56 protein-coding genes (2 of these 56 running past the window's edge) are annotated in these 57,671 nt (G+C 43.5%); 33 read left to right on the top strand and 23 right to left on the bottom strand.

The features are described from left to right. The 4 genes from DBZ36_RS12930 to DBZ36_RS12915 all read right to left on the bottom strand — a co-directional run. On the bottom strand, positions 1-154 hold the 5' portion of the coding sequence (locus DBZ36_RS12930; RefSeq protein WP_147395027.1) for a hypothetical protein. It extends 44 nt beyond the left edge of the window; the window shows 154 of its 198 coding nt (coding positions 1-154); its start codon is at positions 152-154; its stop codon lies beyond the left edge, outside the window. 379 nt (positions 155-533) lie between these two features. Continuing rightward, positions 534-905: a carboxymuconolactone decarboxylase family protein gene (locus DBZ36_RS12925; protein WP_120355357.1), complete on the bottom strand. Its 372-nt coding sequence runs from the start codon at positions 903-905 to the stop codon at positions 534-536. Between the two features lie 58 nt (positions 906-963). Next, a complete protein-coding gene (locus tag DBZ36_RS12920; protein WP_120355356.1) occupies positions 964-1,320 on the bottom strand; it encodes a MerR family transcriptional regulator in 357 nt (118 codons plus the stop codon). A gap of 94 nt (positions 1,321-1,414) precedes the next feature. After that, the gene (locus DBZ36_RS12915; RefSeq protein ID WP_120355355.1) at positions 1,415-2,431 is read right to left on the bottom strand and encodes a GlxA family transcriptional regulator; all 1,017 of its coding nucleotides are present in this window, start codon (positions 2,429-2,431) and stop codon (positions 1,415-1,417) included. Positions 2,432-2,529: 98 nt separating this feature from the next. Here DBZ36_RS12915 and DBZ36_RS12910 point away from each other — a divergent pair, with 98 nt between their 5' ends. After that, positions 2,530-3,321, top strand: coding sequence for an MBL fold metallo-hydrolase (locus DBZ36_RS12910; RefSeq protein ID WP_120355354.1), 792 nt, complete (start codon positions 2,530-2,532; stop codon positions 3,319-3,321). 88 nt (positions 3,322-3,409) lie between these two features. Here DBZ36_RS12910 and DBZ36_RS12905 read toward each other — a convergent pair whose 3' ends face one another. Both DBZ36_RS12905 and DBZ36_RS12900 read right to left on the bottom strand, forming a co-directional pair. Further along, positions 3,410-4,783 carry an MATE family efflux transporter gene (locus tag DBZ36_RS12905; RefSeq protein WP_147395026.1) on the bottom strand — a complete coding sequence of 458 codons (1,374 nt, stop codon included), beginning with the start codon at positions 4,781-4,783 and terminating at the stop codon, positions 3,410-3,412. Positions 4,784-4,979: 196 nt separating this feature from the next. Next, positions 4,980-5,864, bottom strand: a complete 885-nt coding sequence (locus tag DBZ36_RS12900) for a transglutaminase domain-containing protein (RefSeq protein WP_120355352.1) — start codon at positions 5,862-5,864, stop codon at positions 4,980-4,982. 525 nt (positions 5,865-6,389) lie between these two features. Between DBZ36_RS12900 and ubiG the strand changes: the two genes are divergently transcribed. From ubiG to DBZ36_RS12870, 6 genes are all read left to right on the top strand, one after another. Next, positions 6,390-7,106 (top strand): bifunctional 2-polyprenyl-6-hydroxyphenol methylase/3-demethylubiquinol 3-O-methyltransferase UbiG, encoded by a 717-nt coding sequence (ubiG, locus tag DBZ36_RS12895; RefSeq protein ID WP_120355351.1) that lies wholly within the window; start codon positions 6,390-6,392, stop codon positions 7,104-7,106. A 5-nt stretch (positions 7,107-7,111) separates the two neighbouring features. Continuing rightward, positions 7,112-7,789 (top strand): HAD family hydrolase, encoded by a 678-nt coding sequence (locus DBZ36_RS12890; RefSeq protein ID WP_120355350.1) that lies wholly within the window; start codon positions 7,112-7,114, stop codon positions 7,787-7,789. A 358-nt stretch (positions 7,790-8,147) separates the two neighbouring features. Then, positions 8,148-10,445: a class 1a ribonucleoside-diphosphate reductase subunit alpha gene (gene nrdA / locus DBZ36_RS12885; RefSeq protein ID WP_120355349.1), complete on the top strand. Its 2,298-nt coding sequence runs from the start codon at positions 8,148-8,150 to the stop codon at positions 10,443-10,445. Positions 10,446-10,470: 25 nt separating this feature from the next. Continuing rightward, on the top strand, positions 10,471-11,601 hold the full coding sequence (gene nrdB, locus DBZ36_RS12880; RefSeq protein ID WP_120355348.1) for a class Ia ribonucleoside-diphosphate reductase subunit beta: 1,131 nt from the start codon (positions 10,471-10,473) through the stop codon (positions 11,599-11,601). Positions 11,602-11,603: 2 nt separating this feature from the next. Beyond that, the gene (yfaE, locus tag DBZ36_RS12875; RefSeq protein WP_120355347.1) at positions 11,604-11,909 is read left to right on the top strand and encodes a class I ribonucleotide reductase maintenance protein YfaE; all 306 of its coding nucleotides are present in this window, start codon (positions 11,604-11,606) and stop codon (positions 11,907-11,909) included. A 33-nt stretch (positions 11,910-11,942) separates the two neighbouring features. Next, a complete protein-coding gene (locus tag DBZ36_RS12870) occupies positions 11,943-12,827 on the top strand; it encodes a hypothetical protein (protein ID WP_147395025.1) in 885 nt (294 codons plus the stop codon). Positions 12,828-12,837: 10 nt separating this feature from the next. Here the strand turns inward: DBZ36_RS12870 and DBZ36_RS12865 are convergent, their stop codons facing one another. Further along, positions 12,838-13,764 (bottom strand): LysR family transcriptional regulator, encoded by a 927-nt coding sequence (locus DBZ36_RS12865; protein ID WP_120355345.1) that lies wholly within the window; start codon positions 13,762-13,764, stop codon positions 12,838-12,840. Positions 13,765-13,925: 161 nt separating this feature from the next. Between DBZ36_RS12865 and DBZ36_RS12860 the strand changes: the two genes are divergently transcribed. Together DBZ36_RS12860 and DBZ36_RS12855 are read left to right on the top strand one after the other, a co-directional pair. Continuing rightward, on the top strand, positions 13,926-15,143 hold the full coding sequence (locus tag DBZ36_RS12860; RefSeq protein ID WP_120355396.1) for a pyridoxal phosphate-dependent aminotransferase: 1,218 nt from the start codon (positions 13,926-13,928) through the stop codon (positions 15,141-15,143). A gap of 148 nt (positions 15,144-15,291) precedes the next feature. After that, a complete protein-coding gene (locus DBZ36_RS12855; RefSeq protein WP_120355344.1) occupies positions 15,292-18,087 on the top strand; it encodes a diguanylate cyclase in 2,796 nt (931 codons plus the stop codon). On the opposite strand, the gene DBZ36_RS12850 is transcribed toward DBZ36_RS12855, so the two are convergent. Then, positions 18,067-18,519 (bottom strand): YaiI/YqxD family protein, encoded by a 453-nt coding sequence (locus tag DBZ36_RS12850; protein ID WP_120355343.1) that lies wholly within the window; start codon positions 18,517-18,519, stop codon positions 18,067-18,069. The genes DBZ36_RS12855 and DBZ36_RS12850 overlap by 21 nt on opposite strands. A gap of 216 nt (positions 18,520-18,735) precedes the next feature. Here DBZ36_RS12850 and DBZ36_RS12845 point away from each other — a divergent pair, with 216 nt between their 5' ends. Further along, on the top strand, positions 18,736-19,746 hold the full coding sequence (locus DBZ36_RS12845; RefSeq protein WP_120355342.1) for a DUF3549 family protein: 1,011 nt from the start codon (positions 18,736-18,738) through the stop codon (positions 19,744-19,746). Further along, positions 19,736-20,038 carry a DUF3301 domain-containing protein gene (locus DBZ36_RS12840; protein ID WP_120355341.1) on the top strand — a complete coding sequence of 101 codons (303 nt, stop codon included), beginning with the start codon at positions 19,736-19,738 and terminating at the stop codon, positions 20,036-20,038. Before DBZ36_RS12845 ends, DBZ36_RS12840 begins: the two co-directional genes overlap by 11 nt. Here DBZ36_RS12840 and DBZ36_RS12835 read toward each other — a convergent pair. The 4 genes from DBZ36_RS12835 to DBZ36_RS12820 form a co-directional block, all read right to left on the bottom strand. Further along, positions 20,035-20,478 carry a DoxX family protein gene (locus tag DBZ36_RS12835; protein ID WP_120355340.1) on the bottom strand — a complete coding sequence of 148 codons (444 nt, stop codon included), beginning with the start codon at positions 20,476-20,478 and terminating at the stop codon, positions 20,035-20,037. The genes DBZ36_RS12840 and DBZ36_RS12835 overlap by 4 nt on opposite strands. A gap of 3 nt (positions 20,479-20,481) precedes the next feature. Further along, positions 20,482-21,225, bottom strand: coding sequence for an HvfC/BufC N-terminal domain-containing protein (locus DBZ36_RS12830; protein WP_120355339.1), 744 nt, complete (start codon positions 21,223-21,225; stop codon positions 20,482-20,484). Then, positions 21,222-22,094: an MNIO family bufferin maturase gene (bufB, locus tag DBZ36_RS12825; protein ID WP_120355338.1), complete on the bottom strand. Its 873-nt coding sequence runs from the start codon at positions 22,092-22,094 to the stop codon at positions 21,222-21,224. Before bufB ends, DBZ36_RS12830 begins: the two co-directional genes overlap by 4 nt. A gap of 76 nt (positions 22,095-22,170) precedes the next feature. Further along, positions 22,171-22,425: a BufA1 family periplasmic bufferin-type metallophore gene (locus DBZ36_RS12820; protein ID WP_120355337.1), complete on the bottom strand. Its 255-nt coding sequence runs from the start codon at positions 22,423-22,425 to the stop codon at positions 22,171-22,173. Between the two features lie 235 nt (positions 22,426-22,660). Here DBZ36_RS12820 and DBZ36_RS12815 point away from each other — a divergent pair, with 235 nt between their 5' ends. After that, complete coding sequence (locus DBZ36_RS12815) at positions 22,661-22,987, top strand: hypothetical protein (protein ID WP_120355336.1); 327 nt, start codon at positions 22,661-22,663, stop codon at positions 22,985-22,987. 68 nt (positions 22,988-23,055) lie between these two features. Here the strand turns inward: DBZ36_RS12815 and DBZ36_RS12810 are convergent, their stop codons facing one another. Next, entirely contained in the window at positions 23,056-23,880 is an 825-nt protein-coding gene (locus DBZ36_RS12810) for a regulatory protein RecX (RefSeq protein ID WP_120355335.1), read from the bottom strand. A 66-nt stretch (positions 23,881-23,946) separates the two neighbouring features. Next, on the bottom strand, positions 23,947-24,480 hold the full coding sequence (locus DBZ36_RS12805; RefSeq protein ID WP_120355334.1) for a SecY-interacting protein Syd: 534 nt from the start codon (positions 24,478-24,480) through the stop codon (positions 23,947-23,949). A gap of 66 nt (positions 24,481-24,546) precedes the next feature. On the opposite strand from DBZ36_RS12805, the gene queF reads away from it, so the two are divergent. The 13 genes from queF (at position 24,547) to DBZ36_RS12740 (ending at position 39,082) form a co-directional block, all read left to right on the top strand. Beyond that, positions 24,547-25,419 (top strand): NADPH-dependent 7-cyano-7-deazaguanine reductase QueF, encoded by an 873-nt coding sequence (queF, locus tag DBZ36_RS12800; RefSeq protein ID WP_120355333.1) that lies wholly within the window; start codon positions 24,547-24,549, stop codon positions 25,417-25,419. A gap of 25 nt (positions 25,420-25,444) precedes the next feature. Next, a complete protein-coding gene (locus tag DBZ36_RS12795) occupies positions 25,445-27,622 on the top strand; it encodes a tetratricopeptide repeat protein (RefSeq protein ID WP_120355332.1) in 2,178 nt (725 codons plus the stop codon). A gap of 117 nt (positions 27,623-27,739) precedes the next feature. Next, positions 27,740-29,323, top strand: coding sequence for a sensor domain-containing diguanylate cyclase (locus tag DBZ36_RS12790; RefSeq protein ID WP_120355331.1), 1,584 nt, complete (start codon positions 27,740-27,742; stop codon positions 29,321-29,323). A 50-nt stretch (positions 29,324-29,373) separates the two neighbouring features. Further along, positions 29,374-30,744: a nucleotide 5'-monophosphate nucleosidase PpnN gene (gene ppnN / locus DBZ36_RS12785; RefSeq protein WP_120355330.1), complete on the top strand. Its 1,371-nt coding sequence runs from the start codon at positions 29,374-29,376 to the stop codon at positions 30,742-30,744. 10 nt (positions 30,745-30,754) lie between these two features. Further along, on the top strand, positions 30,755-31,540 hold the full coding sequence (gene xni / locus DBZ36_RS12780) for a flap endonuclease Xni (protein WP_120355329.1): 786 nt from the start codon (positions 30,755-30,757) through the stop codon (positions 31,538-31,540). 254 nt (positions 31,541-31,794) lie between these two features. Further along, positions 31,795-32,802 (top strand): isocitrate dehydrogenase, encoded by a 1,008-nt coding sequence (locus DBZ36_RS12775; protein WP_120355328.1) that lies wholly within the window; start codon positions 31,795-31,797, stop codon positions 32,800-32,802. 270 nt (positions 32,803-33,072) lie between these two features. After that, positions 33,073-33,519 carry a CBS domain-containing protein gene (locus DBZ36_RS12770; protein WP_158589096.1) on the top strand — a complete coding sequence of 149 codons (447 nt, stop codon included), beginning with the start codon at positions 33,073-33,075 and terminating at the stop codon, positions 33,517-33,519. Positions 33,520-33,592: 73 nt separating this feature from the next. Beyond that, the gene (locus DBZ36_RS12765; RefSeq protein WP_120355326.1) at positions 33,593-34,714 is read left to right on the top strand and encodes an MlaE family ABC transporter permease; all 1,122 of its coding nucleotides are present in this window, start codon (positions 33,593-33,595) and stop codon (positions 34,712-34,714) included. Between the two features lie 2 nt (positions 34,715-34,716). Next, positions 34,717-35,520 carry an ABC transporter ATP-binding protein gene (locus DBZ36_RS12760; RefSeq protein ID WP_120355325.1) on the top strand — a complete coding sequence of 268 codons (804 nt, stop codon included), beginning with the start codon at positions 34,717-34,719 and terminating at the stop codon, positions 35,518-35,520. Further along, positions 35,517-36,515: an MlaD family protein gene (locus tag DBZ36_RS12755; protein ID WP_120355324.1), complete on the top strand. Its 999-nt coding sequence runs from the start codon at positions 35,517-35,519 to the stop codon at positions 36,513-36,515. The genes DBZ36_RS12760 and DBZ36_RS12755 overlap by 4 nt, the downstream gene beginning before the upstream one ends. Positions 36,516-36,527: 12 nt before the next feature. Then, a complete protein-coding gene (locus DBZ36_RS12750; protein ID WP_120355323.1) occupies positions 36,528-37,121 on the top strand; it encodes a PqiC family protein in 594 nt (197 codons plus the stop codon). Between the two features lie 235 nt (positions 37,122-37,356). Further along, positions 37,357-38,043: an oligogalacturonate-specific porin KdgM family protein gene (locus DBZ36_RS12745; RefSeq protein WP_120355395.1), complete on the top strand. Its 687-nt coding sequence runs from the start codon at positions 37,357-37,359 to the stop codon at positions 38,041-38,043. A 316-nt stretch (positions 38,044-38,359) separates the two neighbouring features. Continuing rightward, entirely contained in the window at positions 38,360-39,082 is a 723-nt protein-coding gene (locus tag DBZ36_RS12740; RefSeq protein ID WP_120355322.1) for a FadR/GntR family transcriptional regulator, read from the top strand. 185 nt (positions 39,083-39,267) lie between these two features. On the opposite strand, the gene pbpG is transcribed toward DBZ36_RS12740, so the two are convergent. Then, entirely contained in the window at positions 39,268-40,203 is a 936-nt protein-coding gene (gene pbpG / locus DBZ36_RS12735) for a D-alanyl-D-alanine endopeptidase (RefSeq protein ID WP_120355321.1), read from the bottom strand. Positions 40,204-40,396: 193 nt separating this feature from the next. Between pbpG and DBZ36_RS12730 the strand changes: the two genes are divergently transcribed. Genes DBZ36_RS12730 through DBZ36_RS12720 form a run of 3 tightly spaced genes read left to right on the top strand, consistent with a single transcriptional unit; the run spans position 40,397 to position 42,663 of the window. Then, complete coding sequence (locus DBZ36_RS12730) at positions 40,397-41,053, top strand: hypothetical protein (protein ID WP_120355320.1); 657 nt, start codon at positions 40,397-40,399, stop codon at positions 41,051-41,053. Between the two features lie 56 nt (positions 41,054-41,109). Further along, complete coding sequence (locus tag DBZ36_RS12725) at positions 41,110-41,496, top strand: hypothetical protein (RefSeq protein ID WP_120355319.1); 387 nt, start codon at positions 41,110-41,112, stop codon at positions 41,494-41,496. A gap of 48 nt (positions 41,497-41,544) precedes the next feature. Beyond that, complete coding sequence (locus tag DBZ36_RS12720; protein WP_199711861.1) at positions 41,545-42,663, top strand: BamA/TamA family outer membrane protein; 1,119 nt, start codon at positions 41,545-41,547, stop codon at positions 42,661-42,663. An 84-nt stretch (positions 42,664-42,747) separates the two neighbouring features. Here the strand turns inward: DBZ36_RS12720 and DBZ36_RS12715 are convergent, their stop codons facing one another. The 3 genes from DBZ36_RS12715 to DBZ36_RS12705 form a co-directional block, all read right to left on the bottom strand. Continuing rightward, the gene (locus DBZ36_RS12715; protein ID WP_120355318.1) at positions 42,748-44,496 is read right to left on the bottom strand and encodes a sodium:solute symporter family transporter; all 1,749 of its coding nucleotides are present in this window, start codon (positions 44,494-44,496) and stop codon (positions 42,748-42,750) included. A gap of 76 nt (positions 44,497-44,572) precedes the next feature. Continuing rightward, positions 44,573-46,723 (bottom strand): heparinase II/III domain-containing protein, encoded by a 2,151-nt coding sequence (locus DBZ36_RS12710; RefSeq protein WP_120355317.1) that lies wholly within the window; start codon positions 46,721-46,723, stop codon positions 44,573-44,575. A gap of 3 nt (positions 46,724-46,726) precedes the next feature. After that, a complete protein-coding gene (locus DBZ36_RS12705) occupies positions 46,727-48,871 on the bottom strand; it encodes a heparinase II/III domain-containing protein (RefSeq protein WP_120355316.1) in 2,145 nt (714 codons plus the stop codon). 328 nt (positions 48,872-49,199) lie between these two features. On the opposite strand from DBZ36_RS12705, the gene DBZ36_RS12700 reads away from it, so the two are divergent. Continuing rightward, positions 49,200-50,963, top strand: a complete 1,764-nt coding sequence (locus tag DBZ36_RS12700) for a sodium:solute symporter family protein (RefSeq protein WP_120355315.1) — start codon at positions 49,200-49,202, stop codon at positions 50,961-50,963. A 53-nt stretch (positions 50,964-51,016) separates the two neighbouring features. Beyond that, positions 51,017-51,352 carry a cupin domain-containing protein gene (locus DBZ36_RS12695; RefSeq protein ID WP_120355393.1) on the top strand — a complete coding sequence of 112 codons (336 nt, stop codon included), beginning with the start codon at positions 51,017-51,019 and terminating at the stop codon, positions 51,350-51,352. A gap of 97 nt (positions 51,353-51,449) precedes the next feature. Here DBZ36_RS12695 and DBZ36_RS12690 read toward each other — a convergent pair whose 3' ends face one another. From DBZ36_RS12690 to DBZ36_RS12675, 4 genes are read right to left on the bottom strand one after another with little or no spacing between them, the layout of a single operon-like run. Next, a complete protein-coding gene (locus DBZ36_RS12690) occupies positions 51,450-51,971 on the bottom strand; it encodes a winged helix DNA-binding protein (RefSeq protein ID WP_120355314.1) in 522 nt (173 codons plus the stop codon). A gap of 2 nt (positions 51,972-51,973) precedes the next feature. Beyond that, a complete protein-coding gene (locus DBZ36_RS12685; protein ID WP_120355313.1) occupies positions 51,974-53,278 on the bottom strand; it encodes a TRAP transporter large permease in 1,305 nt (434 codons plus the stop codon). After that, positions 53,275-53,838 carry a TRAP transporter small permease gene (locus tag DBZ36_RS12680; RefSeq protein ID WP_120355312.1) on the bottom strand — a complete coding sequence of 188 codons (564 nt, stop codon included), beginning with the start codon at positions 53,836-53,838 and terminating at the stop codon, positions 53,275-53,277. The genes DBZ36_RS12685 and DBZ36_RS12680 overlap by 4 nt, the downstream gene beginning before the upstream one ends. Positions 53,839-53,890: 52 nt before the next feature. Continuing rightward, positions 53,891-54,862: a TRAP transporter substrate-binding protein gene (locus DBZ36_RS12675; protein WP_120355311.1), complete on the bottom strand. Its 972-nt coding sequence runs from the start codon at positions 54,860-54,862 to the stop codon at positions 53,891-53,893. A gap of 201 nt (positions 54,863-55,063) precedes the next feature. Here DBZ36_RS12675 and DBZ36_RS12670 point away from each other — a divergent pair, with 201 nt between their 5' ends. The 3 genes from DBZ36_RS12670 to DBZ36_RS12660 are packed head-to-tail and all read left to right on the top strand — an operon-like array spanning position 55,064 to position 57,425. Continuing rightward, the gene (locus tag DBZ36_RS12670) at positions 55,064-55,792 is read left to right on the top strand and encodes a 5-oxoprolinase subunit PxpA (protein WP_120355310.1); all 729 of its coding nucleotides are present in this window, start codon (positions 55,064-55,066) and stop codon (positions 55,790-55,792) included. Beyond that, positions 55,792-56,496, top strand: a complete 705-nt coding sequence (pxpB, locus tag DBZ36_RS12665; RefSeq protein ID WP_199711860.1) for a 5-oxoprolinase subunit PxpB — start codon at positions 55,792-55,794, stop codon at positions 56,494-56,496. Before DBZ36_RS12670 ends, pxpB begins: the two co-directional genes overlap by 1 nt. Continuing rightward, positions 56,475-57,425 carry a 5-oxoprolinase subunit C family protein gene (locus tag DBZ36_RS12660; RefSeq protein ID WP_120355309.1) on the top strand — a complete coding sequence of 317 codons (951 nt, stop codon included), beginning with the start codon at positions 56,475-56,477 and terminating at the stop codon, positions 57,423-57,425. Before pxpB ends, DBZ36_RS12660 begins: the two co-directional genes overlap by 22 nt. Here the strand turns inward: DBZ36_RS12660 and DBZ36_RS12655 are convergent. After that, on the bottom strand, positions 57,422-57,671 hold the 3' portion of the coding sequence (locus DBZ36_RS12655) for a phosphate-starvation-inducible protein PsiE (RefSeq protein WP_120355308.1). The gene runs 164 nt beyond the window's last position; the window shows 250 of its 414 coding nt (coding positions 165-414); the start codon falls outside the window, past its right edge; it ends in the stop codon at positions 57,422-57,424. The genes DBZ36_RS12660 and DBZ36_RS12655 overlap by 4 nt on opposite strands.

Raw genomic sequence — 57,671 nt, 5'->3', positions numbered from 1 at the left:
TATTGATCGCTAATAATCCGGTTTGGGCGCAAACTAGATGTGAAACACAGTTTCTATCGCGTTCCCATATCGCAGACGAACCGTAACTTTCAAACTTGTCACTATCTCCATAGTAATTTGCCATCATGGACCACATATCTAGATCGTTCGACATCTGAGCATAGTGTGCATAGCTACCCCACTAAACATTTAATCAACCTAGCCGACTACAGTCACTGATATCAGCATCAACAGTGGTGTCATTAGGTCAACTAGTAACTGCGATTCTTTCCTTTATCTAAGCAATTCCATATACGACAAATAAAGACCAACAAATTAATAACAATGGTATAAGCTCGATATCAACTCGCTTGGCATGCAAATGAGCTGCGCCTATTATCATTCCAAACTCCCCACACTATTGGTGCTACTGACGACATCCATATTTGTGCCAAGTTTTGAGCCGCAATCGAAAGCCACGTTTAGTTGAGCAGCACGCAAGGCTCTCGCTTATCAATGTTGTCGACGTTGTGAATCAAATTATGTGATTAACACTATCGTTCATCGAGCACTTCTTTAAATGCAAACATTGCATTTAGCGCCGCAGGAAAGCCCGCATAAACGGACATCTGGAGGATGACTTCTTTAAGTTCGTTTTCGCTGCAACCGACATTCAACGCTGCATTCAAATGTACTTTAAGCTGTGGTTTGCAATTGCCGAGCGCAGACAAGGCAGCTACGGTTGCTATCTCTCGCGACTTTAAATCTAAACCAGGCCTGGAATAAATATCGCCAAACGGATATTCAATGGTAAAGCGAGCGAGATCAGGGCAAATATCTTGTAAACTTTCGATGACCTTATGCCCTGCCTCACCGTCAATATTGGACAAGTTTTGCATACCGCGCTCAAATCTTGAGTGTTCCATGTGTAGTCTTCCTTTGGTTACTAGAAGACTCACTGTACAACTTAGAGTTCACTCTAAGTCAACTCACTTTTCCCTGCTTATACAAATTGATTTTGGTTTCGAGTTGCAACAGATACAGTTGTTGTAATTTAATATGCGCTTCCAACTGACGTTGATGTAACTCGAGCAGTTCTTGACGCTGCTGCAGTGTGCTTGGTCCTAGCTCACGTAAATCAGCATAGCTTTTAATTTCAGATAGCGGCATACCAGTATCTTTTAAGCGCTTCACAAAGCTTATCCAGTTAAGATCTTTGTTTGAGTACTCTCGGTGGCGGCTTGAATTTCTTTGAACGTTCTTCAGCAAACCAATTTTTTCGTAGTAACGAAGCGTATGGCTAGATATTTTAACCAAGCTCGAAAACTCACTCATGTTCATGGTCTAGGTTCCTCAGAATTAAAGCTAAATACATCTAGCACTAGCGAAAATACACGCAATGCGCGTTTCATTACCCACCGAATACCTCGTTTAATTAGGATAACAACTCTGATTGCCTTTGTTCACCCGCAACACGCTTGGGGTTCTTCGAGCCACTGAACTGGCTTCGCCACTGGGAGGGCGAAATCCTAAAGGCTATTTTAAATTGTTTCCTATATGCACTCTCTGAACCAAAACCGGACAATTCAGCTACTTTCGAGATCGGTTCGTCATGACTTTCCAATAGCTGCTGACTTAACTTAAGTCTCTGATTCAATATCCAAAGACTAAAAGTACATCCGTAAACTGATTTAAACTGGCGGGTAAAGGTCCGTCGGCTCATTGCACACTTTTTCGCTAAACTATCTAAGCTGTGTGTTTGATTTATGGATTGCTCCACTTGATCAATTACTTGAGTCAAGCTGGTCGCTTGCTCTGGACGCTTGGGAACCGGACTGGGGATATATTGTTTTTGGCCGCCGGTTCGAAATGGCGCAGTAACCATTACCCGCGCCAACTGATTAGCAATGTCACTGCCACAAAGCCGGCGAATGAGATGTAGACAACAATCCAATGAAGCGGCGATCCCTGCAGAAGTCAGCAATTGACCCTGGTCGATATACAGAGGCTCGCTATCAAAGCCTACATTTGGGAAACGCTGGGTGAATTGCTCGGTAAATGCCCAATGCGTGGTCGCAGTTTTACCATCTAACAGCCCTGTCTCAGCTATCACAAAGGCCCCCAAACACAGCCCAACTAAAATCGCACCGCGTTGATGCGCCAACACTAACTTGTCAATCAACTCTGTACTAGGTTTTGGCAGTGCATTGGGCCAACTCGGTACAATGATAATGTCAGCACCATCCAAAATACTGATGTCATGATTAACAACAACATTAAAGCCAGAGCCAGAAGCAATTTCATTGGTCGACAAGCTGCAGATCTTAAGTTCAAAGCGTTGCTGAAGCTGATTCAAGGCGTCTTGAAAGACCAAGCAAGGGACAGACAGGTGAAACGCACTTATGCCTTCAAAGGCCACAAGCGCTACTTTTTTGATGTTCGTTTTATTCATTTTGACCCAATTGAAGCGATAAGTGTCCTTGTGGCCAGTGTTGCATATTTTCTAATCATTGCAAAATGCTAAGCATCATATTAATGAATGGAAAAAACATGAAAATCCACCACTTACGCAGCGCCAGTTTTGTGATTGAATCGAACGGCAAATTTATTTTAGTGGACCCGATGTTGGGTGCAAAAGGCTCATTGCCACCTTTCTCAGTGCTGCGCTTCAAGCGCCGCCGAAACCCCACGGTTGATCTTCCAGAAAACGCTAAGGCTATCTTAAGTAAGGTAAACCATGCACTCATCACGCACAGTCAAACATTTGGATTCAAACCATTACAACACAGCGACCACTTGGATGCAGCAGGAGAGATATTTCTTAGCGACCACGATATTCCTGTTGTCACACCGAAAAAGGACCAAGCCTATTTGGAGAAATATCGAATTAATGTTGCGCATGGCGTTCGCAATTGGCAAACGATTGACTATCTTGGCGGAAAGCTCACCGCGATTCCTGCACAGCATGGCCACGGTTGGATCCATAAATTTATGGCCAATGGTTGCGGATTTTACCTAGAACTTCCAAACGAGCCTTCACTGTATATTAGTGGCGATACCGTGCTTAACGAGCATGTAAGGCGCGCTTTGGCTGAGTTAAAGCCTGACATTACAGTGGTGGCTGCAGGGGAAGCTCAGATGGATGTCGGTAAAGCCTTACTGATGAGTAAAGACGAGTTACTAACTTTTATTAAACTGTCCCCTGGTTTGGTTGTAGCAAACCATATGGAGGCACTAAACCACTGCCCCGTTGATAGAACAACATTACTAGAATTGTTAAAAGCGCACGGACTAGACAACAAGGTTTTGATCCCCCTCGATGGCGATGTGTTGGACTTCTAGAACAAAATTATTGCCTAGGTCGTTCTATTTGAACGACCTGAACTAACTTACGCTTAAAAAATGGCGACGGACATGTTTCGCGGGGCATTTACGAATTTTTGGCCATATCATCGTCGATAGCCCGCTGCGGCTGATGACGAATAAAATAAGCAAAGGCTATTAAAAAGGTAATACACTCACCAATGGGCAATGCAATCACGAATAGGTTGTTGTCAAATAAGATAAAAAACAACACTAAAAGCGACGCTGGGAAAATTAGGCTACGACACAAGGAGATGACACCGGATTGGAAGGGTAAATGAATAGCCGTGAGGTACCCTGAAATGATCATGTTTGCACCCGCAAATATAAACATCGGCCAAACGTAGTCAACAAAGGTGGTCGCTATCGCTACCGTTGCCTGGGTACCTTCGTCGCTAAGGAAAGTATAGATTAGCGCTTCTTTGAACACTAGCAACACCCCAATAGTGAGCAAACTAACGATAGTCGTCATCGCAAAGCAGATCTTTAGCAATTGCTTTAGACGCTGCACGTTTTGCGCCCCAAAATTTTGACTAATCATCACTTGAGCGGTGTCAGCAATTGCAAAGTAAATCATAAATCCAATCATCAACAAGTAATTCAAGACTGTGATTGCCGCAACCCCTTCAACGCCGGCACGAGAAATAATTAACAAGTTAAAAATAAAAGCGATAATCCCACCCGAGGTTTCGTTAATAAACTCAGATAAACCGTTATAAGCCGCTTGAAATACTTCCGACCAATTTTTCTGACGCAGCGAAAAACGCAGCTTTCGTTTGCGACTAAAAAAGTAGGTCATTAAGGTGAGTACTGGAAAAACTTGGGATAAACCAGTGGCCCATGCGGCGCCGCTCAGTCCCCAGTCGAATACAACAATAAATAGATAATCGAGACCAATATTAAATATGGCTCCGGCCACTAAAGCGGTGGCCGCAAGTGAGGGGAAGCCATCAAGTTTAATAAAAAAGTACAGAACAATGGTGATTATCTGTGCTAACAAGAATGGCAAAATGACACGATAATATTGACTCATCAACTGGGCGAGAGATTCATCAGCACCTAATAAACGAAACAAAGCCGTTTCAAAGAGTAGACCAAGCACAATGAGAACAATTGCGTAGACAACTGTAATAACGAGAGTTTTGCTGAATATAGCCGAAGCTGCTACTTGATTTCTTTGACCTAGATATTTACCCGCTCTAACTGAACCACCAATTGACAGCATCAGGGCCACGCCAAAAAGTACCGTCAAAATTGGAATGATCAAATTAACGGCTGCTAAGGCTGGGACACCAACAAAATTTCCAATAAAGATACCGTCGACGATCGAAGCCGAACCCATCGCTAACATGCCAACTAAGGCAGGAAACAAGTATTTCAAAAATGTGACTAAAATAGGCCCATCTAGAGCGCTATTGTCTTGACTAGCAGTGGTTTCCATTAAGATCTCAAGTGGGTGTTTTGCGGTAAAAAGCTTGTTTGGTTTAGAAACATCACCAAACAAATATCTTGTTTTAATTTAAAGGTCTTGGCCACAACTATGCATTACCTTGATTAGCACGTTGTTTTATTGGTTAAGCATCTATCTTACGCCGATGGGCTTTTCCTTTCATTGGAATAAACAACTAGCTAAGGCCTTAGCTGTATTGCGCATATAGGTCAGTTATCGAAGGCGCCATTGTCAAACTCCAATCAACAGGGAATCCTATTCCTGATTGAGAGGCAAGCGCTTGTTTAGCTTTCAATACATCTGACTCTTTACTAACCATCGCCAATTGGTCTAGTAAATCCATTTCGTCGGTATTTAAAATAGGGCTCATATAATGCGGAAGTATGCCCCATCCAGTATCCCAAGCCAGCAACTCAATCTTATTTAGCGAAAATAGGTCACGGATGAGATTACCTTTAATAAACGGTAATCCATTCAAGGATAAGATCCCAAACTTTGCTGGCGAAGCTTTTTCATTTCTGCAAAGCTGCCATGCATCTCCCGCGTATAAGAAACGAGATTCGGGAACATCACAAGGGTTAAAGTCTATGTTTAGTTCTTGTAAATGGGTGCTATCGAGTTGCGCATCTACCCTAATCCAACGCGATTGACCTTGATCCCAATATTCACATATCCAATGGTCCTCAAAGAGCTCAGGAGTAAGGTAAGTTGCAAAACCACAGCGAGTACGAGCAGCAACTCCTTTGGTTCTCAACACAGCACATAAAATCAGCGAAAAATCTCTACAAATACTGACGACTCGTTCGCTTGGTATTCTTTTTTTATTTATAGGCAGGGCTGACTTCGATGCGGCCAAGTTAAGAATATCCTTCGCATAGCGCGTTTGCATCTCTGAATGCTTTACCGAATCTTCGACTTCTACATCATATTTACCTAACCAATAGGCATGGACCAGCAAGTTTTGTACGAAGCCACACAGCTGCTCAATGTCATTGGGTAAGGTCTGAATTAAAGACCGATGGTGTATAGGGTCAGTATATTCACTTATCTGCTGGTAATATTGTGTTTCCATTTCCATCCTTGGCATTTTTTGTCGGCTGTTAATAAGGCTTCGCCCAAATAGCCAGTGACTAGAACAGGCTAAATGTCCTTTCTATAACAGTATGCTTCAGCTTGATACATTAAGTCAGTGTATTACTTGGACGCCGCTCGGCGCCAAAATTCTAAACAATTATACTTTTCCCATTCATTAGTTGGTCGCCATTAATTGTATATAGAATTGCTAAAACCTATAAAAATATCATAGTAAATCGTTGACCTAATGGCACCGTTTTTTAGCGCCGAGACAAGTGATTGTAGTCTACTAAGTAGATTATATAGTTTGTAGAATTGGTATTATTGCCTGCGAAGCAAGCAAGTTCGAATCTCGCCCCCATTACTCAAGTAAAGCATCTTTGCCAACGCAATCCCAAGCTAGAGCTTGCTCGGTATTGTTCGCTTGAGCATAAACGCAGAATTTTGTGTTTAAAGATCTCGCAGCACCAAAGCCGAAGCTCTATACTGCCGGTCTAACCAAAGAAAGTGTAAGGATTTTCCATTGAATAGTGCCGAACAAAACGTTGATTTAAAAGAAATTGAGCACTTTGCTAGCCTTGCCCAAACCTGGTGGGATCCTGAAGGCGAGTTTAAAACCTTGCACCAAATTAACCCGCTACGTTTGAACTACATTGAAGACCAAGTGGGCGGATTATTTGGCTTAGACGTCTTAGATCTTGGCTGCGGCGGGGGTGTATTAAGCGAATCCATGGCCAAACGCCAAGCCCAAGTCACTGGAATTGACATGGGAGCGGAGCAAATTCAAGTGGCGAAATTGCACGCCCTTGAGACTCAAACCACACTGGACTATCAACAAACCAGTGCTGAACAAATGGCGCTAGAGAACCCAGCTCGGTTTGACCTAATTACCTGCATGGAAATGCTAGAGCATGTCCCTGATCCAAGCTCCGTTATTGCTGCCTGTAAGCACATGCTTAAACCCGGCGGTAGATTAGTGGTCTCAACCATTAACCGTACTTTCGCCTCGCGAATACTAATGATAGAAGCTGCTGAAAAAATACTAAAGATAGTACCAAAGGGCACCCATCAGCACGCTAAGTTTATTCGCCCCTCTGAGTTACTCACTTGGTGTGATGCACAGGGCTTGCTGTGCGATGACATTAAAGGTGTTAGCTTTATACCGTGGATTGAACGCCTAAGTTTAAGTCGCAATGTTGATGTGAATTATATGCTTAGCCTGCATTTACCCAAGGATTAGAAACCATGATGCGCTGTGTACTTTTTGATTTGGATGGCACGCTACTTGATACCGCGCCAGATCTTATGGCAGCAGCTAATCATGTGTTGCAAGACCATAGCTTCGATCCCATAAGCTTAGCAAAAGCCCAGCAGTTAGCCTCACATGGTGCGGTTGGCTTGTTGAACGAAGGTTTTGGGAGCGATATAACGCGCTTTAACTTACCCCAGTTGCGCCAGCAGCTTTTAGATTACTACGCACAAAACCTCGCAATACACACCCAGTTTTATCCCGGTATCGAGGCGGCGCTGCAATGGCTCAATGAATCCGGTATTGCCTGGGGCGTTGTCACCAACAAGCCTTTTTATTTGGCTGATCCCTTATTAGACCACTACCCTAGCTTTGCTAGCTGCCAAATCTTACTTGGTGGCGACAGCCTAGAGCAAAAAAAACCGCATCCAATGCCTTTGTATGTCGCGTGTGAGCATCTGCAAGCCAATCCGTCTGAAAGTATCTATGTTGGTGATGCGCAACGCGACATTGAAGCAGGTAATCGTGCCGACATGTTTAGTCTTCAGGCAAACTGGGGTTATTTGAGCCCGCTAGAGCGCCAGCAAAATTGGGAGCCAGATCACGTGCTAGAGCTTAGCTCGCAACTAATCCACTTTTTAAAAAGTCATTTTGACAATCATGCAGCAACTTAAATGAATGGCTATGTTGGCTGGCTCACAAAACTGCCAGCATAATCGTCGATATGTTTAAAGCGTAGGCGAACAAAATATTTTTATCCCCTTCAAAAAAAGCTGTAAAAATAACTTGATTTTCGCGTAGCGGTTTGGCTTTCAAGAGCTTATGGTTAGTGCTTACCAACTGGTTAGTTATTTGTAGAGTTATGCACATCTTGTTCAATATTTTGTACCTTGAAATTTGTGGCAAACCTCACTATCTTGTATGTTCATAAAGATTAAACACTACATCTTGTGCCTAATGAAGAATCTCAACACAATTGAGAAAAGCTTTATTGATTGCGGATAGGGTGCAAGCTAGAGGATTTCCACAGTAATGAATACATCGCTATTAGTTAGCAAACGTAATGGTCAAAAAGAAGCGCTGGATCTAGAAAAAATTCACCGCGTGATAGCTTGGGCCGCTGAAGGACTTGATAACGTTTCAGTGTCACAGGTAGAGCTAAAATCTCACATTCAGTTTTATGATGGTATTAGTACCGAAAGCATTCATGAAACCATCATTAAGTCTGCTGCAGACTTAATCTCTCAAGAAACACCTGACTATCAATTTTTGTCTGCGCGATTAGCGGTATTCCACTTACGTAAAAAAGCTTATGGTCAGTTTGAGCCACCGACACTTTACCAACATGTGGTAAAACAATGTGAGGCTGGCCGCTACGATATGCATCTGCTTAACGATTTCACTGAAGCAGAATTCAATGAAATGGACAAGTATCTTGATCACTGGCGCGATATGAATTTTTCGTATGCAGCGGTTAAACAACTTGAAGGCAAATATCTAGTTCAGAACCGAGTGACTGGTGAGGTGTTCGAAAGCGCTCAGTTCCTATATATTTTGGTCGCAGCGTGCTTATTTGCTAACTACGATAAAGCCACGCGTATGGAATACATACGTCGTTTTTACGATGCTACGTCACTGTTTAAAATCTCACTCCCTACACCGATCATGAGTGGTGTACGTACTCCTACTCGCCAATTTAGCTCCTGCGTATTGATCGAATGTGACGATAGCCTAGAGTCTATCAACGCAACCGCAAGCTCAATTGTGACTTATGTTTCGCAACGCGCAGGTATTGGCATCAATGCCGGCCGTATTCGTGCACTAGGTAGTGAAATTCGTGGTGGCGAAGCCTTCCACACCGGTTGTGTACCGTTTTATAAGTATTTCCAAACCGCGGTAAAATGTTGCTCACAAGGTGGCGTTCGTGGTGGTGCGGCCACTTTGTTCTACCCAATTTGGCATCGTGAAGTTGAAGGTCTGTTGGTACTTAAGAATAACCGCGGCGTTGAAGAAAACCGCGTTCGTCATATGGACTACGGAGTTCAACTTAACCAGTTGATGTACAAGCGTCTCATTGAGGGCGCAAATATCTCCTTGTTCTCACCTAGTGATGTACCCGGGCTTTATGATGCTTTCTTCGAAGACCAAGCACTTTTCGAAAAGCTATATGTTCAATATGAGCAAGACCCAAGTATCAAGCATGAAAGCATCAAAGCGGTCGACTTATTCGCACTACTGATGCAAGAACGTGCCTCAACTGGCCGTATCTATATTCAAAACGTTGATCACTGTAATACCCACAGTCCGTTTGACCCAAGCCAAGCGCCGGTTCGTCAATCTAACTTGTGTTTGGAAATTGCACTGCCAACTAAACCTTTGCGTCATATTAATGATGAAGAAGGCGAAATTGCCTTATGTACGCTGTCGGCCTTCAATTTAGGTGCTATCGAAAACCTTGATGAACTCGAAGAACTTGCAGATCTTGCAGTACGTGCCTTGGACAGTTTGCTTGATTATCAAGACTACCCGATTAAAGCGGCCTTAAATGGCTCTATGGGTCGTCGTACCTTGGGCATAGGTGTGATTAATTACGCTTATTATTTAGCTAAAAACGGCGTTCGCTATTCAGACGGTAGCGCTAACAACCTAACTCATAAAACCTTTGAAGCCATTCAGTTTTGGTTGCTAAAAGCTTCCATGCGTTTAGCCAAAGAACAAGGCGCTTGCCCTTGGTTCAATGAAACCACGTATTCGCAAGGCGTGTTGCCCATTGACACTTACAAGCGCAGCTTAGACAAATTCACATCTGAGCCACTGCATTTGGATTGGGAAGAACTACGCGAAGAAATTAAGACCCATGGTCTACGTAATTCAACCTTGTCTGCACTCATGCCTTCAGAGACTTCAAGCCAAATTTCTAATGCGACCAACGGCATTGAGCCACCACGCGGATATGTCAGCGTGAAAGCTAGTAAAGATGGTATTTTGAAGCAAGTTGTTCCAGATTTTGCCAAGTATAAAGATAACTATGAATTGCTTTGGGATATTCCAAACAATGATGGCTATTTGAAACTAGTTGGCGTTATGCAAAAGTTTGTTGACCAATCAATTTCAGCCAACACTAACTACGACCCTAATCGCTTCGACGGTGGACGGGTCCCCATGAAAAACTTAATTGGTGACTTGCTAACCGCCTACAAATACGGTGTTAAAACGCTGTATTACCATAACACTCGAGATGGCGCGTCCGACAAATTTGAAGACGGTAAAGTCACCGAGGTTATCGAAGTTGAAGATGATGATTGTGCTGGCGGCGCTTGTAAAATTTAACCGGGTTAAGGTATAGGACACTAAAATGAGTTATTCAATTTTCACCCAACATGCCAATGACGCGACTAAAGAACCAATGTTCTTTGGACAACCGGTAAACATTGCACGTTACGACCAACAGCGACATGAAATTTTCGAAAAGTTAATCGAAAAGCAACTGTCTTTCTTTTGGCGTCCCGAAGAAGTGGACGTTAGCCGAGATCGCATCGACTACAATAAATTGCCGGCGCATGAGCAGCACATATTTATCAGCAATCTAAAGTACCAAACTTTGCTTGATAGTATTCAAGGTCGGTCGCCCAACGTGGCTTTACTGCCCTTGGTGTCTATCCCCGAACTTGAAACATGGATTGAAACCTGGGCCTTTAGTGAAACCATTCACTCGCGTTCATATACGCATATCATTCGTAATGTGATGAACAATCCGTCGGAGGTGTTCGATGACATTCTTAAAAACGAAGAGATTTTAGCGCGGGCTAACGATATCGCTGGCTACTACGATGTGTTGATTAAACATACCTCGCTTTACCATCTTCACGGCGAAGGTGAGCACATTGTCGATGGCGAAACCATCAACGTGTCGGTACGTGAACTCAAGAAAAAACTATACATGTGTATCATGTCGGTCAATGTGCTTGAAGCCATTCGTTTTTATGTCAGTTTTGCCTGCTCGTTTGCGTTCGCAGAACGTGAGTTGATGGAAGGTAACGCTAAAATCATTAAACTTATCGCCCGCGACGAAGCGCTGCATCTTACTGGTACTCAGCACATCATTAACTTGATGCGCGAAGGTAAAGACGACCCTGAAATGGTCGAGATAGCTAAAGAGTGTGAAGCCGACGCATGGCGTTTGTTTACTGATGCTGCTGAGCAAGAAAAACTTTGGGCAAAGTATCTATTTAAAGACGGTTCAATGATCGGCTTAAACGAAGACATTTTGTGCCAATATGTTGAGTACATCACCAACCAACGCATGCAGGCTGTCGGTCTTATCCCTTGCTTTGAAGAGCGCAGCAATCCAATCCCATGGATTAACGCATGGCTAGTGTCTGACAACGTGCAAGTTGCGCCGCAAGAAGCTGAAATCAGCTCTTACCTAGTAGGGCAAATCGATTCATCTGTGCATGTCGATGACTTCGAGGATTTTGAGCTTTAAACATGTCAAACTCGTTTAACAATCGCGGTCTTGCTGAAGGCCGCGTACTTAGTGAAGGTGTTGAAGTGGTTGTCGATGGCAGCCAAACCATTCTTGAGGCCTTTGAACAAAGTGGCTTTGCTCCTGAGTACCATTGCCGCGAAGGCGTATGTGGCGCATGTCGTTGCAGCCTCGTTAGTGGCGATGTAAAGTATCAAGCGACTCCCTTAGCCTTTGTCCCTGAAGGTGATGTTTTAATTTGCCAAGCTCGCCCGGTGGGTAAAATTGAACTTGCGAAACTTCCGCCGCTCAAGCAGCATATAGCTTAACTTTCCGTCACGAGCGTATTTTTGCGTACCCAAATGCGACTAAAACTAGTCTTCTTTGTACTCGCCAGCCTAGCTGCTGCTTGGTATATAACACTACAGGTACGCGCCCACAATCAACTACAGTTCCGCTCTAGCCAAGTTTGCCAAGCCGCTATCGCCAGTGAGTTTTTTGTGGCTATGGTTAGTGACGTACAACAAACTGCGCCGGGTCAATACCGTGTATTCCAAGCTAATGTTGATTGCCAAATTGAAGATCAAGCCCTGTTGCTACGCTATTTGGAGCAGCAGCAAATCTATCGATTTGAACATCAACAAGATCAACTCACCATGATTCGAGTTAATTTAGACCGTCCTAATCGGATTCGATTATTTAGTCTCTCGGAATTCAAACAATCTGAAGTAAACCTAGACTTAGCCCATGCCTTACGCAGGCTATTTGGGGAAAGCGCCCAAGGCGAGCAAGCGATAGAACAAAGCATTGTGTTGCAGAAATCTAACTATATATGCGCTTACAGCGAAATTGAGCGGGTCAACATTCGAACATTATATCGCAACCCTGAAGATTTTGAACCGGTTCAAACCAGCTCTGTATTTCTTGACCATGCAGAAGTACTAATGCCTTATTTGGAAACACTACTGGTACAAAGCCTTTTAGACGATGAGACTTTAGTTCTTTATCGCCAACGCCTACATGAACTATCGCTCCAATTTAAACAAAAAATGCCAGAACAAATGCGCTGGTTAGAACAAAGCGAAACCAAGCCGCTTGAATGGCTGCAAACAGAATTGCTCAACTATCACCTCAGTGATTTTGCCAAGCTTAATCCGCGTTTGCATATTCCGAAATCTTGCGAGGACCTAAGCTCGCTTGATGAGCAGCTATCAAGATTACTTAGTCCCGCTATTGTGACACCTTAAGGGCTAGCGATTAAGGCGATAACTGCGCTGCTCGGATTCCTTTGAGTGACTCAAAGCAATGCCGCTTAGCAATATCGATAAATGATTGAAAGTAACTCTGGTTGGCATGCTCACTAGGGTACGCTGCCCAAAGTGTTTGCCAGATATCCTCTTTTCCAAGACGACGGGTTCTTATATAGCCTTTCTTCTCATAATCAATCAATGCCCAATTAGGCAGCACGGCAACGCCTTTACCGCTCGCGACTAACTGCATCATCATTAAAGTCATTTCAACATGTCGTATCGACTTTGGCGTATAAGGGGTGTCCTTTAAAAACAATTGAAACAAGTCTAAACGGGTTGCGTCAACTGGATACGATACAAGGGTCTCGTTGGCAAAGTCTTGTGGTTCAATCACCGCTTTATTGATAAGCGGATGATCTAAGCCAAGGGCTAGTTTGGGTTGATATCGAAACAAGGCCTCATAACGCACACCCGGGCTTGGCTGTGGATTAGATGTAATCACTAAGTCTAATTCGCCATCAAGTAATTCTGGCAAGGGGTCAAAACTAAAGGCGCTGGCAAAGTCGAGCTCCACATCAGGCCATAAGCCCCGATATTGGTCGATAGCAGGCATTAACCAATTAAAGCAACTGTGGCACTCTATCGCCAAGTGTAAGCGCCCTGCTTCGCCTTCAACTAAGCGATGCAGCTCATGTTCTGTTGCGTGCACCATTGGAAGTATGGCATCAGCAAGATCTAAAGCTTTGAGACCTGCCATGGTAAAACGCAGCGGTTTACTTTTGCGTACAAATAAACTGGCGCCTATTCTGGTTTCTAAATCTTTAAGTTGATGCGACAAAGCCGATTGAGTCATATATAAACGATTGCCAGCTTCAACTAAGGATTGCGTTTCTCGCAACATCACTAAAGTACGTAGGTGTTTTAGTTCTAACATAAGCTCTTCAATTTACTGACTTAAGCAAATCATAACAAGAAAAGCCTTAGCTGCGCAGCTGCCACAGCAATAAGATACTGAATTCGCGATTTTTCGCTTGCATGGACAGTATAAATTAGCGTAAATAGCTATAAGGCAACAGTAAATTGGGCAAAGGACAAATGGCTAACATAGAGAAATCACGAAAACTGGATCAAGTCTGTTATGACATTCGCGGTCCAGTTCTCAAGCAGGCTAAGCGCCTGGAAGATGAAGGGCACCGTATACTTAAACTTAATATTGGCAACCCTGCCCCTTTTGGTTTCGAAGCCCCTGAAGAAATTCTTGTTGATGTGATTCAAAATCTGCCTACTGCCCAGGGTTATTGTGATAGCAAGGGCTTGTTCTCTGCTCGCAAAGCGGTCATGCATGATTATCAATTACAAGGTCTGCGTAGTACCACACTTGAAGACATCTATTTGGGCAATGGTGTTAGCGAGCTGATAGTGATGGCTATGCAAGCCTTACTCAACAACGGTGACGACTTACTCGTTCCAGCTCCTGACTACCCGCTTTGGACCGCAGCCGTAACCTTAGCTGGCGGAAACGCTGTTCACTATGTATGCGACGAACAATCCGATTGGTTTCCCGATATAGAAGACATTAAAGCTAAAATTACGCCGCGCACCAAAGGGATCGTTGTGATTAATCCCAATAACCCCACTGGCGCGGTCTATAGTAGAGAATTATTAGAGCAGATCGTAGAAGTTGCCCGCGAGCACAATCTAATCATATTTGCGGATGAGATTTACTCAAAGGTTATTTACGATGAAGCGCAACACATTCCACTCGCGACTTTAAGTGACGATATCCTAACCGTTACTTTTAACGGGCTTTCAAAAGCTTATCGAGTTTGTGGTTTTCGTTCAGGATGGATGTTAGTTAGCGGTGCCAAGCATCTGGCTCAGGACTATATCGCAGGATTGGATATGCTGGCCTCAATGCGGCTGTGCGCAAACGTACCTGCACAACACGCCATTCAAACAGCTTTGGGCGGTTACCAAAGTATCAATGAGCTTATCGTGCCTGGTGGGCGCCTCTACGAGCAGCGCTTACTTGCTTGGCGCCTACTCAATGACATCCCTGGTGTGTCATGTACCAAACCACGCGGTGCGATGTATTTGTTTCCGAAATTGGATACTAAAAAGTTTGGAATCAAAGACGACCAGCAGTTTGCCTTAGACTTATTGCAACAAGAGAAAATTTTGGTCGTGCAAGGTACGGGGTTCAATTGGGCTCAACCAGACCACTTTAGGATCGTCTTTTTACCACGCGAACAAGAGTTAGTTGAAGCGATAGGTAAAATCGCAACCTTCTTAGATAGCTATAAACAAAAATAGCAGCATTGCGACGAATGCAAACTCACGCGTAGAGTTTGCATTCTAATAAGTCCACAACTTAATGATTAAAGCTTTTGTGAGCGTTCCGATTGCCAAAAGTCATCGTTTAGAGATAAGCTAGAAGAGAATTTTAACCTAGCGATACGCGATGTTTTTTTCCTTACAAACCTTGTTTTCCCGAAGCTTTGCCCGTTTGCTAACGTTTTCGTTAATGGTTTTTTCATGCCACGTATTCGCTGACCACCCGCATGTCCAAGGCGAACCGCCTCGCTATACGGTTGCAATTGAATCAGACGATTTTGTCACGCGTGCACTTTTCGACGCCATTTCAGATCAATTCAATGTCGATATTCTCTATAAAAAATATGACAGTTTCGAAGATGTTTTAGATGGTGTCATCAGCGGTGACAGTGATTTTGCAGCGAATGTCACTCACACCGAGGCTCGTTCCTTAGTTCTGGATTACTCTAGTCCCACAAATATTGAATACACCTATTTTTTTAGTAAAGACGTCGATTTCAATTTAGCGACACGAATAGGTGTTCCAAGCGATAGCATTTATTTAGAATTACTCAAACACTACAACAATCAACTTGAAATCCGTGAATACCATGACCTAGAGCAAGCTCAGGATTGGCTTAGTTCTGGCCATGTACAAGGCACAGTTGATGCTATCAATCTACTGCGACCTTTGCTTGAAGCTGGTTTCGACGCCCACTTGTTGAACAACGAAATCCCAATTAAACCCGTCTCATTAGTAGCAACCAAAGACAAGCACCGTACCCGGCTAAACGAATTCGCAACCTTTATCCAAAGTGAACTAATTCAGCGTCACTTGCGTCATTCAGTCAGTTCGTTTCAGTTTAAAGCCCGTATGAGAGCCATACAAAGTCAAATTCTTGAGCTTGGTATTGACCCTCGTAAAGCAATTCGCATTAAGTTGGAAAACGCCTACCCGTTTGCTAGCTATGACGATACAGAATCACCAACTGGAATTAGTGCCGATACCGTATTTGCCGCTTGCGAAATATTGCAGCTAAATTGTGAGTTAGTCAGCAAGTCCGGTGAAACTTGGGAAAGCATGTATCAAGACCTAATTGACAAGAAAATTGATTTGCTTGCACCGCTTACTATTTCAGAACCGCGTAAACAAATTGCATTTTTCAGTACGCCTCACTTTTTCCCACAAGCAGTAATGGTCAAACGTCAAAACTACAAAAATGATGTGTATAGCAGTATTTCAGAGTTAATTGTTGAGCGGATCGGGGTAATTGAAGATGATTTTTTCCACGAATTGCTCGCCTTTTTACTACCCAATAAAAGCTTTTCACTCTATCCAAGTCAAGATGCACTCATCAAGGCATTACTGGATGCTGAGGTCGATTACATTGCAACTGATCGCTCAACACTAAATCACTTTCTATTGACTAGCAGCGAATTGACAATCGAAGAAGATGATCACATTGGCAGTTTCTATGAAAGCTCTATTGCGATGGGTTTTGTAAAGAGCGCGCGAGGGGAAGCTCTGGCACATCTCTTTAGTGATGCGCTTAAAATTATTGATACCACTCAAATTAATAATGCTTATGCCAAACCGCCAAATTGGCGTACTAACTTACAAAAACAACATGTCTACGCCCAGCGTTTTCAAATAACCTTAGCGATCATTCTTACCATAACTTTGGCAAGCGCTTGGTATTTGTACCACCAAAGCCGTACCGACAATCTCACTCAATTACGTAATCGTCGGGCATTAGTACAACGCTATCGAGCAGGAATTCGAGAATCCCAAAGTTTGCTTTACTTAGACTTGAACAAATTCAAAGAAATTAATGATTTATATGGTCATGATGTTGGTGACCAAGTACTAATGAAGTATTCCCAGTTAATCCGTCAATATTGCAGTGGCGATGGTTATCGGATCGGTGGCGATGAATTTATCGTGGTCTCCAATCTGAATCTAACACAACTCAACAGCGCCTTAAGCCAGCTTGAACGCTTTAGTTTTAAACTCAGAGGTTTCAAAACTGAAATTATATTGAGGGCTTCAATTGGCGTCTACCAAGCTAGCAAGAATCAGCTAAAGCTTGCTGACATTTTGTCTTTAACGGATTTGGCAATGTACGAAGCTAAACGTGACCATCATACCGATGTTGTGTTTGTTGATGACAGTCGAATTAAATCTCTCAAACAAAACTTAGCATTTCGCAGCGCCATTGAAGCGGCTATAAACAACGCTAATATTGACTGCCATTTTGACATTGTTTATGAACGAAAATCTAAGCAGCCGATTGCAGCGCAATGCAAAATATCTTGGGTTTATCAAGAGCAACAATACGATTATCATCAACTACGCGAGCACGCGGATGTTCTTGGATTGTCAACAGCACTCGATGAATTGACCTTAGCAAAAGTTACCCATTTTTGTCGCGAGTCAAGCGCCTTATTAGCCGCTAAACCAGACTTCCAGTTTTGGATGCATATTTGTCAACACAGTATTAGCAATAGTGAAAAACTGCTTCAGCAAATTGATTCATATGCACCACTAAAACAACACTTGGCTCTGCTCATCGATGAGCGCTACTTTAGTCGCTCTCGTCTAAAAGCAGGGATTAATAAACTCACGTTAATGGGTTTGCATTTAGTTGTTGATGATTTTGGCGCTAAGAACGCCTCCTTTTATGCTTTAAATCAAGAAGGAATTACACGCTGTAAAACAGCTGCTAGAGTCGCCGTCCAAGAACAACAAAACTCGCAGTCGAATGCCCTCACTTCGTTTAGCTTGATTGATCTTTTAGCGCAGCTCGACAAGCAAATCATTGTCAGTGGCATTGATAACCAAGCTCTTCTAGACTGGGCTAACCAGCAAAGTGTTCGCTTTGTTCAAGGACAGCAACTCAGTCCAGTGCTATCGACTCAAGAACTAAGACTTTTGTTGGGATAACCAGCGGTCTAGCGCATTTGCGAACTGTTGTTTATCGGTGTTTGATAACGGTGGCGGTCCGCCACCTACACTGACGGCGCTCGAGCGCATAGTATCCATAAAGTCGCGCATATTGAGTCGTTCACCAATACTGTTGGCATTAAACTGCTCACCGCGAACACTCAATCCTAAGCCACCTTTTTCTATCACTTCTGCAGCCAAAGGAATATCCGAAGTAATCACCAAATCACCAGCTTGAGCTCGACGTACAATTTCATGATCGGCGACATCAAACCCAGACGGAACTTGGACAAACTGCAGGAATTCTCGTTTTGGAATAGCCAAATAGTGGTTCGCAACAAAACAACAATGATGGCTGGTACGCTCTGCTGCGCGTATGATGATATCTCTAATTGCCGCGGGACACGCATCGGCATCGACCCAAATGGACATTCAAACCTCTTACAACTAGCTAAAGGCTTGCTATCATATCAGTCTAGGGAACAACTTGCGCCGCTGAGCACCATAAAAAACCTCAACGGCTACGTAAAGGCGAAAAGTATCAATTCACGCAGCTGGAATTAAGTTTAGCTAAGCTTAGGATTGTAAAATGGATGCACAACCCCCAACTATATCTATGACTATAAAAACAAGGCTGTATTAAGCGCTATGAACACCATTGGAAGTCTTTTAAATCAGGCCGGATGCCAATTTCGTATCTATGAGATGGGGCGATTAGTCTCACCAATTGATTCGCGGGTCTTTGACGATTTCGAACACACAAAATGCGCTTATCCCGCAGCGGTTCAATCACATGCTCGTTTTGCTGTAGCATTCTGGACCAAAGATAACCGCGAACAACCGTTTATATGGATGTTGCAATTTCCGCTAGACGAGCAGTCGTTTTTAGTAAGCCAAGCCCGTGATAAATTTTTGGCATTAGCAAGTGCGGCGTTAAATGCACCAAGTAACGAAATGCCAGAGAATCCATATGTATTTAAGCCCGTTCCAGAAAAACTAGCTTACTTAAATTCACGCTTAAAGCGCGATCTAAATTTAAACTATTCTACTTATCTCGAACCAACTCAAGCTTATTTTAAGGATCAATCCAGTCCCGATACTTGGCAAAGCCTTGCGATGCAAGGTATTGCCGATTATGTCACGCAACTTGATAGAGAAGACAACAGTGACGTATTGGCACAACGCATCGCATCCCTCAATCCTGGATTACTGCGCCCACTACTTGCGCTTCTAGAGCATCAAACCATAGACGCAAAACTAGCTCAGGTACTATTAAAGCAGCATCAACTTTGTTTAAACTCTCAAGTTGAAGATGCATCACTTTGGCTTCGCGCAACGGCGAGTTGCCAACACAGTAAAATCCGACATAAGCAACTCGAAAAACAAATTTCAACGCATATTGATGAACAAAGCGCTATCGATATCGCCGGTCGGTTATGGCAAGACTTAGAACAACCGGCCTTACTAAATGACTTTCTGATTGCGGTAGCTAAGTTGGAAAACGCACGTCTCTTTAGAGAGCTTTTTGTAGATTTAGCCGCAATACCTAGTTTAAGAAGCTTTGTTTTGGTTCATTTGAGAGTACCACCAAGCGACCCAAATCTATCCCAAGCAATTTCGCAGCTTTTAAGCCCGGAGAATATCCAACATGACAGTTGAAGTTTGGGCACTATTGGCAATGTTTATTGGTTTTGCGGCATTTAGTCGTCAACGTAAGGATGCTGAGTGGGCAGGAAAACTCATCAACAAGCGCTGCGATGAGTTGGATTTACAACTACTTGAAGTGAGTTTACGCTCAATAGGATTTCGTCGAACTCAAGGACGTTTAAGTTGGCAACGGCGTTACCAGTTTGATTTTTCATCTACTGGTGACACACGCTACCAAGGACTACTAATTCTTAGTCGAAGTAACTTCCAATTCCAGCTTCCACCGTACCGAGTCCATGACTAGTGAGCACGTCGCTTGAGCAAAAACCGGTCAAGCGACCAAGGCCCAGCCCCCCAAACCACAATAGCAAGCAACATATAACCCCAAAGCTGATGGTCATAGAAACCACCAGGCCACAAAGTCGGATAAGAGACCACTGCCACAATATTAAACAAGAACAGAACTAATGCCGCCGGACGAGTCAACAAACCCAGAGCTATAAATATCGGAACAACCAACTCAGTAGCGGTGCCTAAGTAGGCAGCCCAAAGCCACGGAATAACAGGAACTTGGTACTCCAATTCAAATAAATATAAGGTCGAATCCCACGACTGAAATTTAAGCCAACCTGCACGCAAAAATACTGATGCCACCCATAAGCGAGTTAGCAGAAGAACTAAACCTGCGACATGCTGCTGACCCGTTTCAACTATATGGTCGTATACTGCTATCATTTTATTCATGAATTAATCCTTGTATGCAATGCAATCTAAGCCTATCGCCTCAAGCAATAAGGTGCTGCCGTTCTGAGAGTCAAATTCCACCACCTCAGCTAATGAAAGCCCGCTGCTCAAACGATTTAGAAAGTCAAAAACACCCGTACTTACCGGCGTTAAGGTCACACCAAAATCAACTTGTTTAACCAGTAACACTAACTCTGGCTTTAATAGATCCGGTGGCATTTGTTGTTGGTCTTGGATAAAGCGATACAAACTTAAAACTGGAGCATGAGAATTAAGTAATTGCGCATGACTAGCCAGTCTAAATTTAATGCTTGTTAATTGTTGCTCGCTTAAGCGATTTAGGTCTTTGAGACCTAGCATTTGTTGATCGATTGGACATTGAGCACAACGACGCATCTTTTGCTCTAAATAAGCAATTTGAGAGACATATGGAAGCGATGCAAGTTGTGCCTGCTCACTTAAAAACTGAGGGAAGAGCTCCCCGTAGTCAACAACGCAGGGCGTGTTACAGCCATAGTGCTCCACATAATTTTTAGCTAAATGAGTAAAAAACTCATCCCCAACTAAAGCTATTGTATTCGGGAAGTTATCTTTCAGAGCGCTACTCAAAGAGGCAAATACATTATTACGATAAATTTCTATTCCGTAAGGCAATGTTGCCCAGCTAGTAGCTACAGCCTGACGCTGCTCAGTATCATTTTCTAATAAACTGCGTACAAACTGCCGCTGCTGCTTTAACCACTTCATCGTACATGGCCTTCTTCGAGGGGGAGCTTGTTGAATTCATCGAGTATTGCTTGTGCCTTAAGCGCTTGTCCTTGAAGAACTTTATAGTCAGGAATGTTGCTATCCCATTCAATTAAACAGTCTATAGAGCTAGGCTTATTGGCAGCGATCGCAATATTAGCCGTTCGGAACAATTCCCAAACCTCGTCACAAACTTCGCTGTCGTGGCTGTCGATTAGAATTTCCAGCGACTGACCCTCAAGCTCTATTTGTTTACGCGTATGTCCGGCCAAATGAATTTCTTCAACCTGGTCCCAGTTGACCGCATTTAAATACTCTGTAGCGTTGCCTCCAAGATTATGCGCTGATACGTAAATGTTGTTGATATCAAGTAATAATCCGCAATCAGTTTGCCCACACAGAGCTGACAGAAACGCAACTTCATTGAAGTCTTGTTCCAAAAAGCTTAAATACTGACTAGGATTTTCAATCAGTATACGTTGACCGAGCGTTTCTTGAGCTTGATGTACATGGCTGACCATAGCATTCAACGCATCTTGATTAAGTGCAACTGGCAACAAGTCGTTAAAGTACTGTCCCTCAAACTCTCCCCAGCTTAAGTGTTCAGATATTCGGCAAGGATCAATTTCGTCAATTAACATGCGTATATCTTGAAGATGACTACGGTTCAAATCAGAGTTAGAGCCAAGTGACAAACCTACGCCGTGCAGGCTGATTGGAGTATGGCTAGCAATTTGTCGCAGTTGATGACGCGCAATACCATGAAGGGATAGAAAGTTTTCAGTATGAACTTCAAACCAGGGTGCATGAAATTTCTTGTCAACAGCAGCCAGCATGTGGGGTGCTCGTAAACCTATACCAACAGTCATGTGGACTACCTATTCTTAACGAAAGGATCCCTCGGGGCCAACAACTCGCCCCTGGGACTACAGAAAAGGAAAAAACTTAGCTTGCGCTTGTACTACCACCGGCTAGTTTTTCACATAGACCCTTTGGTACCACTACAAAAGCGTCTGATTGAGCATCTTTTTTAGCGGTTCCAGCACATGAACTGCTCGCTGTTGCGCAATCATTTTGACCTGCCTTTACAACCCCGTAACATTTTTCTTTATCTGCAGCTACTGCTGGGGTGCTAATCATTGTGCCGGCCATAAGTAGAGTTGAAACAGCAGTCGCTAGAGCAATATTAGATTTTTTCATGTCGATTCCTTTTGAATTTGATTTTTTTGTTACAACGCTGTAATCCCGTTGTAAACAATTAAACCGAGAAGCCAGACAAAAAATTTCATTATATTTTTTTTAAATTGCCAAGAAATGCTCGACACTAAGAGTTTTTTGTATGAATTACATGAAGATATGAGAAAAACTAAGTAGACGAATTGCCCCTTACTTTGAGATGATTGAACAACAAGTAAATCCATAAATTGAGTGAGAAATGTCTATCGACGTCTTAGAACAAGCACTTGTTACTGTTATTCGGCAAGGCAAAGAACCCAGCATGGCGCAAATTAAAGCCCAGCTCGCTGTTTCGGTGCCGATGCGAGACATTATTGCTTGCTTACAAAATTACAAACGTTCGCCTGATTATTTTCATGAATTAGCCAAAAGTGCGGAATATGAGTTAAAGCCGGTCCCGATTTCAAAACCGGAGCAAGACGACAGCACATTGCTATTAGCGCAATTACAACGAGACCATTTGGCGCTGCAACAACGGGTTGAGATCCTCGAACAAATGCTTAAAGAGTTAAGCGATAAAACGTAAATAAGGGAAGTGAACTCTGAGTTCAGCTAGTGAATACTAGGCTATCGGTGTTCACCATAAACAAACTATTAATCTTGATTTTCCTCAATTGCAAACTTGATTTGTTCCGTCGTGTAGCCTCTGCTCGAGAGATAAGCGTATGCTTTGTTCTTACCCGAAAATTCACTTAAGACAAACTTCTTTTTGGATAAAACGTCGCTCGCTGATTGAAAAAAATCGACCTCCCCGGTTAACTCTAAAGTGGCTAGAGTTTCGTCATACTCATCCAAGCAAATTTTCTTTTGTTTAAGCTGTTGTTGAATTAACCGACTTCCTTTGCCTTTGCGGGCTAGCTTTTGGATTTCGTTTCCTAAATTGGCTTTAACAGCCTTTATTTCAAGCTTAGTTCTCAAACTAGCAATATCAGGATGTTCAACTAAGGCTCGGTTCACTGATTGTGCCTTAAATCCTTTATTAACTAGTGTACTAATTAGTTTTTCTTTTGAGATATGCTCAAGGCTTGAAATGGACAATAATCGACTGAGTAGTAATTGGCTTTCATCGATAGATTGTTGCAGTAGTGCTTGTTCGATGGCATCAGTAATAACATCACTATGTATGCCTTTTAGAGACAACTTTCGGCGAATATACCCCGAACCAAACTCATTACCAAAGCACATCACAGCAAAGTTTAGGGAAAAATCAGCGTCAGATTTTAAGTACGCAAGTTCTAGGCAACGTTGTATGGTTTGCTCTATCCAGTCTTGGTTGTCGGTTTTATTATTAAGCTTCACTCGAAGCTCTGTGATCGTCATATCGCGTCGACCAAGATGATACATAGCCGAATTCATGACGTTCTCGATCGCCAAGGCTTGAAAAGGCTTCTTTATTTGAACTTGTTCATCAAAACTCAAGGGCTACTGCTCATTGTTGTATTCGTGAAGTAAACCATAGCTTACTTAAAACTAAGGAGAGAAAGCTTAAGCCTTAAGTTGCTGTAAAAACTGGTCCAAATTTGGCGCTAAAAGTTTCAGTCGGCCCTGACCCAATCGTTCAAGAATAAGCTCTCCGCTCTCATTATCGATACTCACCACCACCATGTCGTCGTTAGTACTTGCAACAAAAACGCTATCTTTTTGCTTTAGCCTCCGCTGCATCAAGATATGCGAAATCATATTTTTAGCAAAAATGTCAAAATCGTCGTTATCCCACACCCCTACTAATTGCACCGACAAGCTGCGAAAGTACCCCGTCCAATGTCCCCCGTAAAATAAACCGTAGAAGTCTTTTATACTGCTATGTAGTTTAGTTTCTAATGCAGTCTCGATATCTGAAAAATCAGCAGGTGTACGTTTCACATAATTCCACCGGGCAGTATCGGCGCTAAGTCGTTGCTCAATACAAGCTCCGCTTTGTTCATCAACTAGCTGCATACTAGGAAATCCGGATTGCCGCCAGATCGCTTGTTGTTTGCCTACAAATTGGGTAAAGCTTGAGCTGTTGGATTCGGGCATTGCAATGCTTACTCTTAAGTTCGCTTTCAGTTACACTTAGGTTAACCAAACTAAGCACTGAACACCATGAGTCAAACACCAAATTATCAACAGCATAGCGCTGTGAAAGCCTTACAATTGGGTAAAAAAAGCGCCTATATCGAACACTATGCTCCCGAGCTGTTACAAGCAGTGCCACGCAGTCTTAATCGAGACAGCTTAAACCTAGGCACCGAACTTCCATTTCAAGGCCTTGATATTTGGAATCTTTATGAACTGTCATGGTTAAATAGTAAAGGTAAGCCGCAAGTCGCTATCGCCGTTGTTGGTGTCGATGCTAGATCGATCAATATCATCGAGTCCAAGTCATTTAAGCTTTATCTTAATAGCTTTAATCAAACCCGACTAGACTCTGAAACTAAGCTCAAACAAATGTTAGAGCACGATCTAGCTCAATGCGCTCAAGGGCAGGTTTTTGTGCAGTTACAATCTGTCGATAGCACTATGCCTATAAGCAATTTTTCCGGTTGCTGTATAGACGATCTTGATATCGATATTGATAACTACAAATTCACGCCTGAGCTACTAATGTCGGCAACTCAAACGCCACATACCGAGGTATCTGAACAGCTATATAGTCACCTTTTAAAAAGTAATTGCTTAGTGACCAACCAACCTGATTGGGGAAGTGTGAGTATTGACTATGTTGGCCCCAAAATAGATCAAGAACAATTATTACGTTATTTGATTTCTTTTAGGCGTCACAATGAATTCCACGAGCAGTGTGTTGAACGTATTTTTTGCGACCTTATGTTGTACTGCAATTGCAGAGAGCTTACTGTTAGTGCCCGCTATACACGCCGCGGTGGCCTAGATATAAATCCAATGCGTAGTACCCGTTATAGTCAAGACCAAGACTGGCAGAGCCTTGATCTTAATCCGCGGTTAATTCGCCAGTAATGATGTTAGTTGTTAGGAATAGTGTGTGACTAAACTCTCTTGTTTATATACAAGCTTTATCTTTGGCATTGCAAGCTGCATATCATCGACAGTACAGGCCTATGAAACCGGCCGAATTAACGTTGACAGTTCATTTCAAGCCCAGCAAAGCATGTTGTTGTCGGAGCCAAGTCGATGCTTGAGTGAACTAGAGACTAAAGAGCCATTGTCCAAAGCAAATGGGAAACTCTTAGTCGAAAGCCAATTGCTACTATCTGCGCACAAATTGGCGGCGCTTTGCGCCTTCAATGATAGAAACTATGTTAGTGCCATGAACCACATTAACACAGCCTTCAAAGTGCTCGATCCTAGTCGGGTTCAAGACCATTTTGAACTATTACTGATTCAGGTTTTGGTACAAGTAAAAGTTCCCGAACTCGCACATAACAACGAAAACAACCTCAACCAAGCACGTCAGTTAATTGAAAAATTTTCCGAAGTAAATACCCCCAGCCACAACTATCAAGTTGAACGTATCGCCGGAAATTTCTATCACCGCAACGGCCGAAGTTCAGAGGCGCTGCAAGCACTGCTCAAAGCCAAAGAATACGCCTATGCTAGCAAAGACGAACTGCTAAATGCTTGGGCAGAGTATCGCCTCGCTCAGTTCTATCTTAGCGATAATCAAAACCAACTCGCGCTTACTCATTTTAACGCAGCCGCTAGCATCGTGGAAAAGTTAGGCTCAAATACGGCGTACTACCTTGATGCACTATCGAATCGTGAAATGGCATTAATATATTTGTCTAAACAAGACTTTCAAAAAGCGCTGAACAAGCAAAATCAAGCCATTGTCGCTACCAGCAAGCTACCAAACCCCCGTCTAAAAGCCGATATGCTCAGCAGTTTAGGCAAAATCTACAACCTTCAGGGCGAATACGCGAGTGCCGTTATTCCACTAATGAATGCGCGTGACTTTGCTCGTAAGGCTAAGAGTCTAATGTTACTGTCGCGGATTAATATGTACCTAGGGGAGTCTTATAGCAATACCGGTGAATACGAGCTTGCCCTTAGTCACTTACAAAGTGCTCGACAACAATACCAAAAGCAGAAAAATCCCAGTTTGGAATTGCAAGTAATGCTATTGCTCGCTCGCTTACAGCTTCAACAAAATGAGCCAGCTTTAGCTGTGCTTCAACTACAAAAAGCTGAACAATTAGCGAATACCATAGGTCTCACCCACCGCAATGCGGAGGTCTACCGCCTGCTCGCCTTAGCCTATGAAATGAACGACTCATTTGAAAACGCGCTCAATGAATACAAAGTATTCCACGAGATAGACCAACAATATCAAGCACTAAGCCGTGCCGAATTCGCGGATGATTTTAAGCATCATGTTCAGCTGATGGAACAAGGCCAACAATTATCAGAAGTTACTGGGCTCAAAGCTGAACTAGAACTTGAGCTCCAGAACCTTAGTCAAATCGCCGTAACTGCTATTAGTCTGCTATTTCTGAGCGTGTTTGCGGTGTTGTTCTTAAGTTATAGAAACGGGTTTAGATCTAAGAGAATAGCTGAACTTACCATGCAGCTTGAAGTGAACCCGTATACGCATTGGCAAGAGCTGCTATTTCATCGCGATCCACTGCAACAACTTCGAAGTCATTACTTAGTCACCGGTTCCAAACCCGTTTTTGTAGCCTTGATTTCGGTTGAAGATCTACGTACAGCCGATGGTAATCCAATTTCTCAACACAATGCCCCCTTATACTTTGAACGTTTAGCGGGTAAGGCTGGTGATCAGAAAAATAGTAGCCTGGTGTTTGGACACTTAGGTTTACACCACGCATTAGTGTTAAGTGACGGCCAAACAACGGACGGTGAGAGTTTAAGCAAAAATCTACTAGAAATTTTTGAGCAATTACACAGCCAATACGGCTACAAAGCTTATCTATCAGTAGCTGCGTGCCCTATTCCTTTCCTTGAAAAGTCTCCTGATGCACTAAACAACCAAACCATTTTACAAGTTCTTCAGTTATCTTTGTTTGCCTTGAAAAAACCCTACCGTTACGCAGACAAACCGAATTGGATTAGCTTGAAAGCGCAACCCTGGACTCCAGCTGCATTTTTTGGTGACGCAATTGCACAAGACTTGAGCAATGCCATTGATAAAGGATTAGTAAAAGTAAAATCATCTGTTGAATTAATAGACTTAGCGTGGTGATTTTCTCACAAATTCGACACAAATCGCGCTAGAGTGCTGTTTGAGGATGTAGTAATTCGATCTTGCATGCTATGCTTGATTGTAGAAATACGCAGAAAGGATAGCGTTCGATAAACAATGACAGACGTCGTAAATGTAAAAAAACAACTAGCTCTTGTGCGTCAACAGCTATATGTCACTGCGAATTCGTCCACGAATCAGTTTGCAAGGTCCAGAATGAATAAATCCTCAATCAATCAGTTGTTGGATCGTTTGAGTGTCTATGCAAGCGGTTATGACACTGAACTCGATGTATCTATTGAGCATCTTAGAGATCAACTAGATAAAGATCCCGATGCTAAAGATTGGGATATCAGTGAGCTTAATGGGCGCTTAAAACAGCATTCATCGACAGCGAAACGCCTTTTTGATGAGCAACAAAGTTTAGTCAAGAACTCAGCCTCACTGCTTAAAACGATCAACGGTCTGCCCCCTAAATTACGCGAAAAAATTAAAGAATTTGTTGAGCAAGACCCAACTCACCTTAAACCGGAGAGTGCGGAGCGCTTAGAGCTACTGCTTAACTACTATCATCAAGCCTTACTAAATCGTCAAATCGTTGGGTTACCACCAAAGCAGCATGACACCCCTGCCCCAATGCAGCCCAAAGAAAGCTTGCTAGATAAGCGTCTACACAAACGTATTTGTGATGACCTACAACGCCTTATAACCGAACTAGATTTCGATGAAGAAATCGGCGAACGCTTAGCCTCTATACGCGGCGATTTGTTAAATGGTATCGAAGAAAAAGAACTTCCTCATCTTTGTCTTGAAACTATCGATCTCATCATAAAAGGTAGTCAACAAGAACGCCGAGCTTCTCAGGAGTTCTTGTTTAGTTTGAGTGAGAGTTTAGATACCGTGCATAACGGTTTGAATGACGGCTTGAGTTCAGGTCGACGTATTGACAAGCAAAGTCGTCAAACGACTGGCACACTTAAAAGTCAACTGCTTGATATTGGTAGCGAACTTCGTTCCAACAACAATCTTGCTCAACTAAAAGCCGCGATTGGTAGCAAGCTACAGAATATGGCCGAAGTATTTCGAGAAAAAGAACGGCTCGAACAACACACCAGCCAATTACTCGAAGATTTAAGCAAGTCAGAACAACAAATCCGTTTATTGCGTGAAGAAGCTGACGAATATAAAAAACGTCTCAATAGTCAAAAGCAAAAATTCTTCATCGATACCCTAACGCAAGTCTACAATCGTTCAGCCTTAGATGAACGTATAGCCCTTGAGTACCGCCGTTGGAAACGCTATGGCTATACTTTAGGCATCGCAATTATTGATATCGACCATTTTAAAAATATTAATGACCAGTTTGGTCATATTGCGGGCGATAAAGCGCTAAAAGTAATTGCACGTTCCTTACAAAACTCAATGCGCGATACCGACTTTTTGGCTCGTTATGGTGGTGAAGAGTTCGTCATTATCATGCCAAACATCTCGGGAGATAATTTGATCTCGCCTTTGGATAACATGCGCAACCAAGTTAAGAGCCTTCCGTTTCGTTTCAAAGACGAACAGGTTTCTATCTCTATCTCAATCGGCGCAACGCTCTTCCGGGAGCAAGACCAACTCAACGATGCCTTTGAACGTGCAGACCAAGCACTGTATGAATCAAAGAATAACGGTCGAGACCGCGTCAATATCATCTAAAATTATCAAAGGCCGTTCTCACGGCCTTTTTGCTTTTCAGGGAGATGTAAATGCTGACCCATATTAATCCTGTTGGGAGTATGAACCTACTTTCTCAACTCGAAGTTGATAGTCTAACTCGAAGTTTATCGGAACAAACCTACCAGCTTTACCGTAATTGCAGCTTAGCGGTTCTTAACTCTGGTAGTCATACGGACAGTAGCCGCGAAATTCTCGAGCTGTTTAAAGACTTTGACATTAACATCTTAAGTCGGGAGCGAGGAGTTAAACTTGAACTACTCAACGCCCCTTCTCAGGCCTTCGTTGATGGCGAAATAATTGTCGGACTGCAAGAGCACTTGTTTAGCGTGTTGCGCGATATCTTATATGTCTCAGCTCAATTTCCGGTAGCTAAACTCAGTAGTAATAGTGGTGAAATCACTAACTTAGTCTTTTCTATATTACGTAATGCGCGGGTTATTAACCCTCAACTAGATCCCAATCTTGTTGTGTGCTGGGGTGGTCATAGTATTAACGATATCGAGTTTCAATATACCCGTGAAGTAGGTAGTCAACTCGGTCTACGAGAACTTAATATCTGTACAGGTTGCGGACCAGGCGCTATGGAAGGCCCAATGAAAGGCGCTACTGTCGGGCATGCCAAACAGCGGTACAATCGGGGACGCTACATTGGGTTTACTGAACCAAGTATTATCGCAGCCGAACCCCCAAACCCCATCGTCAATGAATTGGTCATTCTTCCCGATATTGAAAAGCGTCTTGAAGCGTTTGTGCGCATGGGACATGCTATTGTTCTTTTCCCCGGCGGTGCTGGTACCGCAGAAGAGCTGCTCTACATTCTCGGTATTATGATGCATCCAGAGAACACCAGACAACCACTACCTATTATTCTGACCGGTCCAGCTTCAAGTGAAGATTACTTCAAAAGCTTAGATGAATTCATCGGTGCCACCCTTGGCCATCAAGCGCAGCAACACTATCAAATCATAATTGATGACCCGTCTACGGTTGCCAATACGATTAAACAAAACATGTCGAGAGTAAAACACTACCGGCGAGCCATCGGCGATGCTTATTCCTTCAACTGGAGTCTTAAGATTGAAGACAGTTTTCAACATCCTTTTGAACCTACGCATGTTAACGTCCGCGGCCTTAACTTACAGCTTGACCAAAGCCCTGTAGAACTTGCATCAAATCTTCGCCAAGCCTTTTCGGCAATTGTTGCTGGTAATGTCAAAGATGAAGGTATTCAAGCAATTGAGACACATGGGCCTTTCGAGATAAATGGCGACCCTACAATAATGAAATTGTTAGACAAACTACTCCAAGATTTTGTCGAGCAACATCGAATGAAGCTACCAGGAAGTCACTATGAGCCCTGCTACAAAATAGTCGATCAGCCCCAAGCTAAAAACGATTAGGCAAGCACTCATGCACTTAGTGATTATTGATGCGCTGAACTTGATACGGCGCATTGATGCTGTTCAAAGTAAGCACAACAGCGATGAAGCAGTACTGAACTCGGCCAGAAGCAAGGTTTTAGATCAAGCTATCAACAAGTTACAACAGCGGCTAAACCCAAGCCATAGTATTGCTATATTTGATGCCCCAACGCCTAGCTCTTGGCGATACCGGCGTTATCCAGAATACAAAGCTAAACGCAAACCAATGTCGCCCAATTTGCAAAGTGCTTTGCTTAACATCCGTCAGCACTGGCAAGAACAAGGTCTGTTTTGTTATATCAATGCCGTTGACGAAGCCGATGATCTAATTGCTACGCTTGCCAGTAAGGCCGCTGAACAACAGGTCAATGTCACGATTGTTTCAACTGATTTAGGTTTTCATCAACTGACCAATCCACGGGTGCAACTTTACGATTATTTTAAGCAATGCTATTTAGATCAGCGTAGTTACTTTGACAAGTTGAATCTACAGCCCCCGCAGCTGCTAGATTATCTAGCTCTAATTGGCAATTCTGGCGCAAATATTCCCGGCGTGGCTGGGGTCGGGCCAAAATCCGCGCTGCAGGTACTGCAACGCTATGGAAACATTGAAACAGCTCTGAACAATGCCGACGACTCGGTTACAACGCTAAAGAAAATTCGCGACGCTGTTGATGACTTTCAATTGGCCAAAGAATTACTCAGTTACCGGCTAGACATTGAACTTGGGTTTTCGCTGCGCCAACTGCGTTGTGATAGACAAATATCAACTTAAACGAATACAAGCGATATACTGCTCCAAGGCACAAGTAATCAGCAATGTATTATATTTTTGACGTAGTTATCGACAATTGGACGCCTAAAATTGATTTAGACCAAGGTCGATAACGACAATGCTGGTAGTTTTAGTTAATTGATTGTAAAATTCGCGTTGCCAATTTGACCCCCTTTAAAAATGAGTGATTCGATAATTGGCAACAGCCTCACCCTTCATCAAGACCAAAAACGTAGAGCAACTAGGAAGTAACTATGTCAAGAAGACGCATTACCGTAATCCCAGGCGATGGAATCGGACCCAGTATTATTGAAAGCGCCGTACAGATCCTCGATAAAGTCGGTTGTGATTTTGAATACGATTACGCGCAAGCAGGCTTAATTGCTCTCGAACAAGATGGCAATTTGTTACCTGAAAAAACTCTAGAACTTATTGAACAAAATGGCATTACTTTAAAAGGCCCACTAACGACCCCCGTTGGTACCGGTTTTACTTCAATTAACGTGTCATTGCGTAAGAAATTTGGCTTATATGCAAACCTTCGTCCAGTTCATTCATTTGTTGGTACGAAGTCGCGCTACGAAAACGTTGACATTATTACTGTACGAGAGAATACCGAAGGTATGTATTCCGGCGTAGGTCAAATAGTGAGTGAAGATGGTAATAGCGCTGAAGCTAAAAGCATTGTTACTCGTGAAGGCGCACGTAAAATCGTAACTTTTGCCTATGAGCTAGCTCGTCGCGAAAACCGCAAAAAAGTAACTGCTGTTCATAAAGCTAATATTATGAAAAGCACATCAGGACTTTTCTTAGAAGTTGCACGTGAAGTCGCGGCTTTATATCCTGATATTGAAAGCGACGAAATGATTGTTGATGCAACTTGCATGAACTTAGTCATGTATCCAGAGCGTTTCGATGTGATTGTAACCACCAATCTATTTGGAGACATTGTCTCTGACCTATGTGCAGGTCTGGTTGGCGGTCTAGGTATGGCTCCTGGAGCAAATATCGGTGAGCAAGCGGCTATATTCGAAGCTGTTCATGGCAGTGCTCCAGATATTACGGGTCAAGATATTGCAAACCCAACCTCAGTCATTTTAGCGTCCATTCAAATGCTAGAATACTTAGGTATGAACGACAAAGCTGAGAAAATTAAGAATGCGGTAACAGAAGTTATTGCTAGTGGCGATCGAACTACCCGCGACTTAGGTGGCACAGCCGGCACAAAAGAGTTTACTCAATCAATTTTAGAACGTTTATAATTAATTGATTGTATCGTTGTTTAAGCCAGCTTCTAGCTGGCTTTTTTGTACCTAAAAAAAGTCGAAATTGCATATAAATCAAGTTTTTTTCCCCTACTTCGCTAAGCGGATCGCACTCTCAAAATAAGCTAATGTGATTAGTCAATTAAGTTGATGTATATCAATCAAAACCCTCTGTTTAGAGCTACATTTAAATAACAACAGTTCTACAAGCAGCTTTGTCAGCACTAGATGCTGTGCAGATCTGGCCTATCTATCAGGAGTCTGACTATGATTACTGTCGCCGATATAATGACCCAAAAACCACATATTGCTACCGTGGATACTAATCTCGAACAAGCGCTGAAAATTTGTCAAGAATTTAGAATTCGACATCTTCCGGTGGTAGACAAAGAACATCACCTATTGGGCTTGGTCAGTGAGCGCGACCTTCGCTCCGCGCAAGAGTCGAGTTTAGCTAAATTATCCAAAGAGCAGCGAAGTCAGCACCAGCGCAGCCATAGCCTTGACCAAATTATGGTTACCAAAGTCCATAGCGTGAATCCACATGCCAGCGTAGAAGACGCAGCCAGACATATAGAAAACCACCGTATCGGTTGTTTACCCGTCGTAGAAAAAGACAAATTAGTTGGCATTTTAACTGATAGTGATTTTGTCGGGGTGGCTATAACCTTGTTAGAAATGCAACGTGACCAAGAGCCCTTAATTCCAGACTAAGTTAAAGTCCTTTTATAAGTGTCGATTGCGAGCTATGCTTAAATGCTTGATACCTATAACGTGTTGAACTTAAGTGGGCACTGAAACCAAGCAATTACAGTGGCAAGAAAACTCAGAACAAACGGTTCTAAACGTTGCTGGCACTTGGAATTTTGAACAAGGCTTGCTCGACTTCGCTCAATTCAAACAAGAACTAGAAAGCAAGCCTAAACTTACTCACATAGTGTGTAACGCCAAATCGCTTGGTCCTTGGGACAGCTCATTAGTTAGTTTTCTTATTCAATTGGAAAGCTGTGTCGATGAGGTTAGCTATCAAAACTTTCCTAGTGGCGTTCTTCAGTTAAAACAGCTTGCCCAAGCGGTACCTAATTCGCAAACCAATGAAACACTTGCCCCTAGACCCAGTCTTACCGAGCGCCTGGGTCTAAGCGTAATTGAGTCATTGAAACAGTGCATGCATTTTTTAAGCTTTTGGGGCGAATGTGTTCTAAGTTTTGTTCGCTTCTTCCAAGGAAAGGCCAATTATCGTCGCAAAGACTTTCTTTACTTTTTGTATGATGCAGGTCCAGCTTCACTTCCTATCGTCACTCTGATAAGCCTACTAATAGGTATGATCATGGCCTTTGTAGGCGCAGTTCAGCTTGAGCGATTCAACGCTGGAATCTTTGTGGCGAGCATGGTGGGCTTCGCTATGGCGCGCGAAATGGCTGCTATGATGACAGCCATCATTATGGCTGGACGTACCGGTGCCGGTTACGCAGCGCAACTTGGCAGCATGCAGGTTAACGAAGAAATAGACGCCCTTAAAACAATGGGGATTTCAGCCTTTGACTACTTAGTTTTACCGCGCATGCTCGCATTAATGATTACCTTGCCACTGCTAACTATTTACGCCAATTTGATCGGTATTTTTGGCGGTGCTTTAGTCAGTACCTGGGTTATAGATGTGAGTTGGCAGCAATTTTGGGACACCATGCTCGATACTGTCGGTTTAGAAAACTTCATTATCGGCTTTGCGAAAAGCTGTGTATTTGGCGTAGTAGTTGCCTTAACTGGGTGTTACTGCGGTATGATTTCCGGTCGCAGTGCAACCGCCGTTGGTAAGGCCACAACCAGCGCGGTAGTGTTAGGTATCGTACTCATTATTAGTATGGATTCTATTATTAACTTTGTAAGCACCATGCTGGGAATATAAAGATGATTCAGTCGACAAGCGCACTGATCTCCTCCGAGGATCAAACCCACATCCAAGTTGACAATTTAACCTTGCGCTATGGTGATCGTTTAATTCAAGAAAACCTTAATTTTGAAATAAAACGCAAAGACATCTTTGTGATTATGGGTGGCAGTGGATGTGGAAAAAGTACCTTACTAAAGCACATGTTTGGTCTTCTCGAACCAGCCGAAGGCGACGTCCGTTTTAATGGTGTTAGTCTTTGGCAACAAGAGCTTGAAACTCGTCAAAAGATGATGCAACGCTTTGGGATTTCTTACCAAGCAGGTGCAATAATTAGCTCGCTTACCCTTGCCGAAAACATTGCCATGCCTTTGGAGTTGTATACTAAACTGTCCAAAGCAGAAATTTCTGAACTCGTAAGTCTCAAATTAATGATGGTTGGACTTGCCGGTTTTGAAGACTACTATTCATCTGAAATAAGTGGCGGTATGCTTAAAAGAGCCGCCTTAGCGCGAGCAATAGCTCTCGAACCTGAAGTGTTGTTTTTTGATGAACCTTCAGCCGGCCTTGATCCATTAAGTGCGCGAAATCTCGATGAGCTAATCTTGACCCTTAGTGATAGCCTCAATACTACAATCGTCATAGTGACCCATGAATTAGCTAGTATCTTCGCTATCGGCAGTAACTCGGTCTTTTTGGATGCTCAATCTAAAACAATGCTTACCACCGGTGACCCTAATTATCTTCTTAAAACTAGCAAAGATGCACGGGTACAGCGCTTTTTGCGTCGTGGCGACTATCAGCAACCAAAGGAAACAATATGAGCGATCAAAAACAAGCCAGAGCTATCGGCATCTTTACCCTGATTGCCTTGGTCATTATGGTTTTTGGTGTCTCTTTATTTGGCTCCAGTTCCTTTTTTAAAAATGAACTATCCTTTGAAATGATTTTCCCCGGAGATGTGAAAGGTTTAAGCGTTGGTGCCCCCGTTACCTTCCGTGGGGTGAAAGTTGGCGATGTTGAACGTATCGAATTCCACAATTCACCCAATACGGAAAATCAGCAATTAAACATTTTGGTCATCGCAAAGTTTTCTGAAAACAATAATGGTTTCCCGAAAATAGATGGTCTAAGCGAGTTTATTCGCCAGCAGATTGAACTAGGAATGGCTGCAAAGCTTGTAAGCGGTAGCCTAGTCACCGGTACCCTACAAATACAACTTGAATACTATAATGGTAACCGTGGCGTTACTCATCAATCTTTAAGTGGAAACTTAGTCGTGCCCACTGTGCCAAGCGATCTACAACAACTTACAGAGGTATTAACTAACTTTGCAGATCAATTCAAAGATTTACCGATTGGTGAAATCCTAGAGAATGTCAAAGATTTAAGCGCTAGTATTAATGCCTTAACTTCTAATGAAGATATAGGGCTGACTCTTAGGGATCTAGCCATTTCTGCGGCATCTTTACGCAGTTTTCTTTCTAATATCGAAGCTCGCTCCGATAGTATGTTACAAAAAGCTGACAATCTACTTGATAACAGCAATCAAATGACAAGTTCAATTTCTCAAACTTCAGATCAATATCGTATGCTTGCGCAAAGCGGCCAATCAAGCTTAAAAGAGCTAGACGTGTTGCTTCAATCCGCAAACGGTGCAATGCAAGAGCTTGAGAAGCAGGTAAAACCTAACTCGAATTTGAGCGTTAGTGTCATCAAAACAATGGGGTCAGTAGAGCGTGCGGCAAATCAAGTTCGCCAGCTTTCACAATCGCTCGAAAGAAATCCGGAGGCTATCATCGGTGGCCGCCAACGTTAACAAGGAAACATCATGATCAGCCAGACTCAGATTAAAAATTGCGCTATAGCACTCAGTCTTCTTGTGTTGTCGGCCTGTTCGATCACGCAGCCTTCAATTGATCCCGATTACTACTTATTGCAATCACAAGCACTCAATGAGACCACGGTCGATAGTTACTCAGCACAACAAGTGATTGTAATTGGGCCTTTACGTTTTGCGGACTATCTAATGCGTAGTTCGATTGTCGCTAAACACAGTGACGTGGAATATAACCCAGAGAAGTTCGAACAATGGGCCGGAAACATTGAAGACGAATTTCAAATAGCATTACTTAAAAACCTCGCCCAACAACAACAAGATAGTTTTTTTGTCCGCCACCCAGGCTTATTTTATGTCGGTAACGCCAAGAGTTTGAGCGTTGATGTTCTGCGCTTTGATGTAAACCAACAAGGACTTGCGCGTTTAGAAGCCCAATGGATATGGTTAGAGGCTAATGGAGATGTTAATGCTGTTGGAAATTTTTCGCAGACCTTACAGGCCAAAGACCTCAGTCGGGCCGGCGCAACTCAAGCGCTAAGTCAGCTTATCACCAGCTTCTCAGAGCGGGTCAGCCAAGACCATTGACAATCCTTGCAGGCAGACTACAATTTGCCTGCAACAATATATCAACAAAGCCAGATAGAATATAAAACCCCTCAAAAGTCTTTAACACGAATGATTATGCGTAAAAAACTAAATATGAGCGCATAAGCAGCCTTTTATGGTGATATTGCTCACAATATTAGCGAATCAAACTTCAGAAAGCTATCGGCTCAATGTATTGTATTACTATAACGCAAAACATAAGAGAAAAAACACTATGAAAATTACACCAATTGTTACAGCTTTGCTCAGTCTTGGCTTGTTATCAGCAACAGCTAACGCTGCTTCTATTGATTTTCGTCATCAATATAATAGCGAAAGTAAAAATCACTCTAGCCGTGTGAAAATGGGCAATACTTTTGACAATAACTTCAGTGTAAGTTTAGAAGTGAAATTCAAAGGCGAAGATCCAACAGACTTCATGAAAGGCCTTCAAAATAATGGTACTGAAATTGGCTTAGGTTATACCTACAAACTAAGTGACCAATGGGCGCTGCAACCAGGTATGCCTATCGAGTTCCGTGACAGCGGTACTACATTCAAACCGCAGCTGCGCTTAACCTACACTCCAGCGTCTATCGACGGTCTATCGTTAAGCGGTCGTTACCGTCTTGATGTTAAAAATGGAGCGCCAGATTATGAAAAGTATCGCCATCGTGGAACCTTTAACGCGGGTTATAAAATGGACCAGTGGAAGTTTGGCTATGAGTTTAACTACTACTATGCTGACGATGCCCAGTATACTTTGTATGACAATGGACGAACCAACTATGATCACAACGTAACCGCACACTACAGCATGGGTGATTGGACGCCATGGGTTGAGCTTGGTGATGTGTCAGTCGGTAAAGAGACTAGCAAGCGAGAACTTCGTTCGCGTGTAGGTATTGCTTACAAGTTTTAATTATCAGACAATAAGCGCTCTACGGAGCGCTTATTGTTTATCCTGCCCCATACCCATTCTAATCGCAAATGCTAGCTAAATTATTACTGCTCACTAGCTCATTGTTTCAAAATAGGCTTTATTTACCAATCAATAGCGCTATGACATGCCTTGTACCGTATTAAAAATCTACCTACTCATCCAAGCAAAGCACAATTCCTGAGCATTTTTCATGTAAAACTGTGAACTCATAGTACCTAGCATTAGAATTTCCGCTATCGTTCCTATAACTTTCAGGGTACAATTTTAAATAATTAAGTAGTATTTAAGGATTTGTATGAGCAAGGCTTTTAAATCAATAGAAGGCTCTTCGCGTAGCCTGCATCTGCAAGTCGCACGTGCAATAGCTAGAAAAATTCTCTCTGGAGACCTTCCCGAGGATGGCATAATTCCATCCGAAATGGATTTGTGTGAGCAATTCGGTGTCAGCCGAACCGCACTTAGAGAAGCAATCAAACTGCTAAACTCTAAAGGTCTGCTCGAGTCTAAGCCGAAAATCGGCACGCGCGTACGTCAACGTGAGCACTGGAATTTACTCGATGCACAATTGATCGACTGGATGGTTGGTATCGATAACACTGATAAAATCTATTGGGAGTTTTTATCATTACGTCGTGCTATTGAGCCTGAAGCCGCAGCGCTTGCCGCCCGCCATGCAAGTGTCGAGCAGCGTATGGCTTTGTCTGGCATTTTCCAAACCATGAGCAACATTGCATCGGGAATAGACCAAGAAAATCAGTGGTCTACAATTGACTTAGAGTTTCATCGTCAAATTTACTTGTCGACAGGCAACAGCTTTTTCTTGCCGTTTGCAAATGTACTAAGAACTATCTTTTTAGGGTTTATTGAGCATTCTTCCAAAGAAGGTGGAACCTGCATCGAAGAACACAAAGCTATCTACGAAGCGATTATGGCTGGGGATAGTGTTAAAGCCCGCCAAGCGAACTTAGATCTACTTAATGATAGTAATCACCGTTTACCGGATGAACATGCTGCTTAATCTTTAGTTTGAAGCACACTTAGGGCTCGCGAAAGTAAGCCCTTTTTATTGCCTGAATTTCCCTCCACGGTGTGCCTAAAGGTTGGGAAAAAGGATCAGAACAATGAACTCTAGCGCAACAATATGCGCTGATGATCAGTTAAATTCGCCACTGCTATCAAACATTATCATTAAAGTTCAGTGTCTTAAGGTTTGATGGAAATTCGTGCTAGCACTTGGGCTTGATAGTCTTGACGTCGCTGATATTTGTAATCTTTAGCCGTCTGAGGCAGTTGACTCACCTTCCCAGTTTCTAACCATGATTTTAAACGTTTAGCATCTTCCATATGTGTGTACTTACCAAAGGAATCTAAGGCCACAAATGCCACCTGTCGATTAGCCATTTCTGTACGCATAACCAAGCACCGGCCAGCATCATTGGTAAATCCTGTTTTACTTAAAGCAATGTCCCAGCTGTCTCTGGAAACCAAACGATTAGTATTACCAAAGCCTAGGCTATAGCGTGGTTTGCTGAATTGCGCTTGATGCGATTGGGTTGTACTTAGCTCACCAAGTAAAGGGTACTTCTTGCTGGCCTTAAGTAAGCGAACTAAGTCAGAGGCAGTTGATACATTTTCTGAAGATAGCCCGGTCGGTTCTACAAAATGACTACGATGCATGCCCAATTTTTTGGCAGTTTTATTCATATCTTGAATAAAGGCCCAATAGCCTTGAGGATAATGATGGGCCAAAGTAGCCGCAGCGCGGTTTTCCGACGACATTAAAGCCAACAACAACAGCTCACGACGTGACATGCTGCTACCCAAGCGTACTCGCGAGAAAACCTGCTGTGTTAAAAATGCTTGTTTGATGGTGACTTCAAGTTGCTCATCTAAATCTAAACCGGCATCTAACACCACGTACGCCGTCATCAATTTAGTAACCGAAGCAATTGGCATCACTTGATTTTCATTTTGCGCATGCAGCACTTGATTGGTACTAAGATCAACAAGTATCGAAGCCGAAGAAGCTAGCTCCTGATGGGTTGACGCCGCATGTGCGCCCATAGAAAAAGCAATTACGCTTAATCCAGCGTAGATAAAAGTTAAGAGCCTAAAGCTCACGTTTCGATACAACTTCATTGCCGATTGCGTCCCTTGCATTGCCCATTTAGGTATAAGCTCTCTAATATAGTAAAGCACATTTGTAACTAAGCTAGTGCTTAAAATTGAACATAGTTTCCGATGTATTCGAATATGTGATACTAACTAATTAAACCTATTTATTCATTTGCTCGATAATAGCGACAAGTTAATCAAACACATCGAGCATCACATGAAAAAATCTACTTTGGCACTACTTTTAGCCCTCGCTTCAACTGGCGCATTTGCGGCCGACACCACTCCAGCGGCGCAAGAGGAAGTCAATTATGGCGACCCTACCGCTAGTTTCTCTACGCTAGGTGTTAGCGCAAGTAAAGACACTACACAGCTCAATGGCATGATGGGCCTTGGCGCAAACATCTTTCAGCTAGACCTAGGTGCAGACAACAAGAAAGGCGATGTTAACTACCGTGGTCGTTACTTCCATGTGACCGACGGATTAGGCTACTCGGTTGACGTACTTGGCGATAAAAACAGTACCACAGCTTTAGCCGGAATGATTTATAAGTTCCAAGTCACTGATAATATTTCGATATTTCCAATGGCTTCACTAGGTTACACCGACACTAAAGCCAAAGGAGCAAATTCTACTTTGGCTCAAGCCGGTGTGTATGCGATGTACGGCTTTGATGACGGTCACTGGGTATACGCAAATCCAAAAACGACTTATCACGTAAAAAATAAGCAGTTTATCAATCAAGTTGAAGTAGGCGGCGGCCTCATGGTTGCTGACAAGGTTTCAGTTGGTGCGAAGATCGAATACACCGCCAAATATGGAAACCAACCAGAAGATACCGTTGCTTGGATCCAAGCCAACTATTACTTCTGATTTTGAATAGGCCTCTAAATCTGAGGCCTAGCCTAAACATTTAATGAGAGAATAACATGAACGCAAAAACTCTATTTTTGATTGCTGTATTTGGTAACAGCGCCGCTATAACTCAAGCCCTAGCCGTTTGTAACGACAGCGTCGGAGAAATGATTGATGGCGCTATTGTCGGCAGTGTTGTAGGTGGCGGTATTGGCGCTATTGCTGACGGAAAACAGGGCGCAAGCCGCGGCGCAGCTATTGGAGCTGCTGCAGGCGCAATTGATGGCTTAGTGCAAGGCGCAGTAAATGAAGAGCGCTGTAAACGCGCTTTTGATGACCTTGAATACGGTTTAATTGAAGATGATATCGAACAAGAAATAATTGCAGATGCGTTAATCGAAGATGCAATAATAGAAGACGCTATAGATGACAGCTTTAGTGATGAACTGTTCTACAATTAATGGTACTCACTAATTATTAAAATCTTACACTCGCTTAAAGGCCGCAACGTGAAAAAAATACCTCTTTCAATCATCAGTTTAACGATTGCTTCCGGCCTGCATGCTCCAAGCCATGCCAATTTCTTTGACCCTAATGATGGACAACTCGATCTTAGTCAATGGGTTTTGGATAACGCGACAGGATTCTTGCCCATACCTTTTGTTATCACCGAACCTGCAGTGGGAGTGGGTGGCGGTGCAGCCCTAATGTTTTTTCACGAGACTGACGAGCAAAAACAAGCCCGAAAACAAGATCCTGAGTCGGTCGAAGGTATTCCGCTTAGTGTCAGTGGATTAGTAGGAGCAGCGACTAGTAATGGCACTAAAATCTATGGTGGATTTCATTCTGGCAACTGGAAGGACGATCACATCCGCTATTTGGGTGGGCTCTTCCATGCTGATATTAATCTAAACTTCTATGAGCCCTCAAGCTCACTTGCAATACCACTAAATATTGCGGGTAATTATTTCTTCCAAGATATCGACTTCCGATTAGGTGATAGCCCTTGGTTTCTGGGGGCAGACTACTCATTTATGAGCTCTACAACAAAGCTTGAATTTGACGCTAATACCAGAATAGACGAACTAGTAAGCAATGATGCGGGTCTAGGTGTCAAACTCAGTTATGACTCTCGCGACCATTTGTTCTCTGCCCGTTCTGGTACCTTTGCTCGGCTGCAGGCTAAACGGTTTTCACCAAATCTCGGTGGCGACTTCGACTATCACAGTGAACACGCTTTCGTACAAAACTATCAACGTCTAGCCAAAAACTGGGGATTGGCACTTAGAGCGGACTATAAAGCTGCTTCCGACGGAGCACCCTTCTATGCGAAGCCCTATATTGATATGCGCGGTATGCCTGCGATGCGTTACCAAGGTGATGCGGTCGCATTGGCAGAGGCACAAGTGAGTTACGATATTAATACTCGCTGGACTGTTTTAGCATTTGCTGGCATAGGCTACCAAGACCTGCCTGAACAGCGCTTTAAAAATGCTGAACCACTCTATAGCCAGGGTGTTGGTGTTCGTTATCTAATCGCAAGGCAACTTGGATTACGCACTGGTGTTGATATTGCTAAAGGCCCTGAAGAATGGACGCTGAACATTCAATTCGGCAGCGCCTGGTAATCACTGGTATTGAATCTCGGCTGGTGAACTCTACCGCCCAATCCTGAACATTTAGTTATCGATAGGACGGTAGATATTCCAATACTAATGGGCGATTTCAAGCTTCGCGGAGGTTTCTTTCTTTGATAGCACCAAACTTGCGAGCAGCATCAAGGTTGAAATTGCCACAAAGATAAGCGCATCACGTATGCTATCGCACCCCAAGGTTAGCAATAAACAACAAGCACTAAGCATGCGTACCATGCGGGCTAAGTATTGATTTTGACGCCCGTCAACTGTCGCTTGCTCCTCCAAAGAAATAGGCGTCAACATATTGCTTTCAAATTGATTCAAACTTAAGCGGCGCTTCGATTTCGGCTCTTTATAGAACAGTTGGGTGCTTAAGAAAAATCCCCCCGTCACCAACACTTGCAATAACAAAGCGGTAATAACTTTCAAGTCAACTTGCTCCCGAGCCGTGAGTAACTCAGTCTCAAACCAAAAGCTATACCAACTGACATCAAACCCAAAATGAACAATACACGACACCAGCAAGCCAACCACCAAGGTTGCCCAGCCAGACCAATCGGGCGTTTTTAGCACCACAACAGCGAGAAGCGCCGGTATTGCTAAGGGCACTTGCAGTAGCGCTCCAAAAAGCATCATTAAATCAAAAAAACCGACACTTTCAAGGCTTGCAAAGAACAAAGCTGCCGCAGTTGCGAGTATACCGTTCACCAACGTCGCCGCTTTTGCTACCCACATTTTGCGTTTTTCGTCTTCACTGTTAGTCCAAAACACTTGATAAACATTGCGAACAAATATACCGGCATTACGATTCAAGGCGGTTGTCATCGGTGAAATGGTGGCTGCAATCATTGCCGCTAGCACTAAGCCTAGGACACCGGCGGGCATAAAGGTGTCGACAAAATAGAGGTAAGCAGCGTTGTTTGCTTCGCTACCTAAATTGGGATAAAGGCTCGCTAAGTCTATGTTCATAGTGGCGCTCACCCAGGGTGGGACAAACCACAAAACCGGCCCAATCAAGAACATTAATCCCGTAATAAACGCAGCTTTTTTGGCTTCGCGCTCATTCGTGGTCACTAAAAAACGATAACAGCTCATAGCGTTGTTGGTGCTAATACTCTGTTTGGTCAACACAACCGCTCCCCAGAGGATAAAGATCTGAGGGTAACTAACATTATTACCGGCAAGGCTTGGTGCAGGAAAATTACGCGCAAGCTCTATCGGCCCGCCAGCACCGATTAGTGCGACAATACCTATGGTCATGGTAATGGCCATCAACAAAATTAACTGAATTACATTAGTTGCAGAGACCGTCCATGAACCGCCGCTAACCGCAATAAAAGTCACCAATACCCCAACACCGATAATGGTATGGCTTAACTCTATTTGAAAGACCGCTGCTACAAAAATAGCCAGGCCATTAAGCCATATAGCAGCCGAAAGTGTGGTGAGAGGGAACTGTAACCAGGTATAGATTTGCTCTGATACCAGTCCAAAACGTTGGCGTATGACATCCATAGGCGTGTCGACACGTAATTTGCGAAAACGCTCAGCAAAAAACCAGGCCGCAATAAAGAAGCCAAGTGCGTTTCCCCAAAACAACATCAACACAGGGAATCCATCTTCGTAGGCTTTGGCAGCGGCCCCAGTGAAAGTCCAAGCACTGAACTGCGTCATAAATGCGGTGGCTCCAGCCATCCACCACATCATGGCTCCACCACCTTTAATATATTGTCCACTGTCCGTAGCAAACCGTTTAAAGGTTATTGCTGCACCTATAACAAATACAAAATAAGCAGCTACAACCCATAAGTCGATGCTATGCATGCTTCTCCTAATGGCGAATCAACTGAAACTAAAAAGCCTCGCAAGTGCGAGGCTAAAACTGAGGTAAAAACTAAAGCTAAGCGAAAACTTTAACTGGCCCCAGCCACTGATACTTTTGTCCATTAACAGTTAGCTGGTGATCAGCATTAACCGCGTCACCATCTTGATTGGATACAGCAACCATAACAACACGGCTGTTGGTCAGTTGCAGTTCAACTAAGGTTGCATAATCATCGCTATGCAACACGCTGACCGATTCAACTTGTCCGCGCGCGTCTGTACTGGCTTCAATGGCTTCATTAAAGTATCCATGAGTTTCAAATACATTTGCAAACACTTGGTTCTTACCGCGTTGACGCAATATAAGAACTGGCTCGCTACGTAAATTGAAGTCAGGATCATTGGCGCCAATGCGAGCAAAGATAACTTCACTATCCTTCGCTGCGCTGCTAACTAATGAGTAATAGCTATCACCCATCAACCACGACACTAAGCTTGAGTCTTTAACGCTACCACTGGCGACTTTCCAAAGGTGTTGATAACCTTGCGCATCTCCAAGTGGGTTCAGAACCGACTCCTGCTGATAGTCAAAGTCGGTGCGAATGATTTGGCCCTTAAAATGAACCGGGTAATCATAGCAATGCTCACTTTCACTCGTGAGTTTGAAAACATCCAGCACCAAAGGCTTTGTAAAACCAGGTAATTCAAACATTACCACTGAGCGTTGTTGGTTAACCCCATCGTAATAGTTTTGAACCCGGGCACTCATAGCCTGCAACTCTGTATCATCAGTAACAAAGAAGTGTTTCTCACCCCAACGCGCTTCTGCAGTGGCAGTATCGCCCTTGTTCTGTGACATTTGATCAACAACAACCGTGTTGTGAGCAATCGTTTGCTTCGCATAACTCTTATTTTGAGGAATGTAACGTCCCCCAAACTTCGGCTCAATATTTACCCAACGCCCATAGCCGTAATCTTGAGTAAATTCTTGCCCACGATTAAACAGGCTTAAATGCAAACCATCAAAGTGACCATGATCCAAAGCTGAATGCAATTTATGATCGCTACCGTGCTGTCCAAACCATAGCAATGCCATACTGTCATCTGATTTTGCATCGCGGTGACGCAAAATTGAAACGCCGCCACGTTCGCCTTGCGGACCATCGGTTAAGGACAAGCTTCCCCAGTTGAATCCAGGAATATCGGCTTGCGCAGCAACCGCGTCGGAAAGGCCTGCTCCACTGCTGTGAACCCAAACTTTGTTTTGATGTTTGGCCATCGCTAACAGATTCACGTCTTGGCTGTAGCGCTTAAAGCAAACATTGGTTGCAATCACGACGCCCTCATCTCGGATATCAATCGACTTCGATGAATCATTTAGCGCCGGCAGCACACCATTTGGGAACGCAGTCGACATCACTGCGTAGGTCGTGGTTTTAATGACTTGGTCTTTAAGCTCATAGATACCGATTTCTGGCTGGCGACGCTCGATAGCCTCAGCGAATAGATAAATTGGACGCAGCGAGAAACGATGGTAGTAAGGGCCTTCCATGTAATACCCATCAGGAGAGAACAGTTGCGTCAGTTGCGCAATAAATCCACCACTAACACTGTCGCCCTTAAGGCCATAAAGCGCCTTGTCGACACTGGCTTGGTCTTGTATGGCATAACCACAAACACCAACACCAGCAACTGCCCACAAACCGTGATTGTGAACAATATCAAAGTCTTCTGCATATACATCAACGAACAACTCGATCATCAACTTAAACAAGTCGTTCTCAATCGCATTGCGCTGCGATTCATCGAAGGTATGACGAATACATGAATAGGCGCAAGATGCATATAGCATCCACATATTTTCATTCAATGTTTGATGAAATAGACGGCCCGGAGGGTTGGAATCGCGACTGGTATTAAGCTCTAAAGTCGGATAAACACGAGCATACTCAAGTAACATTTGTTGAGCATAAGCCAAATAGCGAGGCTCTTCGGTGATTAAGTACAAACGACCCGCTAAGTCCAAATGAATGTAATTTTGCTTATGACGGTTATGCTCATAACCACCCGCTTCACCATGCCCAGGAATTTCAATTCCAATAGGCATATACGCTTCTAGGGCTGCAATTTCTAGCGCCAATGAGTTGCCGATTAGCGAATCTTGCCCTAAATGTTTGCGCAATTCTGCGGCTTCTTCAAAACTAATCAGTAATGGTTGGTAGCTCATGACTTAACCTCTTATCTTTTGAGTGGCTAGATGTCCGTTCCAGCTATAAATTGTATTGTTATATTCGATAGTATGTTGATGGTCGTTAGGCACCCCATGCAAATTACTTAACATCACCAACAGTTCGAAGGCGTCCCCGGCAATACTAATCAAACAAGCTTGTTCAGTATTAGCCAATACGGTAACTGATTTTACCTGTCCGCGAGCGTCGGTACTTGCTTCTATTGCTTCGTTAAAATAACCATGGGTTTCTAATACATTGGCAAAAACCGTCGAATTAGCTTCACGACGTAAAATGAAACTGGTTTCACTGCGCAAGTTAAATTGCGGGTCGTTGGCTCCACTGCGCGTAAAGATAATCTCATCGCCAGCCTGATTGGAACAAATCCACGTATAGTAGCTATTGCCCTGCAACCAGCTAAGTTCAGAACATCGCTCTTTATCGACTTCAGCGCTAGCAACATTCCATAGGTGTTGATAACCCGCATCATCACCTAGCGTTTTCAATTGGCTCTGAGACTGATATTCAAAATTGGTCCGAATAATTTGCCCCTGATACTGCAAAGCATAATCGTAGCAATGTTGTTCTTCACTACTTAATTGATAGACATCAAGTAATAGAGGCGAGTCAAATAACTCATCATTGATTAACGCCAAACTGCGCTGTTGTTTTACGCCTGGATAAAACTCATCTGCAATTGCGCTCATACCTTGTAATTTTGAATCATCGCCAACAAAGTAATGCGGTGTTCCGTGTTTGGCATCGGCGGTGGCAACATCAAATTGGTTTTGACAGCCTTGGTCTACGCTCACCAAGTTGTGTGCGATGGTTTGGCGCGCATACGATTTGTTCTCGTCTAGGTAGCGCCCACCAAATTTTGGCTCAACGTTTACCCAACGGCCAAAACCATATTCTTTCAAGACTTCTTGGCCGCGATTGAAAAAGCTGACACCCAAAGTATCAAAGTGACCATGGCCCATACCATGCTGACCATAATTCATCACCAGCTGGCTGATATCACCGCCTTTGGCTTGCATGCGTAAGAAACCTTGCGCCCCACGATCACCATTTGGCCCTTCGTTTAATTCAACGCTTGGCCATAAAGGCAGCTCTACCTTATCTTCTGATTGGTATGCATTTGATAATTCTAAGCCACAGCCATGTATCCAAACTTTTTGCTGAATTTTCGCAACCCCTAGTAACAAAGGATTTTGACCGTAATGACTATAAGCCAAGCTAACGGCAACAATCACACCTGCATCACAGATATCCATACTTAAAGAGGCGTCGTTAAGTGCTGGAAATACACCATTTGGATATGCCGTCGCTAACATCGCATTGATTGTCTTACCAATAACTTGATCTTTATAGTTAAAAATATCCAGTTCAGGTCGATGGCGGCCAATGACCTCGGCGAAAAGACAAAGTGGGCGGATAGCGTAACGATGGTAATAAGGCCCTTCCATATAGTATCCAGAAGGCGCAAACAGTTTTGCAATTTGCGCCAGGAAACCACCGGTTTCATCATCACCAGCTAAGCCATGAACAGATAACTCCATCCACTTATCTTCGCCTATTGCTAGCCCACAAATACCAACCGCAGCAACAGCCCATAAACCGTGATTATGGATGCGGTCAAAATCATGGCCATACTTAACTACCGACATTTCAAGCAAAGGTCTAAATAGACCTTCGATGATCCGTTCACGCTGCTCTTCACTCAAATACCTTGAGATACAGCTATAGCCAAGGCTGCTATAGAGCAAAAAAACATGCTCATTTAAAATCTGATGAAACAAGCGTCCAGTAGGATTGGTATTGCGTTGAATATGGTAATCGAGCGTCAAATATACATCTGCATAACCTAACAGAAGTTGCGCTGCGTACTCAGCATAACGCTCTTCACCAGTAATAAGGAATAGACGCCCAGCTTGATTAATATACTGATAGTTAAGCTTATGTTTATTGTGCTCATAGCCGCCAGCCTCACCATGGCCTGGGATCTCTATTGGCGAGCTCATATAATTTAACGTATCATTAACCATTGTGTTAAGACTTAGCCCCATAAGGCTATCTTGGCCAAGTTCTTTGGCTAAGAGTTCTACTTCGTTACGATTTAGTAAAATTGCTTCTGCAGTTTGATGCATCCGAACCTCGCTCAACTCATTTGCAGTTATTGTAATACAAAAGAACGCAAGAACTAAATATATTTGATAATATTAGTGAGGATAATCACATTAATGTCAAAAAGTTCTTATATTTCTATGCATTACCAGTAGTGGCGCAAAAAACAAGTGAACGATGCGTTATCTAGATGGGTTAAATAGTCAAAAATAAATGACGAAAAAACACGACTCAGATCACACATTAATATATATTGTATTATAAATAAGATTTTCTACGCGTACACTTGAATCATATTACAAGTTACTTGTAACCCTAAAGATTTTAAAAGTTGTTTATTAGAGGCAAAATATGAATATAGACATAATAGTCGTTCTCGCCTACTTCGTGTTCTTAATCGCGATTGGCTGGATGTTCCGGAATTTTTCAACGTCAACTAGCGATTACTTTCGTGGGGGCGGTAAAATGCTTTGGTGGATGGTGGGTGCTACAGCATTTATGACCCAGTTCTCGGCCTGGACCTTTACTGGCGCCGCGGGTAAAGCCTTCACGGATGGTTTCGCAATTGTAATTCTGTTTTTAGCCAACGCGTTTGGTTACTTCCTTAATTATGTCTATTTTGCTCCTAAGTTCCGCCAACTGCGTGTGGTGACAGCTATCGAAGCGATTAAGAAACGTTTTGGACGTACCTCTGAGCAATTTTTCACTTGGGGTAGCATGCCCGATAGCATCATCTCTGCAGGTGTATGGCTAAATGGTTTGGCAATCTTCGTGGCTGCTGTATTTAACATCCCTATGGATTACACCATCATCGCAACTGGCCTAGTTTTATTGCTGATGGCAGTAACTGGCGGTTCTTGGGCGGTTGTGGCATCTGACTTCATGCAAATGTTGGTCATCATGGCGGTAACAATTACTTGTGCTGTTGCAGCTTACTTCCATGGCGGCGGCATCACCAACATCGTTGACAACTTTAACGGCAACTTCATGATGGGTAGCGATCTTAACTACGTGAGCATCTTCATCTTGTGGATTGTGTTTATCTTTGTGAAACAGTTTGGTGTGATGAATAACAGCATCAACGCTTACCGCTACCTGTGTGCCAAAGATAGTGAGAACGCCCGTAAAGCTGCTGGCCTTGCGTGTATTCTGATGATTATCGGTCCAATCATTTGGTTCTTGCCACCATGGTATATGAACGCTTTTTATCCAGACTTTGCACAACCCTTTGTCGAAAGCATGGGTAACAAAGCTGGTGACGCTGCATACCTAGCCTTTGTTCAAAAAGTAATGCCTTCAGGTATGGTTGGTTTGCTAATGGCTGCAATGTTTGCTGCAACCATGTCGTCTATGGACTCAGGTCTTAACCGTAACGCTGGTATCTTTATCCGTAACTTCTACTCGCCAATTATCCGTAAAGATAATGCTAGCGAGAAAGAACTGATGCTTGCTAGTCGTATAGCTACTGTTGCAATGGGCTTCATCATTATTGCTATTGGTATCTTTATCAACTCACTGAAGCACCTAAGTCTATTTGATATCGTGCTTAATATCGGCGCATTAATAGGCTTCCCAATGTTGATACCTGTACTACTGGGTATGTGGGTACGTAACACGCCAGATTGGTCGGGTTGGGCAACACTTATCGTTGGTGGCTTGGTTTCATACATCTTTGGTATTGCGCTAACTGCGGACGACATTCAAAACTGGTTTAATCTTGAAACGCCATTGTCTGGTCGTGAATGGTCAGATCTAAAAGTTGGCCTGAGCTTAGCTGCGCACGTTGTGATCACTGGTGGTTTCTTCTTGCTTACATCACGCTTTTATAAAGGTCGTACTCCAGAGCGACAAGCCGAAGTTGACGAGTTATTCCATGATTGGAACACACCCGTTGTATCAAGCGGTGAAGAGCAACAAAACCTTGATACTAAACAACGCTCATTGCTAGGCAATCTAATCAGCACAGCTGGCTTCGGTATTATCACGATGGCACTTATTCCTAATGAGCCAAGTGGTCGCCTATTGTTTGTTTTATGTGGTGCGATGGTGTTGACTGCTGGGATCTTGCTAATACAAGCGTCTCGTAAGCCTGCCTCACCGCAAGCAGCCGCTTAACAACACAATTCCCAGGGGCGATGTTTCGCCCCTTTTCAATTTTAGAGGTTTATATGTCAGTATTTTTCCTACAAGACCAAACACCTTGGACTGAGCTTGGTGATGGTATTCGCCGTAAAATCATCGCAACCACCAACGAAATGATGGTTGTATATGTGCATTTTGATAAAGGCGCTGTTGGTACACCACACACCCATGAGATCCACGATCAAGTAGGCTACGTTGCAGCCGGTAGTTTCGAAGCGATGATTGATGGTGAGAAAAAAGTTCTCCAAGTTGGCGACGCATACATCGCACGTAAACTCGTTGAACATGGCGCGGTTGCGCTGGAGCAAGATAGCGTGTTGATTGATATTTTCAATCCTCCCCGCGAAGACTTTTTGTCTTAAGATAGACTATTAAATAGCTGCTTAGTACCTGCGGCTATATTAAAAAACCGCTTTAATGCGGTTTTTTTGTGTCTATGATTTGAAGCTCCTGAGGACATTAAAGAGATCGCGCAGCCCTTGAGGCTTGATCGTAAAAACCAGACAAAGTACGCATTAAAGTCGCCACTTCACCAAGTTGGTCATGAATGTTCATTTTACCGAGCACTTCAACTAAGCACTGCTCACGAATATCACGATAGGATAGGCAGAATTCTTTGCCCTGCTCGGTTACCAAGTAGTACGTATCTTTGCCACTTCGTTTACTGGTCACTAAACCACGTTTAACCAATTTTCGCACAGAATAAGATACATTGTGAATGTCTTCGATGTTAAGAATAAACGCCACATCCGCAATCCGCTTAGGACGTTCTCGATGGTGTAAGTTATGAACTACCAATATATCTAAAGGACTTAAATCCGAAAACTCAGATGTAGCACTGCACGCTAGCATCCATCGTTGAAAAGCGTTATTAACCATGGTCAACGCATACTCAAACTCGCTTAAAGTCATCGCTTCATCGCTAGCCAAATGAGCAGACGATACGATGGGCAAATGTGCAGGTTTTTTGGGATTAGTCATCTTTATCCTTCCATCATGGTCATGGGTAACCAAGTAACAATTTCCGGTACTAAGGTTACCAAAAGAACCGCTAACATCAGTAGTAAGAAAAACGGTATTGCAGCTTTGGCGACATATAGAATATCGCGACCAGTTAAACTTTGAATGACAAACAGGTTAAAGCCTACCGGAGGTGTGATTTGCGACATCTCTACCACTAGCACAATGTAAATTCCAAACCAAAGCGGATCAATTCCAGCTTGGATAACCATGGGCAAGACAACTGATGTGGTCAACACAACCACAGAAATCCCATCTAAAAAACAGCCCAGTATCACAAACAAGATCGTCAAATAGAACAACAACATATAGGGCGACAGCTCTAACAAGGCTATTTCTTCGGCCAGCATTCTAGGTAGGCCAATAAAACCCATTGCTACGGTAAGAAACGCAGCCCCCGCCAGAATGAATAGAATCATACATGAGGTTTTAACCGCCCCCATGAGACTGCTCATAAAGCTTTGTTTAGTCAGCGAGCCACTACTAAGGGCAAGCGCTAAAGCCCCGATGACTCCAAATGCTGCGGCTTCTGTAGGTGTAGTAAGGCCGGCATATATCGAACCGAGTACAAATACTACCAGTATTCCAACCGGTACTAAGCGGCGTAATCCAGCTAGTTTTTGCTGCCAAGAGTAAACGACCTTGGTTTGTGGTACGCGGCTGGGATTGCGTTTGGACCACAAAACCGTATAACCCATGAACATGAGCACTAACATTAAACCCGGCAGTGCACCTGCGATAAACAAACGTGCAATAGAAACTTCAGCTGCGACGCCGTAAACGATCAAAATGATAGAAGGTGGGATGAGCAAACCTAGCGTTCCCGAACCAGCAAGCGTCGCAATCGCCATTTTATCATCGTAGCCTTGCCGCTTAAGCTCAGGTAATGTCATTTTACCGATAGTAGCAGCGGTGGCTGCTGACGAGCCCGAAACCGCCGCAAACATACCGCAGCTTAATATATTTACATGTAATAATTGACCCGGAAGTCGACTTAGCCAGGGAGTGAGCCCCTCAAACAAGTCTTTGGATAAGCGAGTTCGAAACAGTATTTCCCCCATCCAAATAAACAGTGGTAAGGCGGCTAAAGACCAATCTGATATAGCCCCCCAAGTGGATGTTGCATAGATAAGACCAAAGGCATCGTTACCCAACAAAATCATGCCGCACAGCGCAACAACTAACAACGACAAAGCGACCCACATGCCACTTGCAAGCACTAACAGGAGAACAACTAGCAAACACAAACCAATCAACAATTCGCTCATGCTTGCTTACCTTTCGTTATCCGCTCCTGCCCCAAACCTTCGATAGCATTACCATCGGCAATGGATTCTTCTTCAGATTTTGGAATGCGTTTCCCATATGCAAAATGACAAAAACTTAAATCAAGCAGCGCGATGGTAAAAATACACATGCCAATCGCGACCGGTAACTGAACCAGCCACAACGGTAATGGCAGATAACCTGAAGTCACTTCTTCAAACTGCCAAGACTCCCAAACCATGTAACACAGTTGATAGCATAGATAGCTAACCAAAATACTAGATAAAATTAACACCAAGCGCTCAACACCTTTCGACTTTGCATGTGTTAATCGAGAGGTGAAAAGACTTACTCGTATATGGCCGCCCGCTTGCAGGGTGTAAGCAAGTGCCATAAAGCAACTTGCTGCCAACATAAAGCCGGCAATGTCGTCGCTAGAAGGCACCACAATACCAAACCATCTGCCGACTACCCTTGCTAAGATCAGTAAGCAGATTGCAATAATGCAGCAGCCAGAGACTAGCCCTGCCAAGTGGTACATCCGGTCTAGCATACGTCGCATTGCCGAGCTCCATTCATCATTTTACTTAGTCTTCTATCTACAAAAATGTTTACTAGGGTTGGTAAGCTTTAAGGATCATCGCTCCGTCGTCACCCGCTTCGGTCGACCATTCCTGGGCCATAACTTTGCCAATATCTTGCAAAGATTGAGTTAGCTGTGCACTCGGCGCTGAAACGGTCATGCCATTGTCGGCAAGGGCTTGCGTTTTGGTTACTGTTTCTTGCTCAGCCATTGTCCAACCGCGATCTTCTGCAACTTTAGCCGCATCTAACAAGGCCTTTTGACTCGCATCATCTAAACGTTTGAAAGCCCGCTTGTTCACAACAACCATGTTCTTGGGGATCCAAGCTTGCACATCAGTGTAGTGTTTTACGTAATCCCATGATTGGCTGCTAACGCCGGTGGTAGGAGACGTCATCATCATGTCAATAATTCCCGTCGAAAATGCTTGCGGGATTTCGACGGTTTGTACCGTTGTTGGAGAGGCATCGAGTAACACTGCTAAACGGGATAATGTTGAACTATAGGCGCGCATTTTGGCGCCTTTCAGATCTTCAATGGAATCAACGGGACCTTTACTGTAGATCCCTTGAGGTGGCCACGGCACTGAAAACAACAACATCATTCCTTCGCTGTCTAGTTTCTTTTCAATTGCAGGCTTAGATGCAAGATAGAGACTTTTTGCTTGTTCAAAGTTGGTGGCTAGAAACGGTAAGTTATCTAATTTGAAAACCGGATCACTATTTCCTAAAATTCCGATAAACATCTCACCCATAGGGACTTGTCCGGTTCGTACGGCGCGTGAGATTTCTTTATGCTTAATCAGCGAAGCCCCAGCATGTACCACAATTTCAAAGTCACCCGACGTCGAGCTGTTAATATCCTCGGCAAATTGACGAATATTTTGGGTATGGTGAGTTGCATCAACGTAGGGCGTTGCCATATCCCAGCGAGTGCCAGCTATAGCACTGGTAGCGCTAACGGCAGCGAGTGCGAATATTGCTTTGGTAAGTATCTGTTTCATGTGATATTCCCTTACTTGGTAATCGGGCTCTAGGGCTTCCTGTCAAAGAGCGATTTTAGGTGAAAATAGTGCTCACTATTTTACCGATTCGATTAAACTGTATACGATTGCACACACGGTGGCAACATATTGAATACATTTTGCATGTGAATTACATTCGATGTATCTTTATCGTACAGTTCGTTCTAGTAAGGAGGATTCATGAAGCTTAATTGTGATATGGGTGAAAGCTACGGAAATTGGACTATCGGATTAGATAGCGAAGTGATGCCGTGGATAGATATGGCGAATATCGCTTGTGGGTTTCATGCATCTGATCCAGATGTAATGGCCAACACCATACAACTAGCCAAACAACATCAGGTAGAGATTGGAGCCCACCCCGGATATAACGATAAGCAAGGCTTTGGCCGACGCTCAATACCCCATTCATTTGACCAAATAAAAAACCTAGTGGCGTACCAAATAGGCGCGATGCAAAGCATGTGTGCCCTGCAACAATGTCAGCTTGAGTATGTGAAACCGCACGGTGCACTTTACAACGATATGATGGACAGCTTAGAAGTCTTCGAAGCGATTGTTGAAGCCGTGGCCTTAACCATGGACGACCCAAAATTGATGCTATTGGCCACCAGCGACGCCCAGCCTTATCAATCAATTGCGCAGCAACATCAGGTAGAACTGATTTTCGAAGCCTTTGCCGACAGAGCTTACACGGCCCAAGGTAAGCTTGTACCTCGAACGCAAGAAGGAGCAGTGCTTCATGATAGCAGCGCAATTATCCAACAAGTTGTCAGTTTGGCAACCTTTGGTAGTATTCGCGCGATCGATGGCTCGGTACTGGCGTTGGAGGTGGATACCATATGCGTGCATGGCGACAATGCAGAGTCGGTACAAAGCGTCAAAGCGATTAAGGCGGCGATTAGCTAGTGTATCCGAGTATTAAGCCGGTTTCGGAATCAGCGTTTATTATCTATTTTGGCGATCATATCGATCTCGCCTTGCCACAATTAATTGCCCGAGTAAAAGCAAGACTAGAGCAGCTATCCGGCTTCGCCTTAATCGAGTGTATTGCCTCGTACACCACCTTACTCGTGGAGTACCATCCGCTAAAAATAAGCGCCATTGAACTCCACGCCCTCATTGAATCTGCGCTTAGAGAACTACCCGCTGAAAACCAAGTGGCTCAAGGGAAATGCATAGAATTGCCCACCTACTACAGCTTGCAAAGTGGTCCAGACCTTGCCCTAATTGCCAAAGCGAAGGGCTTGAGTATTGAGCATATTATAAGCATTCACAGCCAACAACGCTATACGGTTTGCGCGATTGGCTTTGCACCAGGCTTCGCATTTTTAGCCAGTGTCGATAAGGCGATACAAAGTCCACGCCATCACAAACCGAGAATGCTAGTACCCGCTGGTAGCGTCGGTATTGCAGACCAACAAACTGCTGTGTATCCGACTCAAAGCCCCGGAGGTTGGAATATAATTGGCAATTGCCCACTGCCATTGTTTGACCCAAGCGGCGACCCCATCACGCCATTTAGTGTAGGCGACAGCGTGCAATTCAACGCCATAGATTTTGATGACTATGTATCACTAGGGGGGCAAATATGTTGGGATTGGAGGTCTTAAATCCGGGCGTACTGAGCTTGGTACAAGATTTGGGGCGCTTTGGCGTAGCACATTTAGGCTTAAGTCAGGGCGGACCCGCAGATCTGCATGCTTTTTGCTGGGGAAACCGGCTGCTGAACAATCCTAGCAATAGTGCCAGTATCGAGATTGCCTTAGGACAAGCAAGTTTTAAAGCACTAGCCGATTTAAGTATAGCGATAACCGGTGCTGACATGGGCGCAAGTATAGACGGCATTTCACAGGCCAATTGGCAAAGCTTTCGTTTATTGAAGCATCAAACACTTCGTTTCTCCGGTTGTCGAAAAGGACAACGAGCCTATTTAAGCATTGAAGGAGGCGTTCAAACTAAGGCAATCTTCGATAGTGTTGCTACGGTTGTTCGCAATCAACTTGGTGGTCTTGCACAGCAAGGGCAGGATTTTAGCCATGGCAAGCCGCTTCAAAAAGGTGACAAAATAGCCTTCCAAGCCAGCCGCGAACACGCTAAACAAGGGCAGCAATTAGTGCCCACACAGTTTATTCCAGACTATAGCGAAACCCTGAAAATTGGTGTCATTGAGAGTTATCAAAACGATGCGTTTGAAGCTGTTCAAAAGCATCGTTTTTATCAATCACAGTATGTAGTTACCGCACACAGTGATCGCATGGGCATACAGCTCAAAGGTCCCAAAATAGAATCGCCCGTCACTGGTATTATTTCTGAAGGCATCGTCGCGGGTTCAATTCAAATACCAGCTAATGGCCTGCCAATAATTTTAGCTTGTGATCGCCAGACGCTGGGTGGCTATGCCAAGTTAGGCTCAGTTATAAAACGCGATCAATGGCGACTGGCTCAAGCTAAACCAGGGACCAAAATCCATTTTGAGCCCGCAGATTTAAACTTAGCAACGCAGCAATGGATGACTTTCATGAGGTTTTTTGGTCTTTAGTTTTTTTTAGTAATGCGTTCGCCATACTCGTTATATGGAAACTTGCTATGACCATATCGGATGGCCAAAATTGCCAACGCAATCACCAGCATAGCTGCCGCGAGGCCTAGCATGCGCATAGTATCTAGATTTTTCATATCTAGAATTAAATAACGCGCTAACGCAACAACAGCAATATATAAGGGCATTCGAACCGGTAGCCGCCCCGATTTCAAGTACAATCCCACCATGGCAAACACTTCTAAG

This window comes from Alginatibacterium sediminis (assembly GCF_003610775.1).
Classification (GTDB): Bacteria; Pseudomonadota; Gammaproteobacteria; order Enterobacterales; family Celerinatantimonadaceae; genus Alginatibacterium; species Alginatibacterium sediminis.
The sequence above is the reverse complement of the archived record's forward strand: the minus strand, read 5'-3'. Positions and strand labels throughout refer to the sequence as shown.

What these genes read in the sequence shown, in the direction of transcription:
- DBZ36_RS12925 (WP_120355357.1), bottom strand. Translation starts at nt 905, where the DNA reads ATGGAACACTCAAGATTTGAGCGCGGTATGCAAAACTTGTCCAATATT.
- DBZ36_RS12920 (WP_120355356.1), bottom strand. Translation starts at nt 1,320, where the DNA reads ATGAACATGAGTGAGTTTTCGAGCTTGGTTAAAATATCTAGCCATACG.
- DBZ36_RS12915 (WP_120355355.1), bottom strand. Translation starts at nt 2,431, where the DNA reads ATGAATAAAACGAACATCAAAAAAGTAGCGCTTGTGGCCTTTGAAGGC.
- DBZ36_RS12910 (WP_120355354.1), top strand. Translation starts at nt 2,530, where the DNA reads ATGAAAATCCACCACTTACGCAGCGCCAGTTTTGTGATTGAATCGAAC.
- DBZ36_RS12905 (WP_147395026.1), bottom strand. Translation starts at nt 4,783, where the DNA reads ATGGAAACCACTGCTAGTCAAGACAATAGCGCTCTAGATGGGCCTATT.
- DBZ36_RS12900 (WP_120355352.1), bottom strand. Translation starts at nt 5,864, where the DNA reads ATGGAAACACAATATTACCAGCAGATAAGTGAATATACTGACCCTATA.
- DBZ36_RS12890 (WP_120355350.1), top strand. Translation starts at nt 7,112, where the DNA reads ATGATGCGCTGTGTACTTTTTGATTTGGATGGCACGCTACTTGATACC.
- nrdA (WP_120355349.1), top strand. Translation starts at nt 8,148, where the DNA reads ATGAATACATCGCTATTAGTTAGCAAACGTAATGGTCAAAAAGAAGCG.
- nrdB (WP_120355348.1), top strand. Translation starts at nt 10,471, where the DNA reads ATGAGTTATTCAATTTTCACCCAACATGCCAATGACGCGACTAAAGAA.
- yfaE (WP_120355347.1), top strand. Translation starts at nt 11,604, where the DNA reads ATGTCAAACTCGTTTAACAATCGCGGTCTTGCTGAAGGCCGCGTACTT.
- DBZ36_RS12870 (WP_147395025.1), top strand. Translation starts at nt 11,943, where the DNA reads ATGCGACTAAAACTAGTCTTCTTTGTACTCGCCAGCCTAGCTGCTGCT.
- DBZ36_RS12865 (WP_120355345.1), bottom strand. Translation starts at nt 13,764, where the DNA reads ATGTTAGAACTAAAACACCTACGTACTTTAGTGATGTTGCGAGAAACG.
- DBZ36_RS12860 (WP_120355396.1), top strand. Translation starts at nt 13,926, where the DNA reads ATGGCTAACATAGAGAAATCACGAAAACTGGATCAAGTCTGTTATGAC.
- DBZ36_RS12855 (WP_120355344.1), top strand. Translation starts at nt 15,292, where the DNA reads ATGTTTTTTTCCTTACAAACCTTGTTTTCCCGAAGCTTTGCCCGTTTG.
- DBZ36_RS12850 (WP_120355343.1), bottom strand. Translation starts at nt 18,519, where the DNA reads ATGTCCATTTGGGTCGATGCCGATGCGTGTCCCGCGGCAATTAGAGAT.
- DBZ36_RS12845 (WP_120355342.1), top strand. Translation starts at nt 18,736, where the DNA reads ATGAACACCATTGGAAGTCTTTTAAATCAGGCCGGATGCCAATTTCGT.
- DBZ36_RS12840 (WP_120355341.1), top strand. Translation starts at nt 19,736, where the DNA reads ATGACAGTTGAAGTTTGGGCACTATTGGCAATGTTTATTGGTTTTGCG.
- DBZ36_RS12835 (WP_120355340.1), bottom strand. Translation starts at nt 20,478, where the DNA reads ATGAATAAAATGATAGCAGTATACGACCATATAGTTGAAACGGGTCAG.
- DBZ36_RS12830 (WP_120355339.1), bottom strand. Translation starts at nt 21,225, where the DNA reads ATGAAGTGGTTAAAGCAGCAGCGGCAGTTTGTACGCAGTTTATTAGAA.
- bufB (WP_120355338.1), bottom strand. Translation starts at nt 22,094, where the DNA reads ATGACTGTTGGTATAGGTTTACGAGCACCCCACATGCTGGCTGCTGTT.
- DBZ36_RS12820 (WP_120355337.1), bottom strand. Translation starts at nt 22,425, where the DNA reads ATGAAAAAATCTAATATTGCTCTAGCGACTGCTGTTTCAACTCTACTT.
- DBZ36_RS12815 (WP_120355336.1), top strand. Translation starts at nt 22,661, where the DNA reads ATGTCTATCGACGTCTTAGAACAAGCACTTGTTACTGTTATTCGGCAA.
- DBZ36_RS12805 (WP_120355334.1), bottom strand. Translation starts at nt 24,480, where the DNA reads ATGCCCGAATCCAACAGCTCAAGCTTTACCCAATTTGTAGGCAAACAA.
- queF (WP_120355333.1), top strand. Translation starts at nt 24,547, where the DNA reads ATGAGTCAAACACCAAATTATCAACAGCATAGCGCTGTGAAAGCCTTA.
- DBZ36_RS12790 (WP_120355331.1), top strand. Translation starts at nt 27,740, where the DNA reads ATGACAGACGTCGTAAATGTAAAAAAACAACTAGCTCTTGTGCGTCAA.
- ppnN (WP_120355330.1), top strand. Translation starts at nt 29,374, where the DNA reads ATGCTGACCCATATTAATCCTGTTGGGAGTATGAACCTACTTTCTCAA.
- xni (WP_120355329.1), top strand. Translation starts at nt 30,755, where the DNA reads ATGCACTTAGTGATTATTGATGCGCTGAACTTGATACGGCGCATTGAT.
- DBZ36_RS12775 (WP_120355328.1), top strand. Translation starts at nt 31,795, where the DNA reads ATGTCAAGAAGACGCATTACCGTAATCCCAGGCGATGGAATCGGACCC.
- DBZ36_RS12770 (WP_158589096.1), top strand. Translation starts at nt 33,073, where the DNA reads ATGATTACTGTCGCCGATATAATGACCCAAAAACCACATATTGCTACC.
- DBZ36_RS12760 (WP_120355325.1), top strand. Translation starts at nt 34,717, where the DNA reads ATGATTCAGTCGACAAGCGCACTGATCTCCTCCGAGGATCAAACCCAC.
- DBZ36_RS12755 (WP_120355324.1), top strand. Translation starts at nt 35,517, where the DNA reads ATGAGCGATCAAAAACAAGCCAGAGCTATCGGCATCTTTACCCTGATT.
- DBZ36_RS12750 (WP_120355323.1), top strand. Translation starts at nt 36,528, where the DNA reads ATGATCAGCCAGACTCAGATTAAAAATTGCGCTATAGCACTCAGTCTT.
- DBZ36_RS12745 (WP_120355395.1), top strand. Translation starts at nt 37,357, where the DNA reads ATGAAAATTACACCAATTGTTACAGCTTTGCTCAGTCTTGGCTTGTTA.
- DBZ36_RS12740 (WP_120355322.1), top strand. Translation starts at nt 38,360, where the DNA reads ATGAGCAAGGCTTTTAAATCAATAGAAGGCTCTTCGCGTAGCCTGCAT.
- pbpG (WP_120355321.1), bottom strand. Translation starts at nt 40,203, where the DNA reads ATGAAGTTGTATCGAAACGTGAGCTTTAGGCTCTTAACTTTTATCTAC.
- DBZ36_RS12730 (WP_120355320.1), top strand. Translation starts at nt 40,397, where the DNA reads ATGAAAAAATCTACTTTGGCACTACTTTTAGCCCTCGCTTCAACTGGC.
- DBZ36_RS12725 (WP_120355319.1), top strand. Translation starts at nt 41,110, where the DNA reads ATGAACGCAAAAACTCTATTTTTGATTGCTGTATTTGGTAACAGCGCC.
- DBZ36_RS12715 (WP_120355318.1), bottom strand. Translation starts at nt 44,496, where the DNA reads ATGCATAGCATCGACTTATGGGTTGTAGCTGCTTATTTTGTATTTGTT.
- DBZ36_RS12710 (WP_120355317.1), bottom strand. Translation starts at nt 46,723, where the DNA reads ATGAGCTACCAACCATTACTGATTAGTTTTGAAGAAGCCGCAGAATTG.
- DBZ36_RS12705 (WP_120355316.1), bottom strand. Translation starts at nt 48,871, where the DNA reads ATGCATCAAACTGCAGAAGCAATTTTACTAAATCGTAACGAAGTAGAA.
- DBZ36_RS12700 (WP_120355315.1), top strand. Translation starts at nt 49,200, where the DNA reads ATGAATATAGACATAATAGTCGTTCTCGCCTACTTCGTGTTCTTAATC.
- DBZ36_RS12695 (WP_120355393.1), top strand. Translation starts at nt 51,017, where the DNA reads ATGTCAGTATTTTTCCTACAAGACCAAACACCTTGGACTGAGCTTGGT.
- DBZ36_RS12690 (WP_120355314.1), bottom strand. Translation starts at nt 51,971, where the DNA reads ATGACTAATCCCAAAAAACCTGCACATTTGCCCATCGTATCGTCTGCT.
- DBZ36_RS12685 (WP_120355313.1), bottom strand. Translation starts at nt 53,278, where the DNA reads ATGAGCGAATTGTTGATTGGTTTGTGTTTGCTAGTTGTTCTCCTGTTA.
- DBZ36_RS12680 (WP_120355312.1), bottom strand. Translation starts at nt 53,838, where the DNA reads ATGCGACGTATGCTAGACCGGATGTACCACTTGGCAGGGCTAGTCTCT.
- DBZ36_RS12675 (WP_120355311.1), bottom strand. Translation starts at nt 54,862, where the DNA reads ATGAAACAGATACTTACCAAAGCAATATTCGCACTCGCTGCCGTTAGC.
- DBZ36_RS12670 (WP_120355310.1), top strand. Translation starts at nt 55,064, where the DNA reads ATGAAGCTTAATTGTGATATGGGTGAAAGCTACGGAAATTGGACTATC.
- DBZ36_RS12660 (WP_120355309.1), top strand. Translation starts at nt 56,475, where the DNA reads ATGTTGGGATTGGAGGTCTTAAATCCGGGCGTACTGAGCTTGGTACAA.